The sequence below is a fragment of the Chthoniobacterales bacterium genome (assembly GCA_018883245.1).
Lineage (GTDB): Bacteria > Verrucomicrobiota > Verrucomicrobiia > Chthoniobacterales > JACTMZ01 > JACTMZ01.
Map to the genome: position 1 here is coordinate 1 of VEQL01000007.1, position 57,493 is coordinate 57,493.

Annotated in this window: 52 protein-coding genes (1 of these 52 cut by a window edge); 33 read left to right on the forward strand and 19 right to left on the reverse strand. The window is 63.0% G+C overall.

Going from position 1 to position 57,493, the window contains the following annotated elements:
* The 17 genes from FGM15_03890 to FGM15_03970 all read left to right on the forward strand — a co-directional run.
* On the forward strand, positions 1-503 hold a 503-nt coding region (locus FGM15_03890), incomplete at its 5' end, for a hydrogenase (GenBank protein ID MBU3665004.1).
* Position 504: 1 nt separating this feature from the next.
* Entirely contained in the window at positions 505-1,065 is a 561-nt protein-coding gene (locus FGM15_03895) for a DUF3341 domain-containing protein (protein ID MBU3665005.1), read from the forward strand.
* Position 1,066: 1 nt separating this feature from the next.
* The gene (locus FGM15_03900; GenBank protein ID MBU3665006.1) at positions 1,067-1,753 is read left to right on the forward strand and encodes a cytochrome c; all 687 of its coding nucleotides are present in this window, start codon (positions 1,067-1,069) and stop codon (positions 1,751-1,753) included.
* Positions 1,750-2,946, forward strand: a complete 1,197-nt coding sequence (locus tag FGM15_03905; protein MBU3665007.1) for a hypothetical protein — start codon at positions 1,750-1,752, stop codon at positions 2,944-2,946. Before FGM15_03900 ends, FGM15_03905 begins: the two co-directional genes overlap by 4 nt.
* Entirely contained in the window at positions 2,946-3,437 is a 492-nt protein-coding gene (locus tag FGM15_03910) for a hypothetical protein (GenBank protein MBU3665008.1), read from the forward strand. Before FGM15_03905 ends, FGM15_03910 begins: the two co-directional genes overlap by 1 nt.
* On the forward strand, positions 3,434-3,658 hold the full coding sequence (locus tag FGM15_03915; GenBank protein MBU3665009.1) for a cbb3-type cytochrome oxidase assembly protein: 225 nt from the start codon (positions 3,434-3,436) through the stop codon (positions 3,656-3,658). The genes FGM15_03910 and FGM15_03915 overlap by 4 nt, the downstream gene beginning before the upstream one ends.
* Positions 3,659-3,672: 14 nt before the next feature.
* Entirely contained in the window at positions 3,673-5,133 is a 1,461-nt protein-coding gene (locus FGM15_03920) for a hypothetical protein (GenBank protein MBU3665010.1), read from the forward strand.
* Entirely contained in the window at positions 5,130-5,753 is a 624-nt protein-coding gene (locus FGM15_03925; GenBank protein ID MBU3665011.1) for a c-type cytochrome, read from the forward strand. Before FGM15_03920 ends, FGM15_03925 begins: the two co-directional genes overlap by 4 nt.
* A gap of 158 nt (positions 5,754-5,911) precedes the next feature.
* Positions 5,912-6,526 carry a c-type cytochrome gene (locus tag FGM15_03930; protein MBU3665012.1) on the forward strand — a complete coding sequence of 205 codons (615 nt, stop codon included), beginning with the start codon at positions 5,912-5,914 and terminating at the stop codon, positions 6,524-6,526.
* Positions 6,279-7,460 carry a cytochrome c oxidase subunit II gene (gene coxB, locus FGM15_03935; protein ID MBU3665013.1) on the forward strand — a complete coding sequence of 394 codons (1,182 nt, stop codon included), beginning with the start codon at positions 6,279-6,281 and terminating at the stop codon, positions 7,458-7,460. Before FGM15_03930 ends, coxB begins: the two co-directional genes overlap by 248 nt.
* A complete protein-coding gene (locus FGM15_03940; GenBank protein ID MBU3665014.1) occupies positions 7,457-9,229 on the forward strand; it encodes a cytochrome c oxidase subunit I in 1,773 nt (590 codons plus the stop codon). Before coxB ends, FGM15_03940 begins: the two co-directional genes overlap by 4 nt.
* Positions 9,230-9,314: 85 nt before the next feature.
* On the forward strand, positions 9,315-10,331 hold the full coding sequence (locus FGM15_03945) for a cytochrome oxidase biogenesis protein CtaA (protein ID MBU3665015.1): 1,017 nt from the start codon (positions 9,315-9,317) through the stop codon (positions 10,329-10,331).
* Positions 10,331-11,218, forward strand: coding sequence for a protoheme IX farnesyltransferase (gene cyoE / locus FGM15_03950; protein ID MBU3665016.1), 888 nt, complete (start codon positions 10,331-10,333; stop codon positions 11,216-11,218). Before FGM15_03945 ends, cyoE begins: the two co-directional genes overlap by 1 nt.
* A gap of 152 nt (positions 11,219-11,370) precedes the next feature.
* Complete coding sequence (locus FGM15_03955; GenBank protein MBU3665017.1) at positions 11,371-11,961, forward strand: heme-copper oxidase subunit III; 591 nt, start codon at positions 11,371-11,373, stop codon at positions 11,959-11,961.
* A 43-nt stretch (positions 11,962-12,004) separates the two neighbouring features.
* Positions 12,005-12,664: an SCO family protein gene (locus FGM15_03960; protein ID MBU3665018.1), complete on the forward strand. Its 660-nt coding sequence runs from the start codon at positions 12,005-12,007 to the stop codon at positions 12,662-12,664.
* A gap of 20 nt (positions 12,665-12,684) precedes the next feature.
* On the forward strand, positions 12,685-12,921 hold the full coding sequence (locus tag FGM15_03965) for a hypothetical protein (GenBank protein ID MBU3665019.1): 237 nt from the start codon (positions 12,685-12,687) through the stop codon (positions 12,919-12,921).
* Positions 12,918-13,355 carry a DUF420 domain-containing protein gene (locus FGM15_03970; GenBank protein MBU3665020.1) on the forward strand — a complete coding sequence of 146 codons (438 nt, stop codon included), beginning with the start codon at positions 12,918-12,920 and terminating at the stop codon, positions 13,353-13,355. Before FGM15_03965 ends, FGM15_03970 begins: the two co-directional genes overlap by 4 nt.
* Positions 13,356-13,373: 18 nt before the next feature.
* On the opposite strand, the gene FGM15_03975 is transcribed toward FGM15_03970, so the two are convergent.
* Together FGM15_03975 and FGM15_03980 are read right to left on the reverse strand one after the other, a co-directional pair.
* Positions 13,374-14,294, reverse strand: coding sequence for a sugar kinase (locus FGM15_03975; protein ID MBU3665021.1), 921 nt, complete (start codon positions 14,292-14,294; stop codon positions 13,374-13,376).
* 42 nt (positions 14,295-14,336) lie between these two features.
* Positions 14,337-16,457 (reverse strand): hypothetical protein, encoded by a 2,121-nt coding sequence (locus FGM15_03980; protein MBU3665022.1) that lies wholly within the window; start codon positions 16,455-16,457, stop codon positions 14,337-14,339.
* Between the two features lie 100 nt (positions 16,458-16,557).
* On the opposite strand from FGM15_03980, the gene FGM15_03985 reads away from it, so the two are divergent.
* The gene (locus FGM15_03985) at positions 16,558-17,295 is read left to right on the forward strand and encodes a phosphoadenylyl-sulfate reductase (protein ID MBU3665023.1); all 738 of its coding nucleotides are present in this window, start codon (positions 16,558-16,560) and stop codon (positions 17,293-17,295) included.
* 31 nt (positions 17,296-17,326) lie between these two features.
* Here the strand turns inward: FGM15_03985 and pdxA are convergent, their stop codons facing one another.
* The 9 genes from pdxA to serS form a co-directional block, all read right to left on the reverse strand.
* The gene (gene pdxA / locus FGM15_03990; protein MBU3665024.1) at positions 17,327-18,184 is read right to left on the reverse strand and encodes a 4-hydroxythreonine-4-phosphate dehydrogenase PdxA; all 858 of its coding nucleotides are present in this window, start codon (positions 18,182-18,184) and stop codon (positions 17,327-17,329) included.
* Positions 18,185-18,186: 2 nt separating this feature from the next.
* The gene (locus FGM15_03995; protein ID MBU3665025.1) at positions 18,187-19,176 is read right to left on the reverse strand and encodes a peptidylprolyl isomerase; all 990 of its coding nucleotides are present in this window, start codon (positions 19,174-19,176) and stop codon (positions 18,187-18,189) included.
* Positions 19,173-22,316 (reverse strand): transcription-repair coupling factor, encoded by a 3,144-nt coding sequence (gene mfd, locus FGM15_04000; protein ID MBU3665026.1) that lies wholly within the window; start codon positions 22,314-22,316, stop codon positions 19,173-19,175. The genes FGM15_03995 and mfd overlap by 4 nt, the downstream gene beginning before the upstream one ends.
* Complete coding sequence (locus FGM15_04005) at positions 22,313-23,107, reverse strand: hypothetical protein (protein MBU3665027.1); 795 nt, start codon at positions 23,105-23,107, stop codon at positions 22,313-22,315. The genes mfd and FGM15_04005 overlap by 4 nt, the downstream gene beginning before the upstream one ends.
* Positions 23,104-24,531 (reverse strand): sigma-54-dependent Fis family transcriptional regulator, encoded by a 1,428-nt coding sequence (locus FGM15_04010; protein ID MBU3665028.1) that lies wholly within the window; start codon positions 24,529-24,531, stop codon positions 23,104-23,106. Before FGM15_04010 ends, FGM15_04005 begins: the two co-directional genes overlap by 4 nt.
* Positions 24,532-24,536: 5 nt before the next feature.
* Complete coding sequence (gene uppS / locus FGM15_04015; protein MBU3665029.1) at positions 24,537-25,205, reverse strand: di-trans,poly-cis-decaprenylcistransferase; 669 nt, start codon at positions 25,203-25,205, stop codon at positions 24,537-24,539.
* A gap of 53 nt (positions 25,206-25,258) precedes the next feature.
* Positions 25,259-26,527 carry an adenylosuccinate synthase gene (locus FGM15_04020; protein MBU3665030.1) on the reverse strand — a complete coding sequence of 423 codons (1,269 nt, stop codon included), beginning with the start codon at positions 26,525-26,527 and terminating at the stop codon, positions 25,259-25,261.
* A gap of 105 nt (positions 26,528-26,632) precedes the next feature.
* On the reverse strand, positions 26,633-27,622 hold the full coding sequence (gene tilS / locus FGM15_04025; protein MBU3665031.1) for a tRNA lysidine(34) synthetase TilS: 990 nt from the start codon (positions 27,620-27,622) through the stop codon (positions 26,633-26,635).
* Positions 27,623-27,626: 4 nt separating this feature from the next.
* The gene (gene serS, locus FGM15_04030; GenBank protein ID MBU3665032.1) at positions 27,627-28,901 is read right to left on the reverse strand and encodes a serine--tRNA ligase; all 1,275 of its coding nucleotides are present in this window, start codon (positions 28,899-28,901) and stop codon (positions 27,627-27,629) included.
* 100 nt (positions 28,902-29,001) lie between these two features.
* Between serS and FGM15_04035 the strand changes: the two genes are divergently transcribed.
* From FGM15_04035 to FGM15_04055, 5 genes are all read left to right on the forward strand, one after another.
* The gene (locus FGM15_04035; protein MBU3665033.1) at positions 29,002-29,946 is read left to right on the forward strand and encodes a J domain-containing protein; all 945 of its coding nucleotides are present in this window, start codon (positions 29,002-29,004) and stop codon (positions 29,944-29,946) included.
* Between the two features lie 95 nt (positions 29,947-30,041).
* On the forward strand, positions 30,042-31,478 hold the full coding sequence (locus tag FGM15_04040) for a peptidase S8 (GenBank protein MBU3665034.1): 1,437 nt from the start codon (positions 30,042-30,044) through the stop codon (positions 31,476-31,478).
* Between the two features lie 57 nt (positions 31,479-31,535).
* Positions 31,536-32,558: an HD domain-containing protein gene (locus FGM15_04045; protein MBU3665035.1), complete on the forward strand. Its 1,023-nt coding sequence runs from the start codon at positions 31,536-31,538 to the stop codon at positions 32,556-32,558.
* Positions 32,559-33,678: 1,120 nt separating this feature from the next.
* The gene (locus tag FGM15_04050; GenBank protein ID MBU3665036.1) at positions 33,679-34,830 is read left to right on the forward strand and encodes a DUF362 domain-containing protein; all 1,152 of its coding nucleotides are present in this window, start codon (positions 33,679-33,681) and stop codon (positions 34,828-34,830) included.
* Positions 34,827-35,750 carry a hypothetical protein gene (locus FGM15_04055; protein ID MBU3665037.1) on the forward strand — a complete coding sequence of 308 codons (924 nt, stop codon included), beginning with the start codon at positions 34,827-34,829 and terminating at the stop codon, positions 35,748-35,750. The genes FGM15_04050 and FGM15_04055 overlap by 4 nt, the downstream gene beginning before the upstream one ends.
* On the opposite strand, the gene FGM15_04060 is transcribed toward FGM15_04055, so the two are convergent.
* On the reverse strand, positions 35,731-36,804 hold the full coding sequence (locus FGM15_04060; GenBank protein MBU3665038.1) for a DMT family transporter: 1,074 nt from the start codon (positions 36,802-36,804) through the stop codon (positions 35,731-35,733). The genes FGM15_04055 and FGM15_04060 overlap by 20 nt on opposite strands.
* On the opposite strand from FGM15_04060, the gene pstS (FGM15_04065) reads away from it, so the two are divergent.
* Genes pstS (FGM15_04065) through FGM15_04080 form a run of 4 tightly spaced genes read left to right on the forward strand, consistent with a single transcriptional unit; the run spans position 36,755 to position 40,429 of the window.
* On the forward strand, positions 36,755-37,753 hold the full coding sequence (pstS, locus tag FGM15_04065) for a phosphate ABC transporter substrate-binding protein PstS (GenBank protein ID MBU3665039.1): 999 nt from the start codon (positions 36,755-36,757) through the stop codon (positions 37,751-37,753). The genes FGM15_04060 and pstS (FGM15_04065) overlap by 50 nt on opposite strands.
* Before the next feature lie 16 nt (positions 37,754-37,769).
* Positions 37,770-38,720 carry a phosphate ABC transporter permease subunit PstC gene (gene pstC, locus FGM15_04070; GenBank protein ID MBU3665040.1) on the forward strand — a complete coding sequence of 317 codons (951 nt, stop codon included), beginning with the start codon at positions 37,770-37,772 and terminating at the stop codon, positions 38,718-38,720.
* 6 nt (positions 38,721-38,726) lie between these two features.
* Positions 38,727-39,617 carry a phosphate ABC transporter permease PstA gene (gene pstA, locus FGM15_04075; GenBank protein MBU3665041.1) on the forward strand — a complete coding sequence of 297 codons (891 nt, stop codon included), beginning with the start codon at positions 38,727-38,729 and terminating at the stop codon, positions 39,615-39,617.
* Between the two features lie 20 nt (positions 39,618-39,637).
* Complete coding sequence (locus FGM15_04080) at positions 39,638-40,429, forward strand: phosphate ABC transporter ATP-binding protein (GenBank protein ID MBU3665042.1); 792 nt, start codon at positions 39,638-39,640, stop codon at positions 40,427-40,429.
* A gap of 16 nt (positions 40,430-40,445) precedes the next feature.
* Here the strand turns inward: FGM15_04080 and purD are convergent, their stop codons facing one another.
* Genes purD through FGM15_04115 form a run of 7 tightly spaced genes read right to left on the reverse strand, consistent with a single transcriptional unit; the run spans position 40,446 to position 50,549 of the window.
* Positions 40,446-42,713, reverse strand: a complete 2,268-nt coding sequence (gene purD, locus FGM15_04085) for a phosphoribosylamine--glycine ligase (protein ID MBU3665043.1) — start codon at positions 42,711-42,713, stop codon at positions 40,446-40,448.
* On the reverse strand, positions 42,710-44,134 hold the full coding sequence (gene purF, locus FGM15_04090; protein ID MBU3665044.1) for an amidophosphoribosyltransferase: 1,425 nt from the start codon (positions 44,132-44,134) through the stop codon (positions 42,710-42,712). The genes purD and purF overlap by 4 nt, the downstream gene beginning before the upstream one ends.
* A gap of 35 nt (positions 44,135-44,169) precedes the next feature.
* Positions 44,170-45,114, reverse strand: coding sequence for a phosphoribosylaminoimidazolesuccinocarboxamide synthase (locus FGM15_04095; protein MBU3665045.1), 945 nt, complete (start codon positions 45,112-45,114; stop codon positions 44,170-44,172).
* Between the two features lie 5 nt (positions 45,115-45,119).
* A complete protein-coding gene (gene purQ / locus FGM15_04100; GenBank protein MBU3665046.1) occupies positions 45,120-45,899 on the reverse strand; it encodes a phosphoribosylformylglycinamidine synthase I in 780 nt (259 codons plus the stop codon).
* Positions 45,878-48,763, reverse strand: coding sequence for a phosphoribosylformylglycinamidine synthase subunit PurL (gene purL, locus FGM15_04105; GenBank protein ID MBU3665047.1), 2,886 nt, complete (start codon positions 48,761-48,763; stop codon positions 45,878-45,880). Before purL ends, purQ begins: the two co-directional genes overlap by 22 nt.
* Positions 48,763-49,362 carry a phosphoribosylglycinamide formyltransferase gene (locus tag FGM15_04110; GenBank protein ID MBU3665048.1) on the reverse strand — a complete coding sequence of 200 codons (600 nt, stop codon included), beginning with the start codon at positions 49,360-49,362 and terminating at the stop codon, positions 48,763-48,765. The genes purL and FGM15_04110 overlap by 1 nt, the downstream gene beginning before the upstream one ends.
* An 11-nt stretch (positions 49,363-49,373) precedes the next feature.
* Positions 49,374-50,549 (reverse strand): GuaB3 family IMP dehydrogenase-related protein, encoded by a 1,176-nt coding sequence (locus FGM15_04115; GenBank protein MBU3665049.1) that lies wholly within the window; start codon positions 50,547-50,549, stop codon positions 49,374-49,376.
* Positions 50,550-50,734: 185 nt separating this feature from the next.
* Between FGM15_04115 and pstS (FGM15_04120) the strand changes: the two genes are divergently transcribed.
* The 6 genes from pstS (FGM15_04120) to FGM15_04145 form a co-directional block, all read left to right on the forward strand.
* Positions 50,735-51,748, forward strand: a complete 1,014-nt coding sequence (gene pstS / locus FGM15_04120) for a phosphate ABC transporter substrate-binding protein PstS (GenBank protein MBU3665050.1) — start codon at positions 50,735-50,737, stop codon at positions 51,746-51,748.
* A 33-nt stretch (positions 51,749-51,781) separates the two neighbouring features.
* Positions 51,782-53,152, forward strand: coding sequence for a carbohydrate porin (locus FGM15_04125; GenBank protein ID MBU3665051.1), 1,371 nt, complete (start codon positions 51,782-51,784; stop codon positions 53,150-53,152).
* A 96-nt stretch (positions 53,153-53,248) separates the two neighbouring features.
* Positions 53,249-54,025 carry a pyrroline-5-carboxylate reductase gene (gene proC, locus FGM15_04130; protein MBU3665052.1) on the forward strand — a complete coding sequence of 259 codons (777 nt, stop codon included), beginning with the start codon at positions 53,249-53,251 and terminating at the stop codon, positions 54,023-54,025.
* Positions 53,970-54,791, forward strand: coding sequence for a tetratricopeptide repeat protein (locus FGM15_04135; protein MBU3665053.1), 822 nt, complete (start codon positions 53,970-53,972; stop codon positions 54,789-54,791). The genes proC and FGM15_04135 overlap by 56 nt, the downstream gene beginning before the upstream one ends.
* A 59-nt stretch (positions 54,792-54,850) precedes the next feature.
* Positions 54,851-55,645: a D-alanyl-D-alanine carboxypeptidase gene (locus FGM15_04140; protein ID MBU3665054.1), complete on the forward strand. Its 795-nt coding sequence runs from the start codon at positions 54,851-54,853 to the stop codon at positions 55,643-55,645.
* Positions 55,627-57,493, forward strand: partial view of an ATP-dependent helicase gene (locus FGM15_04145; protein MBU3665055.1) — the 5' portion only. 155 nt of this gene lie beyond the right edge of the window; the window shows 1,867 of its 2,022 coding nt (coding positions 1-1,867); the start codon lies at positions 55,627-55,629; the stop codon falls past the right edge of the window. Before FGM15_04140 ends, FGM15_04145 begins: the two co-directional genes overlap by 19 nt.

Here is a 57,493-nt window from a genome sequence, read left to right on the forward strand (position 1 = left end):
TCACGGGTTCGATCGTCGGCTACGCCTACGCGATGGAGTTCTTCATCGCTTGGTATGGCGGCAACCTTTACGAGCAATACGCCTTCATCAACCGTGCGACCGGACCGTATTGGTGGGCTTACTGGTCGATGATTTTCTGCAACGTGGTTGCGCCGCAGCTGTTCTGGTTCCGGTATTTCCGGCGCCACGTCATCTGGGTGTTCATCGTGTGCAATTTCGTCAACGCCGGCATGTGGTTCGAGCGCTTCGTCATCATCGTGACTTCGCTGCACCGCGACTTCCTGCCTTCGAGCTGGGGCATGTTCCACCCGACGTGGGTCGATATCTGGACATTCGCCGGCACGTTCGGAATTTTCCTCACCCTGTTCCTCGTGTTCATCCGTTGGCTGCCGATGATCTGTATTTTCGAGGTCAAGGCCGTGCTGCCCGAGGCCGATCCGCACCACGGACACCACGACGACCATCATGCGGCGCCGGCCACGCTCAAGGGGGGCGCGCACTGACATGCAAATCGCCGGCAATCCCGAGTCTCCGCTCTTCGCCATGGCAGCCGAAGTGCCGTCCGCTTCCGCGCTTTACCACGCGGCTGAGAAGGTGCGCGATGCCGGTTACAGCCGCTGGGACGTTTATTCGCCGTTCCCGATCCACGGCATGGACCACGCGATGGGGCTGAAAAAGTCGTGGCTCAGCGCGATGGTGTTTTTCGGCGGACTTGCCGGGCTGGCCACGGCGGTGATCCTGCAATTTTACCCGTCCAGCATCGAATACCCGCTGATCGTGGCGGGCAAACCGACGAACTTTTACACGGTGCCCGCATTTTTCCCGATCATGTTCGAGCTGACCGTGCTGCTTTCCGCTTTCACCGCGACCTTCGGCATGCTCGCGCTCAATGGACTGCCGCGCTGGAACCATCCGATCTTCAACTGGGATCGCTTCAAGAAAGTCTCGAACGACGGTTTCTTCGTGGCAATCGAGGCGACGGATCCGAAGTTCGACCGCGAATCGACGTTGGCGATGCTCGAGAGCATCGGGGCGAAACACATAACTTTGGTGCACGAGGACTGACATGCTGCGCTCTTTCTTCATCGCCCTCGGTTTGTTCCTCGTGCTGCTTCTCGCGGTCGCGGGTTTCCGCGGCCAGAAAAGCGGCAAGCCGCCGATCGAAATTTTCCCCGACATGGATCACCAGCCCAAGGTGAAGTCGCAGGTGCCGAGCAAATTTTTCGCCGACGATCGCGGCAACCGCGTGCCTGTTCCAGGCACCGTGCCGCTCGGCTACGAGATGCCGCGTTCCAAGAACAATCCTTTCCCCGACGAGGGCAAATACCGCGGGGTTCGCTTTTCCGCGGGGACGGATTACTTCAACACCGGCCGCTTCGGCAACCAGTGGGGAACTGGTATTCCGGTGGCGGTGACGCCCGAGCTGATGCAGCGCGGCAAGGAACGCTACACGATTTATTGCGCCGTGTGCCACGGCGATTCGGGCGCGGGCAACGGCGTGGCCGGCCAATACGGGATGGTGGCCATCGCGAGCTACCATCAGGATCGTCTGCGCGTGATGGCCGACGGCGAAATTTTCAACACGATCACGCACGGCAAAAATACGATGCTCGGCTACGGGGCGAACATCCCGGTCGATGACCGCTGGGCGATCGTCGCCTATGTGCGAGCGTTGCAGCTGGCGCAGACCGCCACGATCAACGACGTGCCGGCGGACGAGCGGGCGAAACTGGAGGCGCCGCCGCAACCATGAGCGCCGACGACACCAAAGTGACAACCAAGGAATATTTCGACTACCAGGGGTTCGGAGGGAAACTGCTTTTCACCGTTGCTCTCGCCGTTGTTTCCCTCGGGTTGGCTGCATGGGGCGGGCTCTTGTCGCCGAAGCAGTTCGCGTTCTCGTGGCTGTTCGCCTTCACGTTTTTCTTCACCATCACGTTGGGCGCGCTCTTCTGGATCCTCGTGCATCATGCGGTCGATGCCGACTGGAGCGTGGTCGTGCGTCGCCAGCTCGAAAACATCGCCTGGTTGTTCCCGGTCCTCGCGGTGCTCTTCATTCCGGTGATCCTGAACGCGCCGACGCTTTTCAAATGGATGAAGATCCCGCCGGGCCAGGACGTCCTGCTCGACGGCAAGGCGGCCTATCTGAACCAGCCGTTTTTCTGGGCGCGCGCCGCGTTTTATTTCCTTTTCCTCAGCACGGCGGCTTTCCTTCTGCGCCGCAACTCGGTGCGGCAGGACAAGGACGGCGACCCCCGCTACACGTGGTCCTCGCGCAAGATGGTCTTCCCCATGCTGCCGTTGTTCGCCCTGTCGCTGACTTTCGGGTCGGTGGACTGGCTGATGGGTCTCGACTTCCACTGGTTCTCGACCATGTGGGGCGTTTACATTTTCGCCGGCTCGGCGCTCAGTTCGATGTGCGTGCTGGTGCTGCTTGTCACGGCGTTGCGGAGCGCCGGCTATTTCGAGGGCGTGGTGTCGATCGAGCACTACCACATCATGGGCAAGCTCATGTTGGCCTTCACCGTTTTCTGGGCCTACATCGGCTTCAGCCAATACATGCTCTACTGGTATGCCAACATCCCGGAAGAGACCACGTATTTCCTGCGCCGCAACACGGGGAGTTGGAACACGCTCAACATCATCATGGTGATCGGCCACTTTTTCCTGCCGTTCGTCATCCTGCTTTTCCAGGCGACCAAAAAGAAGCCGCTGCTCCTCTGCGCGGTGGCAACATGGATCCTGCTGATGCACATGCTCGACATATATATCGTCGTGCTGCCGACGTTCCACAAAGCCGGCTTTGCCCCGCACTGGCTCGACTTGGTCAGCCTGCTGGCCATCGGTGCGACGCTGGCCGCGATCTTCATGAAACGTCTCGGTGACACGCCGCTCTGGCCGGTGCGCGATCCGAGGCTGCCAAACTCTTTGCGATTGAAAAACTGATGGATTCCCCATCTTCCAGCCAAGGCGCACCGCGCAAAAAGAGCATCTGGCCGATGTTTGCCGGAGGGCTTGTGCTATTCCTCGTCTTTGCCGGATTGGTGCAGTGGATGCGGGGCGCGAGCGATCGCGCGGCATTCGACGAGGAGGCGATCCGCGCCAAGCAGCGGTATGAAATTCTTGCGAAGGTCAAAGACGACAACGCCAAGCTCACCGCAGGCTATGCATGGGCCGATCAAGCCAAAGGTCTGGTGAGGATCCCGCTGGATCACGCGATGGAACTCGCGGTGAAAAAATTGTCCGCGCAAGGCGATCCGCGTCCCGCCTATCCCGTCGATCCCGCGCTGCCGCTCGGCTCGGCGGTCAAGCCGGGAGGACTTGCCGTTCCGGCCCCGACGCCACCGCCGTTCGAGACACCCGCTGCGCCTTCCGCTCAGCCGGTTCCGCAACCGGCGGAAAAACCTGCGGCCGCCACGGAGGAGGTCGCGCCATGAGCCTTCCGGTTTACATCATGCTGTTCGCCGGGCTTGTTTTTTTCGCCATTGCAACGGTCGCCGCGTTCTCCTGGGCGGCCAAGGCCGGGCAATTCCGCCGGCCCCGTGAGGCCGCGCTTTCGATCTTCGACTCGGCCGAGCCGGTTGGGTTGGCGACCGATGCCTTTGCCGACAAGCGCGACACGCGCCGGCATCGCGCCGCGGGAAGGAGTCTTTCATGAGTGCCACTGTGACCATGCAGCGAGCGGCGTCGGCCAATACAGCCGTGCAGGACCGCCTTGAGCGCGCGCGAATCGATGCCTCGATGAGGCTGCCTGTCGTCCTTTTCTACGGGTCGGCGGTATTGTGGCTTTTGGCCGGCACGGTGTTCGCGCTTCTCGCGTCGTTTAAGATGAACAACCCGCACTTCCTCGATGCGTGGGGCTGGCTCACCTTCGGACGGGTGCGGCCGGCGCACCTGAATGCGGTCGCCTACGGTTGGGCGTCCTCGGCAGGGATCGGGACGGCGCTGTGGCTCATGGCGCGTCTTTGCCGCGTTCCCCTGCAACATGCCAAGCTTCTCATCGGCGCTGCGATTTTTTGGAACATCGGCGTGCTTCTCGGCGTCCTCGGCATCCTTGCGGGCGGGGGACGATCGATCGAATGGCTCGAGTTTCCGAATTACGCGAGCCTCATGCTTTTCGTGGCTTTCGGGCTCATCGCGGTGTGGGCCGTGATCATGTTCCGGTTCCGCCAACCCGGACATGTCTATGTGAGCCAATGGTATTTGCTGGCCGCTTTTCTGTGGTTCCCGTGGCTTTATTCGACGGCGAATCTGCTGCTCGGCTTCGAGCCGGCGCAGGGCGGTGCCCAAGGCGCGGTGAATTGGTGGTATGGCCATAACATTCTCGGGCTCTGGTTCACCCCGATCGGCTTGGCGACCGCCTACTATCTGATTCCGAAAGTGCTCGGACGTCCGATTCACGGCTACTATCTGGCTCTTCTCGGATTCTGGACGCTCGCGCTTTTCTACAGTTGGAACGGCATGCATCACCTTATCGGCGGACCGCTTCCCGCATGGATGGTCAGCGTCAGCGTGGTGACGAGCGTGCTCATGCTTATCCCGGTTGTCACCACGGCGATCAATTTTCACATGACCGTGCGCGGTCACTTCGACGCTCTGAAATGGAGCCCGACGCTGCGGTTCACGGTCTTCGGAGCCGTCTGCTACACGGTGGTGAGCTTGCAGGGCATCCTGATGTCGATTCCCACGCTCAATGTGGTCACGCATTTCACGCACTACACCGTGGGCCACGCGCATCTCGGAATGTATGCGTTCTTCACGATGACGATGTTCGGCGCCATGTATTACATCCTGCCGCGCGTGGTCGGCTGGGAATGGCCTTCGGCGCGGCTTATCCGCTGGCATTTTTGGCTGGTGGCAATCGGCGTGTCCCTGATGGTTGTCGTGTTGACCATAGGTGGCATCCTGCAGGGCATCGCCTTGCTTGATCCGCAAGTCACCTTCATGGCCACTCTCGATTACACCAAGCCGTGGCTGCTGATGCGCAGCGGTTCGGGCATTCTTCTCACCGCCGGGCACATCGTGTTTGCCGTCAGTTTCGCGCTGCTTTTGCTCAAAGCCGGGGCCAAGCGCACCGAGCCGACGAGGTTCGAGACCGGCACCAACCACCAACCCGACATGCTCGCCTCATGAACAGGATGCCGGCCATCATCATCGGGATTTTTCTGACCTTCCTTGCGGCGTGGATCGGTCTGGTTGCCTATCCTTATTTCGCACTCGGGCGCTATCTTCCGGCGACCGACGAAGCGACGGGAGATATCAATCCTCCGCCGCTCTCGGGATTGGCGGTGCAAGGCCAGAAAGTTTACGCTTCCGCGGGATGCGTTTACTGTCATAGCCAGCAGGTGCGGCAGGTCGGCTACGGCTCGGACCTCGCGCGCGGATGGGGCAAGCGTCCGACGGTGGCGCGCGATTACATGAGGGAAAACCCCGCGTTTCTCGGCACCATGCGCACCGGGCCCGACCTCACCAACATCGGCGAGCGTCAACCGACCGAGACGTGGCACCACCAGCACCTTTACCAGCCGACGGTGGTCAGCCCCGGTTCCATCATGCCTTCGTTCCGCTACCTTTACCGGACGCAAAAAATCCAGGGTCAGCGCTCGGCCAATGCCATCGACCTGCTCCCGCCGGACAATCCGCCGGACGGGTATGAAGTTGTGCCCACCGCCGAGGCCGAGGCCCTTGTTTCCTATCTGCTTTCGCTCAACCGCAGTTATCCTTTGCCGGAGGCCCCGGAGCCGACGAAATGAACGACGACCCGAACAAGAATTTTCCGCCTGATTCGTTCGAGGCGCGGCGGGAAAGCGACGACCTCAGCGTGCGCGAGGTGCACGGTGCGATCCTGCGCGAGAAAAACGAACCGAAGGCCGGCTACGAGCCGATCCCCCTGTGGATCATCTCCATTTTCATGGCTCTCGTTTTCTGGGCCGGCGCCTATCTGGCGTTTTTCAGCGGCGGTTTCCAGTCCAACGTTTTTGATCCCACGCAGGTCGCTTGGGCGGGTGGCGGCGCCGGCGCCGCAACGAAAGCCGCGCCCGATCCGATGGTCGTCGGCAAACGTCTTTTCATTGCGAATTGCGTGGCCTGTCACCAGGCGACGGGGCAGGGCATCGCCGGCCAGTTCCCGCCTTTGGTGGATAGCGAGTGGGTGCTGGGCAAAGATTGGCACGGCGACAACCATCTCGTCAGCATCCTCCTGCACGGACTGCAGGGCCCGATCCAAGTCAAAGGCGCGACTTACAACGGCGCCATGCCGCCGTGGAAGCAGTTGTCGGATGACCAGATCGCTTCGATCCTCACTTATATTCGCAACGAATGGGGCAACAGCGCGGCGCCGATCACCGCGGAGCAAGTGGCGAAAGTGCGCGCGGACACGGCAGCCCAAGCCGAGCCCTACACGCAGGCGGCACTCAAGCAGATTCCCGCCGTCAAATTCGAAGCCACTGCCGCGGAACCTCCCGCGGGAGATCAGGCCGCACCGCCGGCGTCAGGATCTTCCGCCACGCCCGCTCCCGGCGCTTGAAATGCCCCGCCCGATGAAAAATATCTCCGTCAAAATCATCTTCTGCGTCGCGTTGGTCGTGCTTTGCGGGGCCGGTGACGCCTTGGCCGCCGTGCGCGAGACCAACCTTTACTGGGCGCCGGAATCCGTGACGGTCGGCGGCAAGAAAGTCGATGTCCTGCTCAACTTCATCTTCTACCTCACCGCCGCGGTCTTCGTGCTGACCCAAGCGGTTTATATTTATTACCTCGTCAAATACCGCAAGCGTCCCGGCGTCAAAGCCCACTACAGCCACGGCAACAACAAGCTCGAGCTGATCTGGACGGCGATCCCCACGGCGATCTTCATCGGTCTCGTCATCTACAGCAACCGGCTTTGGAGCGAGTTGCACAGCACTCCCCCCGAAGATTCGGTCAAGGTCGATATCGTCGGCTACCAATTCGGGTGGGACATCCGCTATCCGGGTGCCGACGGCAAACTCGGCAAGATGGACGTGAAAAATTACTCGGTGGAAAACAAGTTCGGCCTTGTGGCGGACGATCCGGCGGGAGCCGACGATTTTTCCAGCACCGAGCTGGTCATCCCGGTCGGGAAACCGGTCCACCTTTACTTGCACTCCCGGGACGTCATTCACTCGTTCTATGTCCCCGAGTTCAGGCTCTATCAGGCCGCCGTGCCGGGACGCACGATCGCCTGGGTGTGGTTCCAGACCACGAAAACAGGCAACTTCCAACTCGCGTGCAGCCAGATTTGCGGGTCCGGGCATTACAACATGAAGGCGCCGATCCGCGTGGTCACGCAGGACGAATATGACAAGTGGCTCGCCGGCAAAAATGCCGCGCAGGCCGAAGCGGTGAAAGCAGCCGCGGCGGCGCGCGAGAGCAGCCGCACTACAGCTTCGAACGACAATCCGCCGGCGCAAACCGGCCTCGACAACACGGAGGAAAAACTATGAGCACGACAGCCACGACCTTCGATTCCGGTGCCGCCCACAAAGACGCGCACCATGGGAACCACAAGCAGAGCTTCTTCTTCACCTACATATGGTCCTTGGACCACAAGATGATCGGTCTGCAATACATGTGGACAAGTTTCTTCTTTTTGCTCATCGGCGGACTTCTCGCCATGGGTATCCGCTACCAGCTCGCCTACCCGGGCGTGGAAGTGCCTCTCGTCGGTCGTCTCCTCCCGTCGTCGATCGCCACGGATGGAATCATCCTGCCCGGAGGCTACAACATGTTTTTCACCATGCACGCCACGGTCATGGTGTTTCTCGTGGTCATGCCGCTCCTGATCGGCGGCTTCGGGAATTATCTCATTCCGCTCAAAATCGGGGCCGGGGACATGGCATTCCCCACGCTCAACGAGGTGAGCTACTGGCTTTACGTCACCTCGGGCATCATCATTCTCGTCAGCTTCTTCGTTGATGGCGGCGCCGCACAGTCCGGTTGGACGGCTTACGCGCCATTGAGTTCCACGCCGGCTTACATGAACCACACGCAGCTGGGCCAGAGTCTCTGGGGCATCGGGCTGTTCGTGAACGGCCTCTCCTCGATCGCCGGCGCTACCAACTACATCACGACGATTGTCAACATGCGCGCGCCTGGAATGACGATGTTCCGTCTGCCGCTCTCGGTTTGGTCGCTGTTCGTCACCGCGTTCCTTCTGCTTCTCGCCGTGCCCGTGCTTTCGGCTGCGGCCGCCATGCTTTTCTGCGACCTGAACTTCGGAACGACATTTTTCGCCGCGCAGGGCGGGCAGCCGCTGCTCTGGCAGCACCTGTTCTGGTTCTTCGGCCACCCGGAGGTTTACATCATGATCCTCCCGGCCATGGGTCTGGTCTCCGAGATCCTTCCCGTCTTCGCGCGCAAACCGATCTTCGGTTACAAGGCGATGGTCTGGGCCATGGTGGCGATCGGTTTCCTCGGTTTCGTCGTCTGGGGCCACCACATGTTCGTCAGCGGCATGAACCTGACCCTTGGCGCGATGTTCTCGGTCTCGACGATGATCATCGCTGTCCCGTCGGCCATCAAGACGTTCAACTGGATGGGCACCGTGTGGCGCGGGTCGATCACCTTCACCACGCCGATGCTTTTCGCGCTGGCGTTCGTCTCGATGTTCGTCATCGGCGGTTTGAGCGGCATCTTCATGGCGTCCACGCCCGTGGACCTCTTCATCCACAATTCGTATTTCATCGTCGCGCACATCCACTACGTGCTCTTCGGCGGCAGTCTCTTCGCCGCCTTCGCCGCGATCTATTTTTGGTATCCGAAAATGTTCGGCCGGATGATGGACGAGACCCTCGGGAAGATTCACTTCTTCGCCACTTTCATCTTTTTCAACCTCACGTTTTTCCCGATGCACAACCTCGGGCTCGGCGGGATGATGCGCCGTATCGCGGATCCGACGCTCTACGATCACCTGCGCGCGCTGCAACCGATCAACGTCTTCGTCAGCTGGGCCGCGTTCGGCATGGGTCTGGCCACTTTCATTTTCCTGTGGAACTTCATCTGGAGCCTGCGTCACGGCAAAAAAGCGGGCAACAACCCTTGGGATTCCACGACGCTGGAGTGGACGGTGCCTTCGCCTCCGGGGCACGGCAACTTCGACAAAACGCCAATCGTTTACAACGGGCCTTACGAATACAGCGTTCCGGGCATGGCCAAGGATTTCCTGCCGCAAAACGAGAAGGCTCCCGAGGGTGCGCGGTTGGAAGTGCACTGAAGTCGCCGTGCGCACGGTTCGCACAGAAAGCGGACGGCGGCGCGGCTGCAAAACGTAGCGCCGGCGTCCCCGCCGGCGAGTCGTCATGACCAAGCAACCCAATTACGGAACCGGGCGCGCTTTTGCCTTTGCCTTCGCCGTTTTCACCGCGACCTCCGCTTTCATTCTGTTGATCAGCGGCGGCCTTGTGACGTCGAAGGGCGTGGGAATGACCGTGCCCGACTGGCCGAACAGCTACGGATACAACATGTTCCTGTTCCCGGTCTCGCGTTGGGTCGGCGGGATTTTTTACGAGCACACGCACCGGCTCATTGCCTCCGGCGTCGGCCTGTTGACGATCGGTTTGGCGGTGCTGCTGCAGCTTTACGATCCGCGCCGGTGGGTGCGCACCCTCGGTTACATCGCCGTATTTTTGGTGATCGTGCAGGGCGTTCTCGGCGGGCTGCGCGTGGTCCTGGTGAAGGATGAGATCGGTATTTTCCACGGGATGCTCGCGCAGGCATTCATCTCGCTGCTGGTCGTCATTGCGATTGCCACGAGCAGGGCCTTTGCCTGCGGCGGTGCCCGCTGGCGCTGGCATGCGCCCGGGCTGCTGCGCTGGGCGATCGTGCTTACGGCCCTCGTGTATGTGCAGTTGGCCATCGGTGCGACCATGCGCCATGAACACGCAGGCCTGGCGATCCATGACTTTCCCCTCGCTTACGGAAAAATCTGGCCGGTTCCGGACGCGGAGCAGCTTGCGCAGATCAACGCGCAGCGCATTGCGGCGGGGGAGGTTCCAACCACGGTCGGTATGATCCATCTGCAAATGGTCCATCGCGCGATGGCCTTGCTCATAGCCGCGGGCATGGTCGCTTACGCGTGGCAGGCCCATCGTGCGGCAATGGGTGCGCGTCTGGCTGCGCGCTGGTGGGCTGCCCTCGTCGTAGTCCAGATTGTCCTGGGCGGATGGACCGTGCTTTCGAACAAAGCGGCCGATGTGACCACGGCCCATGTCGCGGTCGGCGCGTTGATCTTGTTTTTGGGTGTAGCACAGTGTTTCTTGCTGGGAGCGTTCTCGCCCCGGGCGGCGGAGCTAAAACGCCAGCCGCTCCACGTATGATGAAAACCACGGCGCAAACCATGCCGCGCACCGCTTCGGCGGCGGCCGACTTCGCCGAGCTGGTCAAAGCGAGGTTGAGTCTTCTCGCCTTATCCACCGCCATGGCCGGATTCGCCCTGGGGACCGACGGCCCTTGGAGTTACCTGCTTCTTGCCGCCACGCTTGCAGGGACGGCTTTGAGTGCGGGCGGCGCGGCGGCGCTCAACCAGTGGTGGGAAAGAGGACCCGATGCCCTCATGCGCCGCACGCGCGGGCGTCCGCTGCCCGCCGGGCGAATGACCGCGCCCGATGCGCTGCTTGTCGGTCTGGCGTTTTCGGTCTGCGGCGTCGCCGTGCTCGCCTTGTTCGCCAATGTGCTCTCGGCGTCACTGGCCGCAGCGACGATCGTTTTCTATATTCTCGTTTATACGCCGCTGAAGCGTGTGACATCGCTGAACACGATCATCGGTGCCGTGCCCGGCGCGCTGCCGCCGCTCATCGGATGGGCCGCGGCGCGCGGATCGGTGAACGCGGAAGCTCTCACGCTCTTCGCCGTTCTTTTCCTCTGGCAGATGCCTCACTTCCTTGCCATCGCGTGGCTCTACCGCGACGACTACGCCCGCGGGGGATTCAAGATGTTGCCGGAGGACGATGCGGACGGCACCGTGACGGGCAGGCAGTCCGTGGTTTATTCGCTCGCCCTTCTGGCCGTCAGCTTGCTCCCCTCGGTGTTTTTCGGATACTCCGCGGTTTATTTCTACGGTGCGCTTTGCCTCGGCGCGGGCTTCTCTTTGCTGGCCGTGCGCTTTGCCTGCAGCGGCGGATCGGCGGGCGCAGCCAAGGCGCTTTTCCTCGGCTCCATAGCCTATCTCCCGCTCCTTTTGGGCCTCATGGTTCTTGCGCGATGATGGACCAACCCGACGCCACCACCCGCCGATCCAACCGCCGTCTTTTGGCGGCAATGGCAATTTTCGCCCTGCTGCTCTGCGCGGCGGTGATCCTTTGGAAGGCCTTTTGGACGTGATCACAACCCGAATCCCGCTATAACTCCAACCCGACCATGAGCACTGCTGCATTGACCGCCCACGAGGAAACCCACGCTTCGCCGCGCACCGCCGTGTTCGGCATGACCATCTTTCTCGCCTCAGAAGCCATGTTGTTCGCCGGGCTGATCGCCGGCTACATCGTGCTGCGCCTCAGCTCGCCGGCTTGGCCGCCATCGCCGGATCTGCCGAAACTCCCGATCCTGCTCACCGGCATCAACACGGTGCTTCTGGTCTCAAGCAGCTTCACTTATCACGCGGCCGAGGTCGCTGTGAAAAAAGGCAAACGCGGGCTCCTGTGGCTTTTCGTCAGCATCGCCTTGGGAACGATCTTCCTTTGCGTCCAAGCCTACGAGTGGACCCACCTCCACCACGAAGGTCTGTGGTTCAACAAGGGCGGCGCCTACGGCTCGTCGTTCTTTGTGCTTACCGGTTTCCACGGTCTGCACGTGGCGGTCGGAGTTTTGCTTATCCTTGTTGCTTTTCTGCGCCAGCTCGGCGGCGCTTACACGGCGCAAAACCATACTTATTTGACGCTGGCCGGCATGTATTGGCACTTCGTGGACGTCGTCTGGGTTTTCCTATTCACGGTGCTCTACGTCATCTGAGTCGGAAACTGCTCGCCGTTTTGGTCCGGCAGCCGATCGCAAAATGACCGATCCGGAAAATAAAGAAATCGTCGCCGATCGCATGCGCAAATTGGGCTGGGCCGGTGCATTCCTCGCTTTTGTTCTGTCGGTGACGATGGGGTATTCGGTCTGGCGCGGCGCCGAGAGGAGGGATGTTGCACCGATGCCCGTCCTTCACGCGGTGCCGGACTTTTCGCTCACCGACCAGACAGGCGCTGTCATCAGCAAGGACAGTCTGCGCGGCAAAATCTGGATTGCGGACTTCATCTTCACGCGGTGCAAGGGTCCTTGCCCGCTCATGACCTTGCGCATGCTGGAAATGCAAAAGGCGCTGGCCAAAACACCCGAGGTGAAACTTGTGTCGGTGACCGTCGATCCGCAGCACGACACGCCCGAAGTGCTCAAGGCTTATGCCGAGGCCAACCATGCCGAGCCGGATCGCTGGAAATTTCTCACCGGCGACAAGGCCGTGATCGAAAAGCTGGTCACGGAAGGCTTCAAGCAGCATCTGGCCGAGGAAAACGGCGAACCGGTCCACGGGACGATGTTTTTGGTCGTCGATGGCAACGGTATGGTGCGCAGCGCCCGCATGCTCGAGGATCCCGAACTTATCCCGAAGATTCTGACGGACACCGGGAACCTGCTCCGGGAGCAGTCCGGCGGCTCGACGCCGCAAGGGTGAAAGTGTAGGTTGTGGTTGCTATGAAATTCCTTTCCGCGTGTCTCGCCAGCATCCTGCTCAGCGCGCCCGCTTGGGCTTGTGCCGGTTGCCGTGAACCGGGCGAAGACGTGGAAAAAACGACGGTTATGGCCGGTTTCGGTTTTTCATGGGGTGTCATCCTGATGTTGGCTTTTGTTTTTATCCTTTGCAGCGCTCTGGGTTGGTTTGTCGCCAAGACAATCAAGAGCGTGGACGCGCGCACCGGCGCGGGAGAATGAGCGTCGCGGATCTTCCGGCTGTCAACGCCACGCTCAATTCGCTCTGCACTCTCCTGCTTCTTGCGGGCTGGTGGTTCATCAAGCGCGAACGCAAAACGCAGCACATCGTCTGCATGGCTTCGGCGTTGGCTGTCTCGGCGGCGTTTCTGGCCTGCTATCTCGTTTATCATTACCACGTCGGATCGGTGAAATTCACCGCCCAAGGTTTTGTCCGCCCGGTTTATTTTTTCATCCTTGTCACCCATATCATCCTCGCCGCAGCCATCGTGCCCTTGGTGCTGATGACGATTATCCCGGCTTTCCGCGCGCGGTTCGACCGCCATCGCAAATGGGCGCGCATCACGTTGCCGCTGTGGCTCTACGTGTCCGTCACGGGCGTGATTGTTTACCTGATGCTCTATGTCTGGTTCCCGTCGGCGCAGTTGCCGGGGTAGAGGCTGGGCGTTTTCCGCTTACGGAAGATCCGCGTCGAAGTGGGCGAGGTCTTGGAACTCGGCGAAACGTTCGAGAATTTGCTTCTGCTCGACGGAGCGCATGCGCTCGAGGCTGAACGCTTCAACATTGTAACTGGCAAGGACGCTGCCGACCACCACGGCGGTTTTGAGCGTTTTGAAGCTGACGTTGTGATTGCCGCGGCTGGCAAGGTAGCCGGTCAATCCGCCGGCGAATGTGTCGCCCGCGCCGGTGGGATCATGGATGTCCTCAAGCGGGTAGGCGGGACAACTGAAGAACTCGTCCTCGCCGAAAAGGAGGCATCCGTGTTCGCCTTTTTTCACCGCGACGATGCGCGGTCCGAGGGATTGGATTTTTCGGCCGGCCTTGATGAGGCTGGTCTCCTTGGTCAGTTCGCGCGCCTCGCTGTCGTTGAGGATCAGCATGTCCACGCGCTTGAGGAGTTCGAGGAGGGCGGGTTGGGCGATGTTGATCCACAGATCCATCGTGTCCGCGATGACGAACTGCGGCTTATCCATCTGGTCGAGCACTTGCAGCTGGAGATCCGGGGCGATGTTGGCCAACAGCACGTAGTCCGAAGACCTGTAATGCTCCGGCAATTTCGGGGAAAATGTCTCGAAAACGTTGAGCGCGACCGAGCGGGTCTCGCGTGTGTTCATGTCCCACATGTATTCGCCGGACCAGCGGAATGTTTTGCCCGGGGCACGTTGCACGCCCTCAAGATTTATCCCGCGCTTTTGCAGGAAGTTCCAGTGGTCGGCCGGGAAATCCTCGCCCACAATAGCGACAAGGTTGACCGGCGAGAAATATCCGGCGGCGACGGCCGCGTAGGAAGCGGAGCCTCCGAGCAGATCGAAACGTTCTTCGACGGGAGTTTTGACGTCGTCGAGCGCGATGGAACCAACGATGAGAACGGACATGCGGCAACGCTAAAAGGCGTGCGCCGCCTGCTCAAGGCGTAATCAGGGTGCGGGGGCCAACTCGAAGACGCGGCGCAGCGTCTCGTTCTCCCAGCGGGCCTCGTATTTGAACTGGCGAGGTTTTTCCAGGATTTCCGCCGCGGCTGAGAGCGTGGCGGGTTCCGGCGGCAGGATGTTTTTGACGAGGGGCGCCAATGTCGGATCGGCCTGCAGTGCCTTGGCCCAACCAGCCGCAAAAGCCGAGATCGGTGCGGTCCGGATGGTCACGCTTTGAACGGACGGATCAGCGCCCGACGTGCCGGGTAATTTGGCCACAAGCTGAGTGAAGCGTCCGGACGATCCAAGAATCCAGCGGTCTTCGCGCATGGTGACAGCGGGCGCGAGGTCCGGTCCGCCCAAGGGTATGGAATATTCGTGGCAACTGCCGCCATCCGCGATTGCGGTGACGGTCGGTGCCGGCCAGCGCGAGACGGATGGCGCGGAGACGAGCGAGTTCCATGCCGCAGCCAGCCGTCCAGCGTCTTGCACCTCGGCCGCCAAGGCGATGCGGGGCAGCGACGCGGATTCGGCCGACGCCGGCGCCAAAGGAGGGCCCGGCATTTCTCCGTCGAGGCTCAAAGCGAGCGCCGTGTCTTGTCCGAGCCCCCCGGCGACCAACCCCGCTGCTTCCTCGAGCTTGTTTGGTTCCGCGGGTTGAAGCCAAGCGAGGATTGCGCGGGTGCGCGCCAGCTGTTTCTCGTCCATGAAAACCGGCCCGAGCGCGTCGAACCAATCTTTGGCGAAGGTGGTCATACCCACGCTGAATTGCAGGAGCTTCGCGGCGTAGCCCTTTTCCCAGTGTTCCGTCCAGAGCAGCGCCAAGGCACGGTCGGGCGGGAGAAGCGGCGACGCATTGTCCATCGCCAGCCGTGGAGCAAAGGAACCCCCGAGCATCTCGGCGCGCCAACCCTTGTCCGACACGGTGACGATGCCGCCGGCGGCGGAAATGCGCGGCCGGAACAGTTCCTCCGACTGCAAACGCAGCGGCGCGGCGGCATCCCGCAAAGCGCGGATTCGATCGGCCGGCGCGAATTCGAGCGCGGCGTCCAGCGCGGCATCGAGGTATTCGCCGACGGGCGGGGGTGTGGCCGCAAGACTGACCAGCATGGGATCCGCGTAAAACAAGGCGGCGAGCGCGGCGTCCGGATCCGCGGCGAGGCCGGATATCGCGGGGTTCGCAGCCAGCGAGTGCGCGGGATCTTTGGCCAGCGGTGGAAGCCCGTCATGGGTTCCCACCGTCATGAGAAAATATCCTTCCACGCGTCCGAAGCTGACGGTGGTCATTTTGGCGAGCAAATCGCGGACGATGTAGGTCGCGGTGTAGGGATCGCCGATGTTGGCCGATAACATATCGCGGGCGCGAATGGCGGTGTCGCGCGGAATCACGGCAGCGAGAGGCAGGCGCACGCGGGTGAATTCGCCGCGCGAGGCGACCGCGACCTTGTCGCGCCGGATTTTCTCCGGCAACGCAGCGACCCATTTGTCGAGCAGGGCCGGCAGCGCGGACGAGGGAGGAATTTTCGCGCCGAGGACCACCGGTGGAATGGCGAATTCGCGCACGAAGCGCTGCAATGCCTCTTCCATTGCCGGCGGGAGCGGGACAATCACCTCCGTGAATGCGGCGGTGGGAAGGTCTTCCTCGCCCGCCTGCCCGGGAGATGTCTCAGGGACTTCCATTTCCATGCCTGCGCCGGGGGTGAACAGGTTGCGAAGTCGCGCCGCCTCGAAGAGACGCTTGATTTGCTGCAAGGCCGCAAGTTGAGCCGCGGTCCCGGGTCCCAGCATCACGAACATTTCTTCCCCGGCGGCGTCGCGGAATGCGGACGCCCATTCCGCCGCAGCGGGCGTGGTCGCGAAAGGTTCGAAGAGACGTCCCGCCGGACTGCGGGACCAAGCGGTGCGTGCCGCAGGATCATTCAACAGCGGACCCAACCCCGAGGCGATTTCCTCCCAATGCTTCGCGGGTTCATGGAGAGCCAGGAATCCCTCGGCGTCCCGGGGGACATGCACGAGGAATCCTTTCCGGTCAGACGTGCCGGGCGCCGTGCCCCTCGGGCTGCATCCGTGGAGGAAAATCGCAACCACGAGAAAAAGGGCTGGCAGGTAACGCTTTGCGCTGGGCATCCCCCCTTATCGCTTTGTCCGCGGCCCCGGGTCGATGAAAAGCGGATGATTTGCTTCTTGCCGCGGGGGCGCCGGGGACTTATTCGGCAGGGCTCTTTTTATGGCCAGTCCTTTTTTGCAGGAGATCGACGATACGAAAGTCGCGTCTTGGAATCGCGAGCTGGAGCAACGCACCGCATCCGAGCGCGTGCGCTGGACGCTGGAGGAATTCCGCGGCCATGCGGTGCTCAGCACAAGTTTCGGCGCGCAGGCGGCCGTGATGTTGCATCTCGTCACGCGCATCGATCCGCAGATCCCCGTCGCGTTCATCGACACCGGCTATTTGTTTCCCGAAACCTACCGTTTTGCCGAAGAATTGACGGAGAAACTCGCGCTCAATCTCAAGATTTACAATCCGGCCATGACGCCGGCGCGCCAGGAGGCGATCTACGGGAAGTTGTGGGAGCAGGGGATGGAAGGTCTGGAGAAATACGGGAAGATCAACAAGGTCGAGCCGATGAACCGCGCGTTGCGCGAACTGGGGGCCCGCGCATGGATCACCGGTGTGCGGCGCGAGCACGCCGCGTCGCGCGGGGATTTGCCGGTGCTCAAGCGGCAGAATCGCATCCTCAAAGTCCATCCCATCATCGACTGGACCGACCGCCAAGTCGGTGAATACCTGCACCAGCATGGCCTGCCTTACCACCCGCTATGGGAGGAAGGCTACGTAAGCATCGGCGATACACACAGCACGACAAGGTTTGCCGACGGAATGAAGCCGGAGGACACGAGATTCGGGGGGCTCAAGCGCGAATGCGGACTGCACGAACAGTCCGGCGAGCCCGAATACATGATCTGAGGAAATTCGAGGGGCAGCAGCTGGCGGCGCGCTACAGCAACTCCGCGGCAAGCTTGATCGCGGCCATCATGCTTGTGTGACTGGCCTTGCCTGTGCCCGCGATTTCAAAAGCCGTGCCGTGGTCGGGACTGGTGCGGACAAAGGGCAAGCCGAGTGTCACGTTCACCCCGGTGTCGAAGGCCAGCAGCTTGAGAGGTATGAGGCCCTGGTCGTGATACATGCAGAGCACCGCGTCGAATTCGCCGCGCACGGCGCGGTGGAAGATCGTGTCGGGTGCCCAAGGGCCGCTGAAGTTCCCGTGGGCCGCGAGTTTACCGACGGCCGGAGCGATGATTTTTTCATCCTCTTCGCCGAAGTCGCCACCTTCGCCGGCATGGGGATTGAGGCCCGCGACGGCGATGCGCGGTTCGCGCCCGAGGCGCTTGCGCGCAAAATCTTGGAGAAGCTGCCCCACGCGCACGACTTCCTCGGTTCGCAGAAGCCGCGCCACATCGCGCAGCGGAACATGGATCGTGACAAGGGCGACGGTGAGCGATCCGCCGGTCAGACACATCGCGTAATTGTCGGCTCCGGCGCGCGCCGCGAAAAATTCGGTCTGCCCCGGGAACGGGAAGCCGATTTTATGGAGCGACTGCTTGCAGACAGGCCCTGTCACGATGCCTTGGATCTCGCCGGATTGAAGGAGACCCGCCGCTTCTTTCATCGAGTCCCATGCGGCGCGCGCCGAAGCTGCGCTCGGGTGTCCGGAGTTGTCCGAGGAATCGCACCCGACGACGCGGAATTCGCATGTTTGCGGCAGCGCCGGGTCGGAGAGGCAGGCGCGGACAATTTCGGGGCCGATGCCGGCCGGGTCGCCGCAGGTGAGGCCGAGGACGGGTCGCGCGGACACGCTCAGTAAATTTTCACGTAGGCTTTTTCGCGGAGCGTGTCGATCCACTGGTCCTGCAAGCGGAGGCGCTCCTCCTCGAAAAGTTTCTTGGTGATCTCCTCGCGGACTTCCGAGAGCGGCCGCGTCACCGCCGGTTTCCGCGCATCGACGCGCAGGATGTAGAACGTGTCGCCGATCTGGATCACTTTGCTCAGTTCGCCGGTGTTGAGCGCGAAAGCGACTTTGTTGAGATCCTCCGAAAGCGTCTTTTTGTCCACCCATCCCCAGTCGCCGCCGAAATCCGCGGTGCTGTCGTCGGAATACATTTGCGCCATGCCGGCGAAATCGCCCCCGGCGAGAATTTTGGAACGGATTTCCTCGGCCATGGCCTGCTTGGCATCGACGGGGTTTTCCGTTCCCTCGGCGTCGGGCCGGAGGACGATCATGCTGAGCTTGATTTCCTCGGGAGTGGAATACTGCTCGATGTTTTTGCGGTAGTAGGCCTCGACCTTGTCGGGCGATATGACAAAGTCCGAGCGCACGGCGCGCTGGCGCATGGCTTGGACTATGATCTTGTCGCGTTCGACCGTGCGGAACCGGGCGAGGCTGAAGCCCTGCGCCTTGAGTGTGCGCACGAAGGCCGTGCGGTCGCCGCCGAACTCCTCGCGGATGATGGTGTTGATGCGGTCCTCGATGACGTGGTCGGGGATTTTGAAACCTTCCTTGTTGAAGTAATCGATGATGAGCTGGCGGTCGATGAGGTCCTTGAGCGCGGCCTTCTGCGACTCCTTCATTTTTTCCTGCAACTCCTCGCCTTGATACATTTCCGCGAGGGAGCGCTGGCGGAACATCATCATTTCGCGGACCTGGCCGAAGGTGATGACGTTGGAATTCACCACGGCGGCGATGCCGTCGACCATGCGTTCGCGCGGCGACTGGGCATCCGCGGCGCGGGGCAAAAACACGGCAAGCAGGGCGAGTGCGAGGGGCAGGAGGCGGGAATGCGGGATCACAGTTGCTGCAAGAGTGTAAGAATCTGGCGCAATTTCAAGGCGGGATCGCTGGATTCGAGGCGCGGGTGACGGTGGCCGATCATGATGAAGTCCCCGCCGCGGCGGAGACGGAGGATATCTCCCTCTGTTTCCACGAGATCGAGGCCCGCGGCCGCGGCCCGGAGATGGACGGCCGCCACCTTCAGAAGATTGCGGGCCGGCGAGGGCAGGCGTCCGTAGCGGTCCCGCCAGAGATTTTTCAAATTATCCAACGCCGGAAGGCTCTCGGCCTCGGCCAATTCGCGGTGTGCGGCGACCCGTTCACGGGCCTCGGCAATGTAATCCGCGGGAATCCAGGCCGGCAGTTGGCCCGATGTGGCGGTCGCGGGATCGGTCGAGACAAAGTCCAAATGAACTTTGATGTCCGGCCTCGCCAGGGGTTTTTCGCCTTTCAGTCTGGCGACGGCCTTTTTGAGCAGACGGCAGTAAAATTCGAAGCCGATGGCAAGAATGTGGCCGCTTTGCTCCGTGCCCAGGATATTGCCGGCTCCGCGTATCTCGAGGTCGCGCATGGCCAGACGGAATCCCGCCCCGAGGTTCGAGTATTGCCGGATGGCGGCGATGCGTTTGCGCGCTTCGCCAGTTCCCAGTAGATCGCGCGGCAGCACGAGGTAAGCGTAGGCTTTGTGGTTCGAGCGGCCGACGCGACCGCGAAGCTGGTATAGATCGGCGAGTCCGAAACGGTCCGCACGGTCGATGATGATGGTGTTCGCGTTGGGGATATCGAGCCCGCTTTCGATGATTGTCGTGCAGAGCAGGATGTCGGCACGTCCGGCGACAAATGTGTTCATCACCTCCTCGAGTTCGTCCTCATCCATTTGTCCGTGTCCCGTGACGATGCGCGCCGCGGGCACGAGTTCCCTGAGGCGTTTTTCGAGGGCGCCGAGCGATTTGACGCGGTTGTGGAGGAAATACACCTGCCCGCCGCGCGCGAGTTCCCGCCGGATGGCGTCGCGGATGATGCGTTCGTCGTAGGCGCAGATGACGGTTTCCACGGGAATGCGGTTGGGTGGCGGGGTCTCGATCGTGCTCATGTCCCGTGCGCCGAGCAGCGAGAGGTAGAGCGTGCGCGGGATGGGCGTGGCGGAAAGCGTGAGCACATCCACGCGGCGGAAGTTTTCCTTCAATCTCTCCTTGTGCAAAACACCGAAACGCTGCTCCTCGTCCACGATCACGAGGCCGAGATTTTTGAACGCGATGTCTTTCCCGAGCAGGCGGTGCGTGCCGACGACGATGTCGATGCCGCCGTCGCGCAGTCCGTGGAGCGTCTGTTTCTGCTGCTTCGCGGTGCGGAAGCGGCTCAGGAGGTCGATGCTCACCGGGTAATCCGACATGCGTTCGCGCAGTGTCTGCCAATGCTGCTGCGCGAGCACGGTCGTGGGCGCCAGGAAGGCCACCTGGGTTCCGCCCATCACCGCCTTGAAGGCCGCGCGGATCGCGACCTCGGTTTTGCCGAAGCCCACATCGCCGCAGATGAGCCGATCCATCGGTCTGCCCGATTCCATGTCCTGCTTGGTTTCGATGATGGCGCGCGCCTGGTCGGGGGTTTCTTGGAAAGGAAAAGCTTCCTCGAATTCGCACTGCCACGCGTTGTCCGGGGGAAACGCCGTCCCGGTGTGCGATTCGCGCTCGGCTTGCACGCGCAGGAGCTTTTCGGCGTAGGCGAGGACGGATTTTTCCGCGCGAGCCCTCGCGCGGTTCCATCGTTCGTCGCCGAGGTCGCTGAGCGCCGGATTTTTCCGGCCGATCCCGACATACCTTGAAACTTTCCATCCCTGGTCGAGCGGGACGTAAAGCTTCGATCCGCGCGCGAACTCGAGCGTCAGAACCTCGCCGGCCTCTTCCTGGCCGGGTATCACGCCGAGCCCGCGGTAGCGTGCGATCCCGTAGTCGAGATGGACAACAAGATCGCCGGGTTCGAAATCGTCGAACCGAAGAGCCTGGCGTTTCAGCGCGGCGCGTGCGCGCTGCCATCCGCCGCGCCGGGCCTCCATGCTCGCCGCGCGTCCGAACATTTCTGCATCGGTCAGGATCGCGAGGCGCGCGTCCGGCAGGACAAATCCGCGGGCAAGAGCACCGAGAACGACGGGAAGTTCGTGCGGTGCATCTTGCTCGGACGCCGCCAATTCGCGCAAACGCGTCGCTTCCCCCTCGTTGGTGCATACGATGCGCAGGTTCCATCCCTCGTCGAGCCACTGCGCAATCTGGCGAAACATGTCCCTGCGCCGTTTTTCGACAAGGACGATGTCGCCGGCGGCAAAGTCGCCGAGGGGATGATCGGACGCGAGAATCTCGAACTCCCCGCTGCCCGACAAAACCGGACCCTCGTGCATCCGGACCCCGGCCCGGGGCCAGGCGTCCTCCACGGAGACGAAAAGCGTCTCCGGCCGGAAGTGATCGAGTGCGACGGACTGATGCTGCGCGCTGTTTTCACCGAGGATGAGTTCGCAGCGATCCAAGGTTTCCACGGAGCGCTGGGAGTCCGGGTCGAAGGACCTGATCGATTCGATTTCGTCGCCGAAAAACTCGAAACGGACAGGCAGAGATGTCTGCCACGGAAAGACGTCGATGATGCCGCCGCGCACCGCATATTGACCGCGCTGAGCCGCCGAAGGCACCCGGCTGAAGCCGGCATTTTCGAATCGTGCGACAAGATCCTCTGGCGCGAGCGAATCTCCGCGGCCGAGTTCCAACACGGCTTCCTCAAGGTCCGCACGCGCGGGTGCCGGGTGCGTCAAGCCGTCGGCGGTGGCGACGACGACAGGAGGAGGGGCGGTATCCAGCTCGCGCAGGGCGGCCAAACGTGCCGCACCAAGATCCGGGTCGGACGCGCCCGTATTCCCGGAAAGCTCGAGATCGGGAAGCAGGAGGGATTCCGGCGCCCAGAATCGGAGAGCGTGGAAAAATTCCTCCTGCCTCCTCACGTCCGGGCAAACCACGCAGATCTTTCTTCCGGTCTTCGCGGCCAGCCACGCCGCGAGGAACGGCTGTGCCGGCGCAGCCACCGCGCCGGCCGACGCCGGCTCGTCTCTGCCGATCGCGTCAAGCCATGCGCGCGCAGCGGCGCTCGAGTCGGCAGCCGACAGAAGGTCTTTTGTCACGGAACCAATTTTTCGCGGAGAATCTCCTCGCGCAAGGCGCGTCCGACCGCGCCCGGGCCGATCCCCTCGAAATGCAGCGGCATCACGCCCAGGCGGCTGTTGCAGAGGAAAATCTCCGAGGCCTCCACGAGGTGATCGGCGGGAAAGGCGACCTCCTCCGCTCCCGCCCGGCGCATGACCCAGCCCCGAATGACACCGGGGCGCACGGCGAGCGAAAGCGACGGCGTGCAGAGTTTGCCGTCGAGCACAAAGAACACATTGCCGAATGCGGCGGAAACGAGCCGGCCTTCGTGGTCGGCCAGCAAGGCATGATCGAACCCGGCGTTCGCAGCTCCGCCTTGCGCGGCACATTGCATCCAGTAGTTGGAGGTCTTGCGCCCGTGGGCGAACGGCGCGACGCGTTCGGGATGGAGTCGTGCGGTTTGCGCATCGGGCATGGTCACGGTGCCGAGCGATTCAAAAAGGGCGAAGACGCGTGATGCGATGACCGGATCTGCGGGACTTCCGTCGCCTGCGGTGACGTAGAGCCTGAGGATGCCGTTGTCGTCGGGTTCGAGCGCCGGCAAATCGAGCGCGCCCTGCAGCTTTGCGTCGAGGGCCCCGGACAGAAGTGTCCGGGCGCTCTCATGCAACAGTGCGAGATGCTCCGCGAGAAAAAGCGTTTTGCCTTCGCGCACACCAATCGTCTCGAAAACGGCCATGCCGTATCGGATGGCGCGGTCAGTCACGGGAAGCTGCGCGCCTTCGATCCACGCACCGCCTTCGCGCACCCACGTGCAGGAGGTTTTCACGCTGCTCCGGCGCGCAGGTGCTCGAGCCGTTTGCGCAAGGTGGCGCGCGTGATGCCCAGCAATTTTGCCGCGCGCACTTGGTTCTGCCCGGTTGCTTCCATGGCTCGCTTGGTGAATTCCCTTTCCAGCCACGGCAACAATTCCAATCCTGGCCGGGCGGTCGCGGCTTCGAAGAGCGCGGTCACCGCCTCGTCGATGGTTGCGGGCGAACGCGGTGCTGCGGAGTCGCTGACCGCCGACTCCGCCGGCTGACCGAGCGGAAGATCCTTCGGCAACAGGACATCGCCCGTCGCGAGAACGGCCGCGCGCTGCACCGTATTCTCCAGTTCGCGAACGTTGCCGGGCCACCCGTAGGCTTCGAGCACCTCCACCGCTTCCCTGCTGAGCTGCAGCTGCGGCTTGAGCGTCCGCGACGCGATGCGCTTGAGAAAATACTCCGCGAGAAGGCGGATGTCCTCCTTGCGGTTGCGCAGCGGCGGAAGATGCAGCCGCACCACATTGAGCCGGTAAAAAAGGTCCTCGCGGAATTTTTTGTCCGCCACCTCGGCTTCGAGGTTCTTGTTCGTGGCGGCCACGATCCGCACGTCGGTCTTGAGCGTCTGGTTGCCTCCCACGCGCGAGAAGGTCCCGTCCTGCAGCACGCGCAGCAGCTTGCTCTGGATGGCGAGCGGCATGTCCCCGATCTCGTCGAGAAAAAGGGTCCCGCCGTCGCATTGCTCGAAGCGCCCTATGCGTTGCGCGCTCGCGCCGGTGAAAGATCCCTTTTCGTGGCCGAAGAGTTCGCTCTCGAGCAGGTTTTCCGGGATGGCGGCGCAGTTGATGGCGAGGAACGGACGCTCGTGGCGCGCGCTGTATTGGTGGATCGCGCGGGCGACGAGTTCTTTGCCCGAACCGCTCTCGCCGGTGATCATGACGGCCGCGTCGCTGTTCGAGATGCGGCCGACCATCTTGAAAACTTCCTGCATCGCGGCCGACTGCCCGACAATGCTGTCTTGGTGCTGTTCGACGGTGAGGCTCGGCTCGGAAGGCCTTGCCTGCCGCGCTTCGGCCGCGGCCTTCAGCGCGGCATCGACGACGATCTTCAGGTTGAATGGCAATTGTTCCTTGCGCACGAAGTCGAACGCGCCCAGCCGCATGGACTCGATCACGCTCTGCGTCGTGCCGAGCGCGCCCGTGACAATGACGAGCACGTTGGGATTGCGCTTGCGCAGGCGCGCGAGCAGTTCCAACCCGCTGTGCGTCCCGAGCCGCATCTCGGTGATGACGACAAGCGGGTCTTCGGCGCAGAAAATCTTGAAAGCCTGCTCATGCGCATCCGCGGTGACCACGCGCACGTCGTCGGTCGCGAGCTGGGTGCACGCCCACTCGAGGAAGTCGGGGTCGGGATCGACAACCAGGACGGTCTGCTTGGCGGACATCGGCATGCGGGTCAGACGCCGCCGAAGCGGCGGTGGCGTCCGGCGTATTCGCGTATCGCGGCAAAAAGATCTTCTTTGCCGAAGTCCGGCCAGAGTTTGTCGGTGACCACGATCTCAGTGTAGCTGAGCTGCCAGAGGAGAAAATTGGAAATGCGCATTTCTCCGGAGGTGCGCACGAGGAGGTCGGGGTCCGGTTGGCCCGCGGTGTAAAGATGCGACGAGATCGTTTCCTCGGTGATCGCGTCGGGATCGATGAGGCCCTGCTTCGCCTCCCGCGCGATGGCGCGCGCGGCATCGGTGATCTCGGTGCGCGATCCGTAGCTCAGCGCCAAGGTGAGCGTGAGCGCGGTGTTGCCTGCGGAGCGCGCCATGGAATCATCGAGCCTCTTTCTCGCCTTGGCGGGAAGGTCGTCGAGATGGCCGATGGCCCTGAGTCGTATGTTGCGCTCCATGATCTCGGCCGTGCGCTCGGCAAGAAAACGGTCGAGAAGCGTCATCAGCGCTTTCACCTCGTCGGGCGGACGCTGCCAGTTTTCTTTGCTGAAAGCATACAGCGTGAGGAAGGGCACACCGGCCTCGAGACAGGCGGCGGTGCATGCGCGCACCGCTTCGGATCCGCGCCGGTGTCCCTCGATGCGCGGCAGCCCGCGCTCGCGGGCCCAGCGTCCGTTGCCATCCATGATGACGGCGATATGACGCGGAATTTTTTCCGCGGTGACTCCGGCGGGGTTGCTCACAAACGGATCGTTTCGTCGTGCCCGGCGCCCACGCTGACGATCCGCAACCGTGCGCCGGTGAGCGTTGCGAGAGCTTTGACGTAGCGGCGTGCCGCGGGCGGGAGGTCCGAAAATTTCCTCGCCCGCGACGTGTCGGCCATCCATCCGGGGAACTTGGTGTAAACAGGGCGGCAGCGGGCCCAGGCCGCGGCGTCGGTCGGCGGGTGCTTCATGGTTTTCCCGTCGAGTTTGTAAGCGGTGCAGACCCTGATGGCCGGAACGCCGTCGAGTCCGTCGAGATTGGTGATGGCCAGTTCATCGATCCCGTTGATCATCGAGGCGTATCGCGTCGCCACGGCGTCGAACCAACCGCAGCGCCGTGCGCGTCCCGTGGTAGCGCCGAATTCGCGTCCCATGGCGTGCAGCAGGTCGGAGATTGTTTTGTCCTCCGTCGGGAAAGGACCTTCGCCGACCCGCGTGGTGTAGGCTTTCATCACGCCGATGACGGTGTCCATGCGGTGGGGCGGGACGCCCGAACCCGTGCAGGCGCCGCCGGCCGTGGTGTTCGAGCTGGTCACGAACGGGTAGGTGCCGTGATCGAGGTCGAGGTAAGTGCCCTGCGCGCCCTCGAAGAGAATGCGTTTCCCGCCCGTCATCGCCTCGTGCAGATAAACCACGGTATTGGCGATGTGCGGGCGCAGGATTTTCGCCGCCGCGAGGTAGTGGCGAAGCGCGGGCTGGAGTGCAACCGGCTTGGCGCCGAGCGACCGGAGAACGGCGTTGTTCTCGCGCAGGCGGAGTTTGAATTTTTCGGTGAATGTTTTTGCGTCGAGCAGATCGCCGACACGCAGGCCGGTGCGGGCAGCCTTGTCGCCGTAGGCCGGGCCGATGCCGCGTTTGGTCGTTCCGATCTTGTTTTTGCCCTTGAGCAGTTCGCGGGCTTCGTCGATCGCCCGGTGCCAAGGCATGACGAGATGCGCGCAGTCGCTGAGGAGAAGGTTCTTTCCGACTTTGATCCCGCGGGCGCGCAGTCCCTTGATCTCGGTGACGAGAGCGAGGGGATCGACCACCACGCCGTTGCCGATGACGCAGACTTTCCCGCGGCGCAGGATCCCGCTGGGGATCAGGTGCAGGACGAATTTCCGGTCGCCGTGGACGATGGTGTGGCCGGCGTTGTTGCCGCCCTGGCTCCGCACGACGATGTCGGCATCGTCGGTGAGATAGTCGATGATTTTTCCTTTCCCTTCGTCACCCCACTGGGCGCCCACAAGAATAGTATTGGCCATGATAGATGCCCGGCCGCGGTTGATTCGCAAAGTGCGCGTCGGAAGCGCGTTGTTTTTCCCCCAAGCGGGCCGTGCGGGCAAGAAAGAACCCGCCGGAGATAGGTTCTAGCCCCGAGGGCGCCGGGCAGCAGGACCTTCGATGAAGAGCCTGCCCGCACGGCGGCGCAAGTGGCGTCCGCCGGGCAGGTTGATCTTCGCCGGTGCGGCGCCGGACGCGGCCAATGCGCGGGCGCGCTCGATCGTGGCGAAATCGGTGTCCCGACCGGTGTGAATCCTGAGCCATGCGCGCAGAAGACGCCTTTGGTGGGCGATGTGCAGAGCGCGGAGGCCGCGAAGTTCGAGCCGGCTGTGCGCCGCGGTTTCTGCCACCTGCATTTCCGACCAGTCATCCTCGTCGGCAAGGATCGCCGCGGCCCTTGCCATGCAGGGGACGGGATCGAAACCGACCGCCCCGGCCAGCGCCGGGAGGACATCGTGGCGGATGCGGTTGCGGGTATGACAGCGGGAAAAATTCGACTCGTCGTGCCGGAATTCGAGGCGGTGCGAATTGGCATAGCTCTCGATCTCCCGGCGGGTGAAGCCGAGCAGGGGTCGCGCAATTTCCGCGCTGCTCCCCTCCAGCGGTGAGGATTCGCGCAGGCTGCCCATGCCGCGCAGTCCGCTGCCTCGGGCGAGATGGAAAAGCACGGTTTCCGCCGCGTCGTTCGCGTGATGCGCGAGGAAAATCAGCGCCGCACCGTGCTTGCGCGCGGCACGGCGAAAGAATGCGCGGCGCAATTTCCGCGCGGCCTCCTCGATCGACTCGTGTTTGCCCGCGGCGCGGGCGCGTGTTTTTCCGCGTCCGGCGACAAATGCCATCGCGTTTTTTTGTGCGAGCGACTCGACGAAACGGGCATCCTCGTCCGCGGCCCTGCCGCGCAGGCCGTGATGGAAGTGCGCGACGACGAGCCGGGAGAATCCGGCGCGGCGCAAAAGGTCGAGCAGCACCACGGAATCCATCCCGCCGGAAACACCGACCACGGCGGGCGCGTCAAGCGGCAGGCCGGCCGTGCGTTCCAGGAAACGCGGCAGAAGATCGGCCGCCTTTTTTTTCATGCCATCAGCGCGCGGAGATTTTCGCGGCTCCGAAATAGGGCTGGAGAATTTCAGGCAGATGCACCGAGCCGTCGGGTTGCAGTCCGTTTTCCAGCAGCGCCACGTAAAGGCGCGCGAGGGCCGTGCCGGATCCGTTGAGGGTGTGGCAGAAGTGGTTTTTCCCGTCCGCACCCTTGAAACGCAGCGCCATGCGTCGCGCCTGATAGTCGCCGAAGTTCGAGCAACTCGAGACCTCGAGCCATCCGTCGTGGCCGGGCGCCCAGACTTCGATGTCGTAGGTGCGGCGTGCGCTGAAACCCAGGTCGCCGCCGCAGAGTTCGATGACGCGGTAGGGCAACCCGAGAAGCTGCAGCACGCGCTCGGCGTCGGCAGTGAGCGACTCCAGTTCCGCGGCGGAATCCTCCGGCTTGCAGATCTTCACGAGTTCCACCTTGTCGAACTGGTGCATGCGGATAAGCCCGCGAGTATCGCGCCCCGTGGAGCCCGCCTCGCGCCGGAAGCACGGCGTGTAGGCCGCGTATTTGAGCGGAAGTTTTTCGGCGGGAAGGATTTCTTCGCGGTGGAAATTCGTCACCGGCACTTCGGCCGTCGGAATGAGGAAAAGCTCGCTGTCGGTCACGCCGAAAAGGTCGGCCTCGAATTTCGGCAGCTGTCCGGTGCCGGTCATTGACGCGCGGTTGACGAGGAAAGGCGGGCTCATCTCGGTGTAGCCGTGGTCGCGCGTGTGCAAGTCGAGCAGGAAGTTGATCAAAGCGCGTTCCAATCCGGCCCCTTGGCCCGTGTAGCAGATAAAAGCGCTACCGCTTATTTTGGCCGCGCGTTCCGCGTCGAAAAGTCCGAGCCGTGTGCCGATGGCCACGTGGTCCTGCGCGCCTGCCGGAGCTTTCGGCTCGCCCCACGTGCGCAACACCGGATTGCATGCCGCGTCGCCGCCTCGGGGAATGTTGTCGTGGGGCAGATTCGGAATCGACAGCAACAACTCCCGTTGCTTTTCCTCGGCCGCGGCGGATGCCGCCTGCAGCGATTCCATTTCGGAGCCGAGCTTCTTCGATTCCTCCTCGAGCGCCGAGCTGTCCTCTTTTTTTGCCCGCAGGGCGCCGATCTCCTTGCTCAGCCTTTTGCGGTCGGCTTGCAATTGCTGCCAGCGCGTCTCGTTGGCGCGGCGCTCGACGTCCGCCGCGATAACGCCATCCACCATCGCCCCGAATTGCGGGCCGCGTAAGGCGAGGAGAGCTTTGACCGTTTCCGGCGTTTCACGGATCTGGCGGATGTCGATCATGGTGCGCGCAGGCTAGCGCGGTTCCCATGCTGCGCCAAGCGGCGGAATCTGTTGGTGTCGCGCCGCGGCGGTTTTATAGTGTCCGGTCGAATTTAATCCCGTGGAATTTCGCGACTACTACAAGACGCTCGGCGTGGCCAAGACGGCATCGGCCGACGAGATCAAAAAGGCGTTCCGCAAGCTCGCCCGCCAGCACCATCCGGACTTGGCGAAGGACAAAAAGGCCGCCGAGGAGAAGTTCAAGGAAATCAACGAGGCTTACGAGGTTCTCAGCGATCCGGAGAAGCGTAAAAAATACGACGAACTCGGGCCCAACTGGCAGCAGGCCGGCGCGGGGTTCCGTCCGCCCCCGGGCGGCGGTTTTCCGGGCGGCTTCCCCGGAGGAATGGGCGGCTACGGCGGCGGCGAGGAGGAATTCCAGTTCGGCGGCACGGGCTTCAGCGATTTCTTCGAGGCGTTTTTCGGGCGCGCCGCCCGCGGCGGTCGTCGCGGCAGCGCGTTTTACGGCGAGGATATGCCGCTGCGCGGACAGGACGCCGAGGCGGACATCATGGTCACCCTCGAGGAGGCTCTCCACGGATCGACAAGGCAGATTTCCTTCACGCGCGGCCGCTCCGGAAAAGTCGAGACCTACACGGTGAAAATCCCCAAGGGCGTGCGCGAGGGACAGCGTATCCGTCTGGCGGGCATCGGCGGCGAGGGGAGCGGCGGCGGCGAAGCGGGCGATCTTTATTTGCGCGTTCGCTTCGAGAGGCATCCGGAATTCACCGTCGAGGGTGCCGACGTCATCCACGAAATCGAGTTGCCCGTGACCCAAGCCGTGCTCGGCGGCGAGATCACGATTCCCACGCTCGACGGTCGCGCGAAACTGAAGATCCCGGCGCTCACCCAAAACGGCCGCAAATTCCGCCTGCCCGGACGGGGCATGCCTCAGCGAGGCGGAACGCGCGGCGATTTTTACGCTGTGATCGATGTGCAGTTGCCGACAACTCTCAGTGACGCCCAGCGCCAAGCTTGGGAAGCGGTGGCGAAGGCGGCGTCTTGATATTTCGGCAAGCCATTCATCGACAACGGTTTAAGCCATTTGGAGCTGCGTTTTGTCTTGCCTCAAGACCGTTCCTCAATAGCTTTATTTGTCCCATGAGAACTGGAACCTTTGCCCTCATAATCTCACTCCTTTTTGCTGGATCCTCTTTCTCCGCCGACTTCGTTCCGGGCCGAGTTCTCGTCAAGCCCCTGGCGGGTGCCTCGGACGCCGCGGTGCAGGCCTCGATAAAAGCTGCCGGCGCGAGTGAAATCGGCCGCGTGCCGCAGATCGGTGTGCGCATTTTGCGGGTGCCGGCGCAATCCGAGTCGCGTGTCATTGAAGCGCTGTCCAAGAACCCGAATTTCGAGTTCGCCGAGCCCGACTACATCGCGAACATCATTCTCACTCCGAACGATCCTTATTACGCTGCTTATCAGTGGCATCTTCCCAAAGTGGTTGCGCCCGCCGCATGGGACTTCACCACCGGATCGGCCGGCGTGACTGTTGCGGTCGTCGATTCGGGCGTGCAGGCGACGCATCCCGATCTGGCCGGACGCGTTCTTCCCGGCTACGACTTCGTCAATAGCGACGCGGATCCCGCAGACGACAACGGTCACGGCACGGCAGTCGCGGGAGTCGCCGCGGCTAAAGGCAACGATGGCATCGGCGTCGCCGGGGCCGCATGGGACGTTGCTATCCTCCCCGTCAAAGTGATGAACTCCTCCGGCAGCGGATCCTATTCCGCGATCGCCAACGGCATCGCCTACTCGGCCGACATGGGCGCCAAGATCATCAACCTCAGCCTCGGGGGCACGTCGTCCTCTTCCACGTTGCAAAACGCGGTTTCTTACGCATGGAACAAGGGCTCCCTCCTCGTCGCCGCCGCCGGCAACAACGCGAGCAGCACCACGGTCTATCCGGCAGCCTACACCAATGTCGTTGCCGTCTCGGCGACAACCGCGTCCGACACGCTCGCTTCCTTTTCCAGCTACGGAAGCTTCGTCGATCTTTGTGCGCCGGGCGAAAATATCACCACCTCTTGGGTCAACGGCGGATACGTGACTATTTCCGGCACGTCTTTCTCCAGCCCGCTCACGGCCGGCGTGGCCGCGCTGGCTCTTTCCCGTAATCCCGCCCTCTCCAACGCGCAGCTCTCCGCGCTCCTGACGTCCAACACCGATGATCTGGGTGCGCTGGGCAAGGACATCTACTATGGAACGGGTCGGCTCAATGCCAGCAAGGTTGTCGCTGCCGCGGTCCCCGTGCTCGACACAGCGGCCCCCGTCACCGCGGTGACCAGTCCCGCCAACGGCAGCTCCATCGCGGGCCTGCGCTCGGTCAACGTGACTGTTTCCTCGAGCGACAACATCGGGGTGACCAAGGCCGAACTCTATATCAACGGCCGTCTTGTCGCGTCATCCACGACCGGCAGCTTCACCTACAAGTGGAGCACGTCGAAGTTGGTCAGGGGCACTTATCAACTCCAGTCCAAGGCTTACGACGCTGCCGGAAATTCGGCCAGTTCGTCCGTCGTCAGCGTTTACCGCTGACGGCACCCTGATTCCTGCGCTTGCCCCGCATGCCCGGGCGCGGCAATTTCTTTGTCCGTGCCCGATCTGACCGACATCGCTTCGCTGCGCGCCGCCGCCCGCGCCGGCCGCACGCGTGCGGTTCTCCCGGTGCTGGTCGAAACGGTGACCGAGAAGGCGTCGAAGGACGGCAAGCCTTTCCTTGATATCCAACTGGTGGACGCCCGCGACCGCTTCGCGTTGCGTGTTTGGTCGGACAACGGGCAATACGCTCCGGCACAGGAACTGGCCGCCGGCGCGTGCCTCAAACTCGAGGGTGAATTCACCGTCCACCCGCAGTTCGGCCTCGAGGCCAAGCGTTGGAGTTTCGCACCGTTAACCGGGGACGCCAAAGAGGAATTCCTCGCCGGCCCGGCAGACCTGCGCTCGAGACAGGAAGAGGATTACAAATTCATCGAGTCGTCGGTTTCCTCGATCCGCGACCCGCGGCTCAAGGCTCTCGGCCTGCTGTTTCTGGAAAAATTCGGTCCGCGTTTCCGCCGGACGGCCGCTGCGCGCTTCTTTCATCATGCCCGGCGCGGGGGACTCGTCGAACATGTCGCGCAGATGATGCGCTACGCGGATGCGGTGTGCGCGGTGAACCCGGCGCTCCACCGCGACCTCCTCGTTTCCGGGGTGCTTTTCCACGACTGCGGCAAGCTCTGGGAAAATTGCGTGGAGGAGGGAAGTTTCACCATGCCCTTCGACGAGCGGGGCGAGTTGCTCGGCCACATCAACATCGGCATCGAGCTGGTCAACACCCTTTGGAAGGCGTTGCCCCTCGAGGATTGGAAAGATCTCGCGCCTGACAACGAAGACGCGAGGTTGCACCTGCTCCATCTCGTTGCGGCTCACCACGGGGAATTGGAGTTCGGCTCGCCGGTGCAGCCCAAAACGCCGGAGGCGATCGCGTTGCATTACATCGACAATCTCGACGCCAAGCTCGAGATGCTGGCGCGCGGCTACGAGGGAGGCGGAACGGTGGCCGAGCGGATTTATGACAAGGTCAAGCCGCTCAATGTGCGGCTGGTGGCCCCGCTCGCCCCGGCGCCCGCGGAATGAAATTCCTCCGCGCCGCCGCGGCCGTGCTCTGCGGCTTGGCCGCATGTTCGACGCGGGCCTCGGGATCCGCCGGTGCGGAACAAATGAACGCAGCGCTCGGTCTGCCGATTTTCCCGTCAAACGGCACGATCTGGGAAGAGGATGCGAGTGTCGTGGCGCAGAGGCTGGGACTGCGCCCGGAGTCGGAAACGCCCGACGATGCAAACTACCGTCTTTATCCACGGGAAGAAATGCGGGTGCTCGGACGCCGCCCCTACGCGATCAGCCTTTCGGCGCAAGGTGGAAAAGTCGCGGCCGTGGGCATTGTTTTCGCCAACAAAGGCGACTCCGTCGGGCAGTTTGCTCCTTCGGCACCCGGCCGCCGCGCGCCGCGCCCCGAACAGATTTTGCGCGACTACCGCAAGGCGATCGCGGAAGACGACCGGGCGCTCGACGAAGCGCTCGAGGCGCTGGCCGGTCCTGCCGCGCGCGAGAGGACGGGAAGCCCCGGCCAGATGCAGGAGCGTTCGCGCCGTCGCGACTGGAACGGCCATGCACTCCTGCTGGTCTCCGTGCGCGACGAATATGTCGCACTGCGTATTGTGCCGCCCCGCGATCTCGATGATGCGAATCCCGCCGGACGCACCTCTTCCCGCGATTTGCGCGAAAAAATGTCCTCGCGCGTGCAGCGGCGGGAAAACGGCGACGTGGTCATCGTCGGCATTCCCATGGTGGATCAAGGGCCGAAGGGATTTTGCGTCCCCGCGACGATGGAACGCATGCTGCGCCATCTTGGAATCCCGGCCGACATGTATTTGCTAGCCATGGCGGCCAACACGCGACCCGGTGGCGGAACTCTCCTTGAGGATGTCCTGTTTGCCGTTGGTGACACCATCCGTCGCCATGCGCGGCGTATCATCAACATCTCCGGTGGCCCCGAGCCCTCCGTCGTGGCCAAATGGATCGATGCCGGCGTCCCGGTGATGTGGGCTTTGCGCACATCGGAGACGGTCAACGAACGAATCAACGCGCGCATGCGCGCGCGGAGCCAGACGGTCGATTGGAAAAATTGGTCCGATTCGTTGAAGCAACCCCGCCGTGATGCACGCGCGCTCGCCAAGGAGGCGGCCGAGGGCCACGTATGCCTCATTACCGGCTACAACCGCGGGACCGGCGAGATCGCGCTTTCCGATTCCTATGGTCCGGGCTACGAGGAGCGTTGGATCACCGCCGAGGAAGCCGGGGTTCTCTCGCAGGGTGCGATGGCTGTGGTTGCATGGTGAAAGCATTTCCAGTTTTGGCGTTGCTGTTGGTCGCTGCCACCGGCCGCGCGGCGGACGTTTATGTCGCGCGCAGCGCGGCCGTTATCGAAAGCGGAAAGGTGCGGTCGGGTGCGGTGGCGCGGATGGTCGACAGCGCGGTGATGGCCGCCACGGGGAAACAGGACATCTCCTCCGCGTGGCGCTCGCTCGTGCGCCCGACCGATCGTGTCGGCATAAAAATCTCGGCCTCCGGTGCGCCGGTGTCCTCCACGCACGCTGCCGTGGTGTCGGCGGTGGCCGAGGGTCTGGTGTCCGCGGGCGTGGCGCCGCAACGTATCGTCATTTGGGACCGCAAATGGAGCGACATGAGCCGCACCGGTTACGGTGCGTTATCCCGTCGTTTTCTCGTCACCTCGACCGATCGCGCCGGCGGCTATTCGGATGACGACGTGGTCACCGCCGCGGTGATGGGACGTCTTATCGACGGTGATCGGGACTTCAGTCCGGCCCAAGCCGCCGAGGAGCAGACGTCCGGCAAGAGCCACCTTTCGGTCGTCCTGACGCGCGGGGTGGACAAAGTGGTGCATGTTCCCGCGCTGACCGACCATCTTTCCTCCGGTCTCAACGGCGCTTTTTCCGGCATGGTGCTCGACAACCTCGACAATTGGCGGCGCTTGGCGCGTCCTCCGCACTACGGCGATCCTTATCTTGCCGAGCTTTATTCCGACCCGCGCATCGGCGGCAAAGTTGTGCTCACCATCCTCGACGCTTTGCGTCCGCAATATGCGGGCGGTCCTTTCCCCGAACCGCAATACGTCGAAAACTACGGCGCGATTTATGTGTCGCGCGACCCCGTGGCCCTGGACACGGTCGCGCTCGATCTGATCGACGGATTCCGCAAAGGCGCGGGCTTGCCCCTCCTGGCACCGAAGCTGACGTGGCTCGAGTCGGCCGCCACCATCGGTCTCGGCGTGACCGACCGCGCGCGCATCCGCGTGGTGCCGGTGCAGGGTCCGCCGCCGCAGCCATGAACGAGAAAGAACTCCTCCGCCGCACCGCCCGTTCGTTCGCGCTGACCCTCGGTCTGCTGCCGCAGAGCGCGCGATCGGAGGCCTCGCTCGCTTATTTGCTGGCGCGAGGAACCGACACCATCGCCGATCAGGCGGATGCGGACTCGGCACAGCGCGCCGGTGCACTGAGGTCGTTCCTTGCTTCGCTTGGTAGGACTGGGATCGAGGGCTACGACGCAGAGGAGTGGTCCCGTTCCGTTCGTGACGATGCGGCAAGCCGCCTGCTCGCGCGTATGCCGGAGCTTTGGCGACGCATGCAATCGCTGGAGAATGGCGCGCTTCACCGCGTTCGGACGGTGATCGGCTGCATCCTCGAAGGCCAGATTTTCGATGTCGAACGTTTCTTCCCGGATTCACCGCCCCTCGCCGGCGAAGAATTGTCGCGCTACACCTACCTGGTGGCGGGTAGCGCCGGCGAATTCCTCACTGATCTCTGCGCGGCGCACCAGCGCGATTTTTCCGCCGATCCGCTCCCTTCGATGCGTGATCGCGCGCGGTCCTACGGCGAGGCGCTGCAACTGGTCAATATCTTGCGCGACCGTCGCATGGATGCCGCCCTCGGCCGTGTTTATTTGGAAAACCGTGATGTGCCGCGTGCGATGGAGACAGCGCGCACCGGATTGGCGGCGGGGGGTGACTACTGCGCTGCCCTGCGTTCCGGCCGTTTGCGCTACGCTCTCTTGTTGCCTGCCTTGCTGGGGCTCCGGACGCTTGCCTTGCTGGGGGACCGCGGCGATGACACGCTGGCGCCGCGCAAAGTTCCGCGCCGCGAAGTGAGGCAATGGCTCTTGCGCGCTTTGCCCGTGTGGTTTTCCCCGGGACGGGTGCGCGGTCTGGTTGCGCGTGCGGCCGGCGCGGATGTCACAGCACAACAAGAATGACCGCGGCAAGAATGAGCACGCTTCCCGCCACGCGCGAGCAAAGCGTCATTTTGTCGAGAGCGCTTTCTGTCACACCCAGTCTGCGCGCAAGCAAGGCGACAAGGATCAGGCTCCACAGTCCGCGGGAGCTGTAAACCACGTTCACTCCCGTGGCATTGCCGAAGATGCCGATAGTCAGCGCGACACCCGCAAGTTGCACGGCCAGAAGAACGATACCCGCTGTTCCCCAAAACCAAGCGTTTTTGCCCGCCTGCGCTCCGCCGCGGGACACATGGGGCAAAAGCAAAGGAAACGAAAGTGCGGCCACCGTGCCGAACATCACGGGCATGAAAAGCGTGAAACCGGTCCGCGGTGCGGCGACTTGGATAATCACGTCCGTTGCCGCAAAGCAAAACGCGGCCAGCAGCGCCCAGGCGAGGGTCGCCAGCGGATGCGAGCGGGTGTGCCGCGGTCCGCGGTGCAGAAGGATGACGCCGCCCATGGTCAGGACGACTGCCAGCCAGAGATCCGGATCGGGCCTGTTTTCCGGCACTGCGAGTAAGATGAGGGCCACGAAAACGACTTTGCTGGCCAGAGCCGGCGTGGCGATGGACACGTCACCCGCCGCAAGCGAGCGGAAAGTGGCGATCTGGCCCGTGAAGAATAAGACACTCGCGGCCAAGGCCCATGCTACCGGGGCAAAGTTCCAGCTCTCCCTTCCGAAAAATACGAGCGGCAGAAAGAGCAGGCCCATCGACAAATTGCTGAAAAATGTGACGGCCCAAGCGTTGGCACCTCGAGAAATGCCGAGTTTGATCAGGATAGCCCCCGCCGCGTAAAGCACGGCACTGGCCAAAGGCAGAAGAAGCGGAAGATTGATGCTCAACGACTTCCGCGATCGTAGCATCTCCGCGCCGCCCCGCCAGTCCGCAGCCCGTGTGACATTTTTGTCACAATCGCCCTCGTGTCGGGGCTTTCCCTGGGCAGGCTGTCCGGACAAAATCCTACTCTTGCTCCACGCCCTTATGAAAAAACTTATCCTCCCCGCTGTGGTCTTCGCTGTCGGCGTCTCCATGGTCAACGGCCAGCAACTCTCCGGTGCCGGAGCCACCTTCCCCGCGCCCCTCTACCAGCGCTGGGCCGTCGAATACAACAAACAGGTCCCGTCCATCCAAGTGAACTACCAGTCCGTCGGCAGCGGCGCGGGCGTGAAAAATTTCCTCCAGGGTGTTGTGGATTTCGGAGCCAGCGATGCGGCCATGACCGACGAGGAAATCGCCGATGCGCCCCGTGGTGCCGTGCTTGTGCCCGCGACGGCAGGCAGCATCGTCCTGGCTTACAATTTGCCCGGCATTACGAATCTCAAGCTCAGCCGTGCGGCGCTGGCCGGCATTTTCCTCGGCAAGATCACGAAATGGAATGATCCCGCCATCGTCGGCGCAAACCCCGGGATGGCGCTGCCCGACAGGCCTGTGAATGTGGCCTACCGCTCGGACGGCAGCGGGACCACATATGTTTTCACCCAGCACCTGTCGGCCATCAGCCCCGAGTTCGACGAGCAGATCGGATTCGACAAATCCGTGGCCTTTCCCGCGGGCATCGGCGGCAAGGGCAACGAAGGTGTCACCGCGCTGGTCAAACAGGCGCCGGGAACGATCGGCTACGTCGAATACGGCTACGCGGAGCAGAACGGATTGACGGTCGCCTCGATCGAAAACAAAGCGGGCAATTTCATCGTTCCCACGCCGGAGAGCGGGGCTGCCGCCCTCGCGTCGGTCGAACTGCCCGAGAATCTCCGCATCTGGCCGGTCGATCCCACCACGCCCGACGCCTACCCGATCACCACATTCACCTGGATCCTGCTGGCGAAAAAATACGATGACCCTGCCAAGGCCAAGGCTTTGAAAGATTTCGTCAGCTACGGTCTCACCGAGGGCCAATCGCTTTCCGTGCAACTCGGCTACATCCCGTTGCCCGAGGCCGTGGTGTCGCGCGCCAACAAGGCTCTTTCCTCGGTCGAGTAGTGAGGCCGTATCCAGCATGAGCATGGCGGGCATCGAGGGAATGCACGACGCGGTGGCGCGCCGCTGGCCGGATTTTTTCCAATGGCTCTGCCGCGCTGCGTCGCTCGCGGTTGTCGGCGTGCTTTTGTGGATTTTCTGGGAAATTTTCCAGCAGGCCGCGCCGGCGTTGGACAAACTCGGTCTCGGTTTCCTTTCCGGCGCGAGTTGGCAGCCCAACCGCGACCGCTACGGCGTCCTGCCGTTCCTTGTCGGCACCGGGGCGACCGCGCTCATCGCGCTGCTGCTGGCTTTCCCGCCGGGTCTGGCCATCGCGATTTTCCTGAGCGAGGACTTTCTCCCGCGCCCCGTGCGGCAGTGCATCCGCTTTGTCGTCGAACTTCTCGCGGCGATCCCGAGCGTCGTTTACGGCCTCTGGGGAATTTTTGTCGTCATTCCCATCGTGCAAAGCCTCGGCACATGGGTGTCGGAGCGATCCGGCGGATTCCCGCTTTTTGCCGGCCCCGCCTACGGCAATTCCCTGCTGACGGCCGGCATCGTCCTTGCGCTCATGGTGCTGCCTACCATCACCGCCATCTCCCGCGCGGCGCTCGTCGCCGTTCCGCGCGTCCTGCGCGAGGGAGCCTATGCCCTCGGAGCGACGCGTTGGGAAACCATCCTCGGTGTCATACTCCCGACCGCCGCACCCGGCGTGGTGGCGGCGACGATTCTCGCGCTCGGGCGCGCGATGGGCGAGACCATGGCCGTCGCCATGCTGATCGGCAACAGTCCGCGGCTTTCGGCTTCGCTCTTCGCGCCTTCCGGAACATTGGCCAGCCTTCTGGCCAACCAATTCGGCGAGGCCGAGGGTATGCAGGTGTCCGCGCTCATGTATGCCGCGCTCCTGCTCGTCGCGCTCACTTTGCTGGTCAACTTCGGCGGCGAGCTCGTGCTGCGTTACACGGAAAGGAGAACGGCGGGAATCCGCTGAGGACGCATGGATAAGCCGCTGACGCACACCACGGACTTCTTCGAGGACGGTTCGCTCGAGTCTGGTAAGATGATGGGCCGTTCGCTCGTCAACCGGCTGCTCACCGCCCTCTGCATCGTCTTGTCTTTCGCCGCGATGATCCCGCTGGGTTCCATCCTCTATCTGGTCGTCAAAAACGGTCTGCCGCTTCTCTCGCCTTCGGTCTTCACGTCGCTGCCTCCGGCGGCCGGAATGACGGGCGGCGGCTTCGGCAACGCCGTGGTCGGCACCTGCATCATGGTAGGCCTCGGACTCGCAATGTCCGTCCTGCCCGCGGTCCTCGCGGCCATTTTCATTTGCGAATACAGCCCGAACGGGCGGTTGGCCGGAGCGGTGCGTTTCGTGGCGAAGTTGCTCACCGGAATTCCCTCGATCATTTGCGGCGTCTTCGCTTTCGCGGCCGTGGTCACGGTCACCGGGGAATTCTCCGCCCTCGCCGGAGGCGTGGCCTTGGCCGTGCTCATGTTGCCGACGATTCTGCTCACATCGGAGCAGGCGTTGCTCGGCGTGCAGAAAGCCTACCGCGAGGCCTCCTACGGCCTCGGCGCGACGCGCTTCCAGACCATCTTCCGCGTTGTCCTGCCCGACGCGCTGCCGGCCATCCTCACCGGCGTCATGCTTGCCGTGGCGCGCGCTGCGGGCGAGACAGCCCCGCTCATTTTCACCGCGCTCTTCAGCCAATTTTGGATGTCCTCGCTCATGGAACCCACGGCATCCTTGTCGGTGCTTATTTACAATTTTTCCACCATGCCTTTCGAATATCAGGTGAAAATGGCTTGGACTGCCTCGCTCGTGCTGGTTTGTCTTGTCACCGCGGTCAACGTCACCGCCCAGCTCGTCTTTGCCAAAAAGCACTGAGGACCCGTGCCCCGCCGATCATGAATTCCGAAGTCCGATCCGATCACGCCAACGCGCCGCGCACTGTCATCTCCGTGCGGGACTTCAACTTCTACTACGGCCGTAAGCAGGCTCTGGAGAACGTCAACATCGATATTCCCGAGCGCCAGGTGACCGCCTTTATCGGGCCGTCCGGATGCGGCAAGACCACGCTGCTGCGCAACTTCAACCGGATGAACGAGCTGATCGACGGCGTGCGTCACGAGGGTGATATCACGCTTGCCGGCCGCAGCATCTTCGACCCGTCCGTCGAAGTGATCGCGCTCCGCCGCCTTGTCGGCATGGTTTTCCAGAAATCCAATCCCTTTGCCAAGTCCATCTACGAGAACATCGTCTACGGTCTGCGCATCGCCGGGGTGCGCCGGCGGCAGGATTTGGACGAGGCGGTCGAGCGCAGCCTTCGCGGTGCGGCGCTTTGGGACGAGGTCAAAGACCGCCTGCATGAAAGCGCGCTCGGTTTGTCCGGAGGCCAGATGCAGCGGCTTTGTATCGCGCGCGCCATCGCCAACCGCCCGAAAGTGCTCCTCATGGACGAGCCGTGCTCGGCCCTGGACCCCATCGCCACTTCGCGCATCGAAGAGCTGATCAACGAGTTGAAATCCGAATACACCATCGTGATCGTGACCCACAATATGCAGCAGGCCACGCGATGCTCGGACTACACCGCGTTTTTCTACCTCGGCAAGCTGATCGAGTTCGACGCCACTTCGAAAATTTTCACCAATCCGCGGGAAAAGCGGACGGAAGACTACATCACCGGCCGGTTCGGCTGACGGGCGGGACAGCCGCTCAAATCAATCTCACGCCGCCGTTCCCCGCGGTCACGCGTCCGATGGCGAACACGGGTTCCCCGATGGCCGCGCGCACGGCTGATTCGTCGGCCGGGTCGCAAACCATGACCATGCCGATGCCCATGTTGAACGTGCGGAAAAGTTCCGTGTCGGACAAGCCGCTCGCCTCGCGGATGAGGGCGAAGAGCGGCGGAACCGGCCAACTTTTGCTTTCGATGTCGGCGCCGGTTCCTTTGGGGAGGACGCGGGGAAGATTGTCGAAGATGCCTCCGCCCGTGATATGCGCGAGTCCCTTGATCAGCTTTTTGTCCAGTGCCGCGCGCAGCACGTTGAGATACGAGCGGTGAGGGGCGAGCAGCGCCTCGCCGATGGTCCTTTCCAATCCCGCCGGCGTGGCGTCAAGGGGAAGGCCGCGGAAGATTTTCCGCGCGAGCGAATATCCGTTGGTGTGCGGACCCGAGGAGGCCAGCCCGAGCAGGACGTCTCCGGGCGCGATGCCGGGACGGGGAAGAAGATCGGATTTCTCGACCGCCCCCACCATGGTTCCGGCCACGTCGAATTCGCCCAGGCAATAAACCCCGGGCATCTCGGCCGTTTCTCCCCCGAGCAAAATGCACCCCGATGCGGCACAGGCATCGGCCATGCCGCCGACGATCTCCGCAATGCGCGGCGCGGAAATGGCGGACGACGCGATGTAATCGAGGAAGAACAACGGTCTCGCACCCTGCACGAGGAGATCGTTGATGCAGTGGTTGACGATGTCGTGCCCGATCGAATCGTAGCGTCCGGCGGCCGACGCGAGCATCACCTTGGTCCCCACTCCGTCGGTCGTGGCGACCAGAACGGGATGATCGAATTTTTTCAACGCCGATGCATCGAGGGCCCCGCCGAAAGAACCGATGCCGCCGAGGACTCCGGACGAATGCGTGGCCTCCACCTTTTTCTTGAGCAGTTCCACCGCGCGGTTGCCTTCGTCGATATCGACCCCGCTGGCCGCGTAGCCGCCGGTCGCCCGGGCCAATTCGCGCCATCCGATATCGCGGCGCATTTGGCGTCCCTCGAATTCTATCATCCGCGCTGCCCGGTAAGACCGCTCCCTCGCTTCCTCGAGATTTTTTCCGGTCGCCGTGACGTTGAGCACGCGTCCACCCGAGGTGACGATGGCGCCGTTTTTGTCGGCAGTCCCGGCGTGGAAAATCCGCACGTCCCCGACCTCTGCGGCACGGTCGAGTCCGGCAATCGTGTCACCGACGACCGGTTTTTCCGGATAGCCCCGCGCAGCCAGCACCACGGTGCACGCGGTCTGGTCTCGCCAACGGACCGGGGTCTCGGCCAGTTTGCCCCCGACGCATGCCAGCGCGATTTCGCGCAGGTCGGTATCCAGCAAAGACAAAAGAGTCTGCGCCTCGGGGTCGCCGAACCGGCAGTTGTATTCCAGAAGTTTCGGGCCGTCTTTCGTCATCATCAGACCGGCATAGAGAACGCCGACATACGGCGTGCCTTCGCGGGCCAGGCCGTCGATTGTCGGACGGACAATCGTCTCGAGGATTTGCTTCACCATCGCGGGCGGGCAGATCCTCGTCGGTGCATACACTCCCATGCCTCCGGTATTGGGACCGCTGTCTCCCTCCCCGATGCGTTTGTGATCCTGCGCCGGAGGCATCGCCACTACCGAGCGCCCGTCGGTGAAAACGAGGAGCGAAACCTCGGGGCCGGAAAGCTTTTCTTCCAGCACGATTGGCCCGGATTTGGCCAGCCGCTCGATGGCACTGTCGCGCTCGGCGGCATTTTCCGGGACGACCACGCCTTTGCCCGAGGCCAGACCGTCGGCTTTCACCACAACCTCGAAGTCCTGCGCGGCCGCCCATGTTTTTGCTTCCTCTGCCGCACCGGGGCCGGAAAAATTCGCGCTGCGCGGCGAGGGGAGTCCGAGCTTTTTGGCGAACTCGCGGCAAAAACCTTTGCTTGTCTCGAGGCGTGCTGCGGCGCGCGAAGGCCCGAAAACTTTCAGTCCGGCACCGCGCAGCGCGTCGGAGACACCCGCTTCCAGCGCGCTTTCGGGTCCGACGAGGACGAGGTCGATTTTCTCGGCGGCGCACAAAGCCGTCACTTGTGCCGGGTCGCAGACATCGACTTGGCGGCGTGCGCGTGTTCCGCCGTTGCCGGGCGCAACGAGCACGGTGTCGCCGTAACGGGCGGCGCTTTGTTCCAGCGCCCAGGCCATCGCGTGTTCCCTTCCGCCGGAACCGAGGACCAGGATCTTCACGCGAGCACTCCTTCGAAGGATGTTTTTTCGGTCACGCGCGAGACATCCACCGGGTAGCGGCCGGTGAAGCATGCTGTGCAGTAACCCGACTTTTTGCCGATGGCCGCCATCATCCCCTCGACGGAAAGGAATGCGAGCGAGTCGCAGCCGACATGGCGCCGCAGTTCCTCGGGATCGAACCGCGCGGCGATGAGTTCCTCGTAGGTTCCCATGTCCACACCCATGTGGCACGGGTGCATGACGCGCGGCGAAGTGATGCGCATATGGACCTCTTTGGCCCCCGCCTCGCGCATCAGTTTGACCAGCTGCGCGGAGGTCGTGCCGCGCACGAGGGAGTCGTCGATCACGATCACGCGTTTGCCCGCGATGTTGGCCTTCAAAACATTGAATTTCATCCCGACCCTGCGCTCCCGCAGCGATTGCGTCGGCTCGATGAATGTCCGGCCGACGTAGCGGTTCTTGATGAATCCGTCGTTGAATGGAACACCCGATTTGCGCGAGTAGCCTATGGCGGCGGGGATGGAAGAGTCGGGGACGGGGACGACCACATCGGCCTCGACGGGCGACTCCACGGCGAGTTGCTCGCCCAGACGCTGGCGAACCTCGTGCACACTGCGCCCGTCCCATTCGCTGTCGGGACGGGAAAAATAGACGAATTCAAACGAGCAACGCGCCCCGCCGCCCGGCGCGACAGCCGTCCGGCGCCTGGAGATCTTTTTGCCGCGGATGGTGATGATTTCTCCCGGTTTCACTTCGGCGATCTGGTCGCAGCCGAGGATGTTGAGCGCGCAGGTCTCGGATGCGAGGGCCCATCCGCCTTCGGGCGTGCGTCCGACAGAAAGCGGGCGGAATCCCCACGGGTCGCGCGCAGCGACGACGGAATCGACGCCCAGCACGACGAGCGAGTAGGCGCCTTTCCACGAGGGCATGGTGCGCTCGAGGCGGTCCTCCCATGTGTTGCCGCTGGCGGAGGCGAGCATGAGCGCCATGACCTCCGTGTCACTCGCCGCGGTGAGGGCGAATCCCCTGCTCAGAAGTTGCGACCGCAGTTCTCCCGCGTTGACCAGCGAACCGTTGTGCGCGACAGCCAGGGGGCCGTGCATGGTCTCGACGAGAAACGGTTGGGCGTTGCGAGCGGTGGACGAGCCGAGCGTCGAATAGCGTGTGTGCCCGATGGCATGGTAGCCCCGAAGGGGCGCGAGGGTTTCGGGTGTGAACACGTTGGAAAGCAAACCGAGGTCCTTGTGCAGGCGTGCGCGCTGCCCGTCGGACACCGCGATGCCTGCCGCCTCCTGCCCGCGGTGCTGCAGGGCGAAAAGCCCGAAAAAAGCGAGTTGGGCCGCCTGTTCCCCGCTGGGTGAGGAGACCGCCACCACGCCGCATTCCTCGCGGGGATGGTCGCAGTCGCGTGTGAGGGACACGGGGTCCGCGGTTCCTTCGGTTCGTGTTGGAGTGTTCACAGGATTCCGGCGGCTTCGAGGTTGGCTTTGATTCGGTCGGCGATGGGCGTGGAGCCCGCGACAAATTTTTGTCCGGTCAATGCTTCGTAAGTTTGCACATAACGGCGCGAGGTCTCTTCCCAGACTTCCGCCGGCAGTTGCGGAAGGGCTCCGTCGCCGCCGTATCCCGCATCGGCCAGCGCGCGCCGGATGATCTCCTTGTCCGTGCTCTCGGGCTCGGCTCCGGCGGCAAAACGCCCGTCGTAGGTGTCTGCAATCCAGAAACGCGAGGAGTCGGGCGTATGCGCTTCGTCGATGAGCATCAGTTGCCCGTCGCGGTCCAAACCGAACTCGTATTTGGTGTCGGCAAGGATCAGTCCGGCGCGGCGCGCGGTCTCCTGTCCGCGGGCGAAGAGTTGCAACGCGGTCCTTTGCACGCGTTCCCAAAGTGTCGGCTCCACCAGCCCGCGTTCCGCGACCTCCGCGCAAGTGATGGGCTCGTCATGCTGCCCTGCCTCGGCCTTGGTCGTCGGCGTGATGATCGCCTCCGGCAGAGGCGAATTTTTCTTCAGTCCTTCGGGCATGCGGTAACCGTAGATTGTCCGCTCGCCCTCCGCATAGCGCTTCCACAGCGAGGTGGATGTGACACCGGTGATGTGGCCGCGCACGACGACTTCCACCGGCAGCGGTCTTGCCTCGCGCGCCACGAGCGCGTTCGGGTCGGGAGTGGACAGGGCATGGTTCGGAACGATGTCACGCGTGTGTTCGAACCACCACATCGCGAGCTGGTTGAGAACCTGACCCTTGAACGGAACGGCGGCGACCAAGCGGTCGAACGCGGAAAGGCGGTCGGTCGTGATGAAAAGGCGCTTTCCGTCGGGCAGATCGTAGCTGATGCGCACCTTGCCGACCCTGCGGCCGGGCAACGGCAAATCGATGTCGGTGAGCGTTTCCCGGGTCACGGCGCTCAATTCTTGCGGGCGAATTCCACGCCGTTGCGGAACAGGGGCAAAGCGAGCCCCGGAGCGGCAGCCCCGGTGAAGGAGCGGCCTTGTCGGGCAGTCACGTGATTTTCCGGATGGGGCATCATTCCGAGCACCAGACCGGAATCATCGCAGATGCCGGCGATGTCGTCCACCGAGCCGTTGGGATTTTCCGGGTATTTTCCGTCGGCGGCGGAACCGTCCTCGCGGGCGTAGCGGAAAGCGATGCGGTCGTTGGCGCGCAAAACCGCCAGGGTTTCCGGCGGACAGGAGAACTTGCCTTCGCCGTGCGCCACAGGGCAGCGCAGCGGCGCATCGAGCCCGCGCGTCCAGATGCAGTGCCGCGACGAAGGTGCCAGCGTCACCCATCGGCACTCGAAATGTCCGCAGTCGTTGTGCTGCAGGGCAGCCGGTGCGCCTCCCGGGAGTAATCCCGAACGAACGAGCATCTGGAAACCGTTGCAGATACCGATCACCGGTGTCCCCTCTGTAACCTTGCGCCGCAGCAAATCGCCCAGACGGTGATCGATCTCCATGGCGAAGACGCGGCCCGAGCCCAGGGCATCCGCATAAGAAAAGCCTCCGGCCACCACGATCAATGCGGCCGCTTCCAGCGCACCCGAACGCTCAGGCAAATCCAACAGATTCACGTAGGAAGCATCCGCGCCGGCCGTGTTCAAGGCGAACACCGCATCCTCATGGCGGTTTGTGCCTGGCGCACCGAGAACAACAGCTGACGGTCTCACGAATTTTCCCCTTTCCATGCGTTGCCCAGTTCCTGCGCGGACCAAGTGTGTTTGCCCCCGCGCGTGGTAATCTGCAGGTTGCGAGTCGCGACAACGTGCCCGATGGCGCGAGCCTCCGGTCCGACGAGCGCGAGCACTTCGGCCAATTTTTTCTCCGGGACTTCGAGGATGATGCGCCCGAGCGATTCGGAAAACATGGCGGCCACGGCGTCTTCATCATCCAGCCCGGCCTCGATGCCGAACCGGCTGGCGATGACCATCTCCGCAAGCGCAACTGCCAGACCTCCCTCGCTTGGATCGTGCGCCGACAAAACGAGGCCCCGTTGTATCGCTTCATGGATGCGGCGGTAGCGTGACGGGGCGCTGGGATCCGGCGCCGGAACCACGCCGTCTTGGCGACCGGTGACAAGATTCAAATGGCTCCCGCCGAATTCCCGGCGCGTCGTGCCGGTTAGCACCAGGACGCTGCCTGCGCTTTGCAACGATGTTCCGATCGCGCGTTCGGCGTCGGGCACATGTGCCATGGCGGTGATGACGAGCGTCGGCGGGATAGCCCGCTTTTTCCCGTCCGGTGCGACAAACTCGTTGTTGAGCGAATCTTTTCCGGAGACGAAAGGCGCGCCGTAAAGTTTCGCCGCGTCGCAGCAACCCCGAACGGTTGCCACCAGTTGACCGAGGGTTTCCGGACGCCGCGGGTCGCCCCACGAAAAGTTGTCCAGTAGCGCGACCTGCGAAGGGTCGGCGCCGGCGGCGACGACATTGCGGACCGCCTCGTCGATCACCGCGTAAGCCATGCGTTCCGGGTCGGTCACACCGTAGCAGGCGTTGACCCCGATTCCCAACGCGAACCCCGACTGGCGCTCGGGCGGAGCGATGACGGTTCCGTCCGACGGCCCCTCTTGTCCGGGGCCGGACATCGGCCGGACCACCGTGGCCCCGAGCACCTCGTGATCGTAGCGGTGGATGATCTTTTCCTTCGAGGCGATGGTCGGGTGGGAAAGAAGCGCGAGAAGCGCGGACTGCGCATCGACATCGCGCTGTGATTTGTCATCGCCGCGCACGGGCTCGGGAAGGGTCGCGTCTAGCTGACGGCGAGGGCGCCCTTTGTGCAAAAATTCCATGGGCAGGTCGACGACCGCGTTGTCGCCGTGGCGGACGAGCAGGCGCGCATCACCGGTGAACTCTCCGATGTCGTTCGCGCAAAGCCCGAGATGCCGCGCACGCGCGAGGACCTCCGGCGCAAGCTCCGGCGGAACCGCCAGCACCATGCGTTCCTGCGCTTCCGAGAGCCAGACCTCCCACGGAAGTAGGCCGGGGTATTTCCGGTCCACCGCGGTGAGATCGACCGACACCCCGGTTTTTTCACCCATTTCGCCGACGGCCGACGACAAGCCGCCTGCGCCGCAGTCGGTGATCGCGCGGCACAGAGGGTCGGGTCGGTCGAGCAGTTCGACGAGCAGGTCGGAGGTCAGCCTCTCGACGATCGGATCGCCGATCTGCACCGAGGCACCGGCCACCTCGCCCGTCGTGGCGTCCATGGTCATGGACGAAAATGTCGCCCCGCGGATCCCGTCGCGTCCGGTCGCACCGCCGATCACGACGACGCGGTCGCCCGGTTGCGGTCCGGTGAGTTTGTCATAGCCCTGCAGGACTTCGCCGACGCACCCGCAGAACACGAGGGGATTGGCGATGTAGCCCGGATCGTAAACCACGGCGCCGGCCGTGGTGGGAATGCCCATCTTGTTGCCGTAATCGGCGACGCCCTCGACCACGCCTTCCTCGATGACCGCCGGATGCAGCACGCCCTCGGGTAGTTCGTGGTGGTCGAGATCGCGGGGACCGAAACAGAGGATGTCGGTGAGCGCCACTGCGCGTGCCGGGGCCGCCAGAACATCGCGGATCACGCCGCCGACACCGGTGTTGGCTCCGCCGAAAGGCTCGATGGCGCTCGGATGGTTGTGCGTCTCCGCCTTGATCGCGAGTCGCACACCGTCGGCGAATGAAACGATCCCGGCGTTGCCGTCGAAAGCCGAAACGACGAAGGGCGCCTTCATGTCGCGCGTCGAATTGCGCAGTTCGCGAAGCAGGGAGTCCACTTCGCCCCGCGCCGAGCCGTCAGGCCCGCGCAGGCTGATCTTCGCCGAAAATGTTTTGTGGGAGCAGTGGTCGCTCCACGTCTGGGCGATCGTCTCCAGTTCGGCGTCGGTCGGATCGCGCCCCGCCGCACGATACCATTCTGCCACGGCGGCGATTTCCTCCGGGTCGAGCGCGAGGCCGCGTTCGGCGTTGACGCGGGCAAGCGCTGCGGTGTCGAGATTTCGAAGGGGAATCGTTTCGACCGTCGCGGTGTCCGATTGGGCGGAGTCGGCAAATCCCGGAGCAACGGCGCCGAAGGACCATGTCTCGATCACCGGATTGCAGAGCAAGTTGTGGACAAGAAAGCGAAGCTCGTCCTCTGGAAAATCCGCGGCCCCTTCGATGACAAACGAGGCTCCGGTTGCCACTTCGATGCCGATACCCATGCGCGCGGCACTGGCGGCCAGCTGCATCCCCACGCGATCGGTGACCCCCGCGCGCCGTGCCACCTCGATGGTCGCGTTTTTGCCGGCTTCCGGTTTTGGGGTCGCCGGCGTGCCGCTCTGCTTCTCGATGCGGGCGGGCGAGGACAAAGGCTCGTCGATGAGCGCATCGACCAGACGTTTGATGGCGGCTTCATCGGCCTGTCCGCGCAAATAAAAGACCTCGTGCGCTTTGATGGCGACGCCTGGAAAACCCAGGTGCTTCGCCTGGCGCGTGAGCGATCCGTCGCGGTGTTTTCCCGCGGCCCTGACAATGCGCCAGACGATGTTTCCGTTTTTCATGTCGGGTGATTTGTCGGCCATCACGAACCGGATGGTGCCACGGTTTGCACTCTGCGCGCCAGCGATCCGATGACCGCGGGGTAGAGTTCGTGTTCCGCCTTCTGGATGCGCGCATGCAGGGTGTCCGCCGTGTCGCCTGCGAGGACCGGCACTTCGCACTGTTCGATGATTTCGCCGGTGTCCACGCCGTCATCGACATAGTGCACCGTGCAACCCGTGGTTTTGTCGCCGGCGGCGAGAGCTTTCTCCCACGCGCGCGATCCGCGGTGTGCCGGCAGGAGCGAGGGGTGGATGTTGATGATACGGCGGGGATAGGCCGAGAGCAGAACGGATCCAACGATGCGCATGAACCCGGCGAGCGCCACGAGATCGACATCCCGGGCCCGGAGCGCATCCACGATTTTCCTTTCGGTTTCCCCGTCGAGTTTGCCCCGCGGGCTCGGCGGAACAATGCACTCGGTGTCCACGCCGTGGCTGCGGGCGATTTCCAGGATGCCGGAGTCGGGCACATCCGAAATGACCACGCTTACTCGCGCTGGGATGGAGCGTTCTCCGATGGCGCGCAAAATCGCGCCGAGGTTCGAACCGCGCCCTGAGCCCAGCACGCCCAAACGCAGCATCACGGGCCCGCTCACCGCGCCATGCCGACGTTCTGCACCATCTGGAAAAGTTTGCCCTCGGATTTGATCGAAGGCGCGATGATGACTTCGGTCTCCTGGAATTCGCGCAGATTGGCCGCGCCGACATTTCCCATGCAGGTGGTGATGGCGCCGACGAGATTCTGGCTGCCGTCGTCCACCTCGGCCGGGCCGAAAAGGATCTGCCGCAGCGATCCGGAAACGCCGACCTTGATCCGGGTGCCGCGCGGGAGGTTGGCGTGCGGGGTTGCCATGCCCCAGTGGAATCCGCGACCCGGCGCCTCCTCCGCTTTGGCGAAGGCGCTTCCCACCATGACGGCATCAGCCCCGCAGGCCAGCGCCTTGCAGACGTCGCCGCCTTTGTTCATGCCGCCGTCGGTGATGATCGGAACATAGCGTCCGCTCTTCTTGTAATACGCATCGCGTGCCGCGGCGCAATCGACCGTGGCGGTGACCTGCGGCACACCGAGGCCGAGAACGCCGCGCGAAGTGCAAGCCGCCCCGGGGCCCACGCCGACGAGAACGCCGGAGACGCCGCATTCCATGATTTCGAGCGTGACGCCGTAGGTCACCGTGTTGCCGATGATGACCGGGCATTTCATCGTCCGGCAGAAATCCGAGAGGTCGAGCATCTTGTATTCGCTCGAGATGTGGCGCGCGGTGGACACCGTGCTCTGGACGACAAAAACATCGACGCCCGCTTCTTGGGCGATGGCGCCGCAGCGTTCGGCCTTCTGCGGGATCGCGCTGACCGCGGCGATCACGCCGGCGTCTTTGATTTCCTTGATCCGCTTGGCGATGAGATCCTCTTTGACCGGCTCCAGATAAACTTTCTGAAGGAGGGCGGTGACTTTGTCTTTGTCCGCCGCAAGCACCTCGGCCAGGACCGCATCGGCATCCTCGTAGCGCACCTGCACGCCCTCGAGGTTGAGCACGGCGAGTCCGCCGAGTTTGCCCATGGCGATGGCGAAGCGCGCATCCACCACGCCGTCCATCGCGCTGGCGAGGATGGGCAACGCCATTTTCAGCGCGCTGCCGTCGGGACGCGGGATTTCCCACGTCGTGTCCACCTCGTTAGGGTTGATCGTTACTGCGCCTGGCACCAGGGCGATTTCATCGAAGCCGTAGGTCACCCGCGCTTTGCGGTTGCGTCCAATCCACATTCCCATGAGGCCCGCAGATCGTAGCGGGTCGGACGCGGCTTGGCAATCCCGCTGCGGAAAACGGCGGCATATTTTTTTACGGCGCGAGCCGGCGGATCCCGGGCCGGCGTTTTTCGCCCCCCCATGTGACGAAAATGTGACACTAAAAGACTTTCGCCGGCGTCGTCCGACGGGTTTTCTGCGCCCCGCCTATGAAAACCCGCACATTTCAACCCACCATACTCCTCGCCCTGACGGCCACGGCCTGCATCGCCACGGCCCGGGCCCAGCAACTCTCCGGCGCCGGCGCGACCTTCCCGGCCCCGCTTTACCAGCGCTGGGGCAACGAGTATCACGCGAAAAACCCCGGGGTGGAAGTCAACTACCAGTCGGTCGGCAGCGGAGCAGGGGTCAAAAATTTCCTCCAAGGCGTCGTGGATTTCGGCGCGAGCGATGCGGCCATGAGTGACGAGGAGATCGCCAAGGCGCCCCGCGGCGCGGTGATGATTCCGCTTACCGCGGGCAGCGTGGTGCTGGCCTACAATCTCCCCGGCGTCGAGGGCCTCAAACTCAGCCGCGAGGCGCTGGCGGGAATTTTCCTCGGGACGGTCACCAAGTGGAATGACCCGCTCCTTGCCAAGGACAACCCCGCGGCGAAGCTGCCCGACGCGCCGATCACTGTGGCCTACCGCTCCGACGGCAGCGGCACGACGTTTGTCTTCACGCAGCACATGTCGGCCATCAGCAAAGAGTTCGATGAAACGGTTGGCTGCGACAAATCGGTGACCTTCCCCGTCGGCATCGGCGGGAAAGGCAACGAGGGCGTGACTGCTTTGGTCAAACAAACGCCCGGCACCATCGGCTACGTCGAATACGGATACGCGAAAAACAACGGCCTTTCCGTCGCTGCGCTCGAGAACAAATCGGGCAACTTCGTCACGCCCAGTCCCGAGAGCGGCGCCTCCTCGCTCGCTTCGGTCGAGATGCCGGCCAACCTGCGCATCTGGCCGGTCGATCCCGCCGGCGCCGGGGACTATCCGATCACATCTTTCACCTGGCTCCTTCTGGCCAAAAAATACGATGACGCGGCCAAATTGGCGGCCCTCAAGGGCTTTGTCACTTACGCACTCACCGAAGGCCAGGCGTTGGCCGATCCTCTCGGCTACATCCCGCTGCCGGCATCCGTGATCGAAAAAGCCAAAGCCGCTCTTAACTCCGTCGAATAACCTGCAAGAGAATATTCCAACAGACAGCCCATCATGAAAAACAAGAACACACCCACCATGCGGCGCGTGACCACGCGCATATTCTTCGCGCTGATCTTCGCGATCTGTGCAGGCGTTGTGCCCCAAGCGCAAGCCGCGGACACCAAAAAATACGAACCGCTCACGCTCGAAGAGTGGTGGAACGGCAAGAAATTCACCGGCAACTGGTTCGGTGCGCGCGATGCGATTGCCGACCACGGACTGTCCTTCGAAGGTAAGTGGCGTGGCGCCTACTACGGCGTGGTGGCTAGCCAGAACGGGCAACGGGGCTTCTTCGACGAGGAGCTGCTCTTCGGTGCCAAGGCCGACTTCAAAAAGATGCTCGGCGTTGATGCCCTCGAAGGTCTCACCGGCTTCGGCGAGGTGCGCTGGCGCGAACCCGGCTACGACTCCAACCCGAATAACTACGTGCAGGCTAGTAGCATGTTCAACCCTTCGCACTTCCAGTCCGGCACCGGTTGGCGCTTGCTCACCTTCGGGCTCAAATACGTCACGCCCGAGCTTTTCGGTGCGAAGGAGTTTCTCACCATCACCGGCGGTTGGGTGCGTCCGCAGAAAGAATTCATCGACCAGCCCATCTCGAAAATTTTCGTCAACAACGCGATCGAGAGTGCCAAAGGCATCGGTGGCAATATTCCGTTCTCCTCGAGCTTCTCGTCCTGGGGCGGAACCGTGCAAATCAAGCCCGTCGAGTGGCAATACACCAAGCTCGGGCTCTTCATGGCTTACCCGGAGTCCACATTCAGCAGCAACAACGGCCTGATGTTCGAGGGCTACGCGCCCGACCCATCGCAAAACAGCCTCTTTTTCATGGGTGAAACCGGGATCACGCCGAAAATCGGCGCATCGAAATTGCCCGGCCGCTATGCATTTGGTTCTTACTACTACGGCGAGGACAACCGCGTTTACGGCCAGCCGAAATACGGCTTCTACTGGCAGGCCGACCAGATGCTCTATCGCGAGTCTTCTGCGCCGGCAGCCGAGGGCAAAAAAGCGGAACTCTCGAAAGAAGGCCTGAGCATGTTCAGCCTGGTCACCTGCGCGCCGAAATACAACGGACAATACCCGTTCTATTTCCAGACTGGTCTGGCCTACGAGGGTCTCATTCCCACGCGCAACAAGGACACCACCTACATCGGCATGGCGCTAGGTGATTATGACGATTACACGCGCGTGACGAGGCGCACTCCGGCGAGAAATCGCCAACAAAAGACCTACACCGCGGTCATCGAAGGCGGCTACAAAGCGCAGCTCAATGGATGGGCTTTCATCCAGCCCTACTTCCAATACATCTCGCAGCCGAACGGCAACACCTATATCGCTAACGCCGCCATCCTCGGATTCATGGCCGGCGTGGATTTCTGAGGCGCATTGCGGCCCCGCGCGGGGATTCGCCTTGCTCCGCGGACGGCCCATTTTACGCTCGCACCGGTGAAAATCGGATTCATCGGTTGCGGGCGGATGGGATCGGCCTTGGCGCGGGGCGTCGTCGCGGGCGATGTTTGCCTTCCCGGGGACATTGGGCTCTATGACACGGAATCCCGCGTGGCACGGGAGTTGGCCGAGGCGCTGGGCGCCTCGGTCGCGGCGGCTGCGCCCGCTCTCGCCGCGCAATCGGATGTCATCGTTCTCTGCGTCAAGCCCAAGGACGCAGCGGGAGTTTTGTCCCCTCTGCGGCGCGAACTTGACGGCAAGCTGCTTGTTTCCATCGCCGCGGGCATTTCCATCGCCTCCATGCAATCGGCAGTCGGGGCGGGATGCCGAATCGTGCGTGTCATGCCGAACACTCCGGTGATGGTCGGCAAGGGGGCTTCGGCTTACGCGTGCGGCGGGGGCGTGACGGCAACGGACACCGATAACGTGCAGAAAATTTTCGGCTCGGCAGGCCGCGCATTCCGCGTCGAGGAGGGGATGCTCGATGCCGTGACGGGTTTGAGCGGCAGCGGTCCGGCTTACGTTTATCTTTTCATCGAAGCGCTGGCCGAGGGCGGCGTCGCCGCGGGATTGCCGCGCGAATTGGCGCTCGCGCTCGCGGTGCAAACCGTGTCGGGTGCCGCGGAAATGGTGGAAGCCACGAAAATGAGCCCCGCGCAATTGCGGGACATGGTCACCAGTCCCGGCGGAACGACAGTCGAGGGTCTTGCCGCGTTGGATCGCGCGGGTTTCGCGGCCGCGGTCAAGGATGCCGTGGTTGCAGCCGCCAAGCGCTCGGAGGAACTTGGCCGGAGCAATGCGTAAAGAATCCTTGGTTTTTCTCATGGTGCCGCTTCTCGCGGCAGTAGGTGTCCTGCGCGCTGCGGACGAAACTCCCGCACCTGAACCGTCGGCTTCCGAAGAGCCGGCGCGTCTGCCTTTTCGTGGCTCGCCCGGGGGCATTCGCGAGTCGGCGCCACAGACGGAAAAGGTGCCCGTGGAAATCCCTCCCGAGGCCGAGCCCGCGGTGGAATCCCTCGCCGTCGAGGCCATCGGCAACGACGGAATCAAGGCTTTCGAAGCGGGTAACTTCGGTGCCGCGCGCGAGGCCTACCTGCGCGTGCTCAAAGTGGAACCGAACAATTTGCCGGCCTTGGTCAATCTCGGCTCGGCCGAATACCGCCTCGGCAACATGGATGAAGCCGAGCGTCTTTTGCGGCGTTCGCTTCAAATCAAGCCCGACAACCCGACCGCCTGGCTCAACCTCGGCATCATCTATCTCGAGCGCAAGGAACCGATGCGCTCGCTGGCGGCCATCGCGCAGGCCGTCGTGCATTCGCCAAACGATCCCGTGGCGCGCAACTACCTCGGTGTCGCCGCCGGACGCAACCGGTGGTTCGATGCAGCCGAGTCCGAATTGCGGCGTGCCATCGAACTCAAGCCGGACTATGCTGACGCGCATTTCAATCTCGCGGTCTTCTGCCTCGAGCGCGATCCGCCCGCGGTCGAACTCGCCCGCCGGCATTACCAGAAAGCGATCGAGCTGGGGTCGGCGCCCGATCCATTGATCGAGAAAGCGCTGAAAAATTAGAACCGCTGGAAGGTCCGCCGGTTGATTCGTCCGCCAAAAGCGGGCATTATTTCCAATTCATGCGTGCGCTCACGGCCACATTGCTGATCTGCCTGTTCGCGGCGTTTTCGCCCGCGCAGGCCGCACCTCCGGATGTCCACGGTGCCGCGGCTATTCTTGTCGATGTCCGCTCGGGTCGCGTCCTTTTCAACAAGAACTCGCGCGAGCCGCGAGCCGTGGCCAGCACGCAGAAACTTCTCACCGCCCTGATCGTCGCCGAGGCCGGCAACCTCTGGGAAACGGTCACCATTATGCCCCAAGACACCACCGTCTCGCCGACCAAGCTCTACCTCAAGCCGGGGCAGAAATACTCGCGGCAGGAACTGCTCACCGCGCTTCTCGTCAAAAGCGCCAACGATGTGGCCTGCGCTTTGGCCCGTGACAACGCCGGCAGCGTCGCCGAGTTCGCCGGGAAAATGAACCGTCGTGCGCGCGAGATGGGCGCCGGAAATTCGAATTTCGTCAACCCCAACGGTCTGCCCGCCGAAGGCCAGCATTCCACGGCGCGTGACATGGCGATCATCGCGCGCAACGCCTACTCCAACCCGGTGATCCGGCGCATCGTCGCGACCAAGAGTTTCGAGTTCCACTTTGCCGATGGGCGCGTGCGCGAGCTGGTCAACACCAACCGCGTTCTTCGAACCGCGCCCTTTTGCAACGGAATGAAAACCGGATACACCGACGCCGCGGGTCACTGCCTTGTGTCCAGCGGTCAAAGCAACGGGCGCGACGTGATCGCCGTGGTCCTCGGCAGCTCCAAGGCGAACGTCTGGGCCGATTCGCAGAAACTCCTCGAATGGGGGTTGCGGCTTTGAACAACACAACACGGATCGACTACGCGGCCGAGCTGAACGAGCAGCAATTGGCGGCGGTGACTTCTCCCGGCGGCGCGTCGCTCGTCATCGCCGGCGCGGGCAGCGGCAAGACGCGCACGCTCACCTACCGCGTGGCTTGGCTGCTCGAGAACGGTGTCAAACCCTGGAACATCCTGCTTCTCACGTTCACCAACAAGGCCGCACGCGAGATGACAGGCCGCGTGGCCGAGTTGCTCGGGCCCGACGCCGACGGCATCTGGGGCGGCACCTTCCACTCGATCGGCAACCGCATCCTCCGCCGCCATGCCGAGCTGATCGGATTCCGCCAGGGTTTCAGCATCCTCGACCGCGAGGATCAGACCGATCTTCTCAAAAGTGTCGCGGCCGACGTCGGGACGCCTCGCGACAAACGCTTTCCCAAGCCCGACGTGCTGGCCGAGCTGTTCTCGCTTTCGTCCAACACCGGCGAGCAACTCGAGCAGATCGTGCACGACCGGTTCGGCTACTTCGAGGGCATGGCCGACACGATCGTCTCGGTTCGCGGCGCTTACGAGCGGCGCAAAGTCGCGGCCAATGCGATGGATTTCGACGATCTGCTCGTGCGGACGAACGAATTGCTCCGAAACCATCCGGACGTTGCCGATCATTACCGCGAACAGTTCCGCCACGTGCTTGTCGATGAATACCAGGACACCAATCTCGTCCAGGCGGACCTTGTCGATCTGCTGTCTTCCAAGCACGGCAACGTGATGGTTGTGGGCGACGATGCCCAGTCGATCTATTCGTGGCGCGGGGCGAACTTCGAAAACATCCTCAACTTCCCCAAGCACCGCGAAGGAGCGCAGACCTACCGCATCGAAACCAACTACCGCAGCGTGCCCGGCATCCTCGACGTGGCCAATGCCGCCATCCGCGGCAACATCCGCCAGTTCGAGAAAAGTCTCCGCGCCTGGCGCAAGGAGGGCGGACGCCCGGTGCTCGCCGAATTGCCGACCAACAACGACCAGGCGGCCTACGTTGCGCAGCAGATTCTCGAACTCAACCGGCAGGGCATGGAGTTCCGCGACATGGCCGTGCTTTACCGTGCGCACTTCCACTCGATGGAAATCCAACTCGAGCTTACGCGACGCGGCATCCCGTTCGAGGTCACCAGCGGGTTGCGCTTCTTCGAGCAGGCGCACGTCAAGGACGTCGCGGCATTCTTGAAATTTGCGGTCAACCCGAGCGACGAAACCGCATTCCGTCGCATGGTCCGGCTGTTGCCCGGCGTGGGCGAGAAGACGGCGGACAGCCTCTGGTCCGTGGCCAAAGCCGGTGCGGAGTCGGCCGCGCCCTTCGGCGAAGTATTGCGCACGGCCAAGCCGCCGGCGCGCGCCGCGAAAATCTGGGAACAGCTGGCTGCGACGCTCGACGAGATCGCGCCCGAGCGCAAACCGATCGCTCCCGACCTTGCCATCGAGACCGTGATGGAAGCGGTTTACGAGGACTACATGAAGGCCGAGTTCGCCAATTACGAGAACCGCCGCGAGGACTTGCGCACGCTTACCGGATACGCACGGCAGTTTTCCTCGATGGAAGAATTCCTCGCGCAGGTCGCGCTCCTGACCAATGTCGATGGGGCCGGCGCGCGCGATGACACGGATACCGACCGGGTCGTGCTATCCTCCGTCCATCAGGCCAAAGGTCTCGAGTGGCGCACGGTGTTTGTCGTGTGGCTCACCGAGGGCATGTTCCCGGGTTCGCGTTCGCTGGAAAACTCCAACTCGCTCGAGGAAGAGCGGCGGCTGTTTTATGTCGCGGTCACGCGCGGACGCGACCACCTGCATCTTTGCTACCCGCAAATCCGCC

Bases quoted from the DNA above. Each gene is read 5' to 3' on its own strand.
- FGM15_03920 (MBU3665010.1), top strand. From the start codon at position 3,673: ATGCAGCGAGCGGCGTCGGCCAATACAGCCGTGCAGGACCGCCTTGAG.
- FGM15_03975 (MBU3665021.1), bottom strand. From the start codon at position 14,294: ATGTCCGTTCTCATCGTTGGTTCCATCGCGCTCGACGACGTCAAAACT.
- FGM15_03945 (MBU3665015.1), top strand. From the start codon at position 9,315: ATGACCAAGCAACCCAATTACGGAACCGGGCGCGCTTTTGCCTTTGCC.
- proC (MBU3665052.1), top strand. From the start codon at position 53,249: ATGGGATCGGCCTTGGCGCGGGGCGTCGTCGCGGGCGATGTTTGCCTT.
- pstA (MBU3665041.1), top strand. From the start codon at position 38,727: ATGGATAAGCCGCTGACGCACACCACGGACTTCTTCGAGGACGGTTCG.
- FGM15_04080 (MBU3665042.1), top strand. From the start codon at position 39,638: ATGAATTCCGAAGTCCGATCCGATCACGCCAACGCGCCGCGCACTGTC.
- FGM15_04020 (MBU3665030.1), bottom strand. From the start codon at position 26,527: ATGGCCAATACTATTCTTGTGGGCGCCCAGTGGGGTGACGAAGGGAAA.
- FGM15_04050 (MBU3665036.1), top strand. From the start codon at position 33,679: ATGCCTCATTACCGGCTACAACCGCGGGACCGGCGAGATCGCGCTTTC.
- FGM15_04055 (MBU3665037.1), top strand. From the start codon at position 34,827: ATGAACGAGAAAGAACTCCTCCGCCGCACCGCCCGTTCGTTCGCGCTG.
- FGM15_03910 (MBU3665008.1), top strand. From the start codon at position 2,946: ATGGATTCCCCATCTTCCAGCCAAGGCGCACCGCGCAAAAAGAGCATC.
- FGM15_03985 (MBU3665023.1), top strand. From the start codon at position 16,558: ATGGCCAGTCCTTTTTTGCAGGAGATCGACGATACGAAAGTCGCGTCT.
- serS (MBU3665032.1), bottom strand. From the start codon at position 28,901: ATGATCGACATCCGCCAGATCCGTGAAACGCCGGAAACGGTCAAAGCT.
- coxB (MBU3665013.1), top strand. From the start codon at position 6,279: ATGACCAGATCGCTTCGATCCTCACTTATATTCGCAACGAATGGGGCA.
- purQ (MBU3665046.1), bottom strand. From the start codon at position 45,899: ATGGAAAGGGGAAAATTCGTGAGACCGTCAGCTGTTGTTCTCGGTGCG.
- FGM15_03955 (MBU3665017.1), top strand. From the start codon at position 11,371: ATGAGCACTGCTGCATTGACCGCCCACGAGGAAACCCACGCTTCGCCG.
- FGM15_03940 (MBU3665014.1), top strand. From the start codon at position 7,457: ATGAGCACGACAGCCACGACCTTCGATTCCGGTGCCGCCCACAAAGAC.
- cyoE (MBU3665016.1), top strand. From the start codon at position 10,331: ATGAAAACCACGGCGCAAACCATGCCGCGCACCGCTTCGGCGGCGGCC.
- FGM15_04135 (MBU3665053.1), top strand. From the start codon at position 53,970: ATGCCGTGGTTGCAGCCGCCAAGCGCTCGGAGGAACTTGGCCGGAGCA.
- pstS (MBU3665050.1), top strand. From the start codon at position 50,735: ATGAAAACCCGCACATTTCAACCCACCATACTCCTCGCCCTGACGGCC.
- FGM15_03930 (MBU3665012.1), top strand. From the start codon at position 5,912: ATGGCTCTCGTTTTCTGGGCCGGCGCCTATCTGGCGTTTTTCAGCGGC.
- pstC (MBU3665040.1), top strand. From the start codon at position 37,770: ATGAGCATGGCGGGCATCGAGGGAATGCACGACGCGGTGGCGCGCCGC.
- FGM15_03925 (MBU3665011.1), top strand. From the start codon at position 5,130: ATGAACAGGATGCCGGCCATCATCATCGGGATTTTTCTGACCTTCCTT.
- FGM15_04110 (MBU3665048.1), bottom strand. From the start codon at position 49,362: ATGCTGCGTTTGGGCGTGCTGGGCTCAGGGCGCGGTTCGAACCTCGGC.
- FGM15_03970 (MBU3665020.1), top strand. From the start codon at position 12,918: ATGAGCGTCGCGGATCTTCCGGCTGTCAACGCCACGCTCAATTCGCTC.
- uppS (MBU3665029.1), bottom strand. From the start codon at position 25,205: ATGGATGGCAACGGACGCTGGGCCCGCGAGCGCGGGCTGCCGCGCATC.
- FGM15_04115 (MBU3665049.1), bottom strand. From the start codon at position 50,549: ATGGGAATGTGGATTGGACGCAACCGCAAAGCGCGGGTGACCTACGGC.
- FGM15_04040 (MBU3665034.1), top strand. From the start codon at position 30,042: ATGAGAACTGGAACCTTTGCCCTCATAATCTCACTCCTTTTTGCTGGA.
- FGM15_03915 (MBU3665009.1), top strand. From the start codon at position 3,434: ATGAGCCTTCCGGTTTACATCATGCTGTTCGCCGGGCTTGTTTTTTTC.
- FGM15_03905 (MBU3665007.1), top strand. From the start codon at position 1,750: ATGAGCGCCGACGACACCAAAGTGACAACCAAGGAATATTTCGACTAC.
- purL (MBU3665047.1), bottom strand. From the start codon at position 48,763: ATGGCCGACAAATCACCCGACATGAAAAACGGAAACATCGTCTGGCGC.
- FGM15_03895 (MBU3665005.1), top strand. From the start codon at position 505: ATGCAAATCGCCGGCAATCCCGAGTCTCCGCTCTTCGCCATGGCAGCC.
- FGM15_03965 (MBU3665019.1), top strand. From the start codon at position 12,685: ATGAAATTCCTTTCCGCGTGTCTCGCCAGCATCCTGCTCAGCGCGCCC.
- pstS (MBU3665039.1), top strand. From the start codon at position 36,755: ATGAAAAAACTTATCCTCCCCGCTGTGGTCTTCGCTGTCGGCGTCTCC.
- FGM15_04125 (MBU3665051.1), top strand. From the start codon at position 51,782: ATGAAAAACAAGAACACACCCACCATGCGGCGCGTGACCACGCGCATA.
- FGM15_04010 (MBU3665028.1), bottom strand. From the start codon at position 24,531: ATGCCGATGTCCGCCAAGCAGACCGTCCTGGTTGTCGATCCCGACCCC.
- FGM15_04060 (MBU3665038.1), bottom strand. From the start codon at position 36,804: ATGGAGACGCCGACAGCGAAGACCACAGCGGGGAGGATAAGTTTTTTC.
- FGM15_03900 (MBU3665006.1), top strand. From the start codon at position 1,067: ATGCTGCGCTCTTTCTTCATCGCCCTCGGTTTGTTCCTCGTGCTGCTT.
- tilS (MBU3665031.1), bottom strand. From the start codon at position 27,622: ATGAAAAAAAAGGCGGCCGATCTTCTGCCGCGTTTCCTGGAACGCACG.
- FGM15_03980 (MBU3665022.1), bottom strand. From the start codon at position 16,457: ATGCCCAGCGCAAAGCGTTACCTGCCAGCCCTTTTTCTCGTGGTTGCG.
- FGM15_04140 (MBU3665054.1), top strand. From the start codon at position 54,851: ATGCGTGCGCTCACGGCCACATTGCTGATCTGCCTGTTCGCGGCGTTT.
- FGM15_03960 (MBU3665018.1), top strand. From the start codon at position 12,005: ATGACCGATCCGGAAAATAAAGAAATCGTCGCCGATCGCATGCGCAAA.